This is a genomic window from Pseudonocardia sp. TRM90224, assembly GCF_021245725.1.
Lineage (GTDB): Bacteria > Actinomycetota > Actinomycetes > Mycobacteriales > Pseudonocardiaceae > Pseudonocardia.
Genome location: NZ_JAJGSX010000011.1, coordinates 1 through 56,676 on the forward strand (window position 1 = coordinate 1; position 56,676 = coordinate 56,676).

The window sequence follows — 56,676 nt, forward strand, 5'->3', positions numbered from 1 at the left end:
GCAGGAAAGCCACTTTCCGGCCCTCACAGGGCAGGAAAGTGGCTTTCCTGCCCTCGCGTGCGGAACGCACACATCCCCTACCGCACCGCCTTGATCGGCTGCACGGTGATCGCCGCCAGCACCGCCGTGATCAGGACGAGGATGTTCAGCCCCGGGTAGCCCCACAGCTCGATGACGGCTGCGCCGAGCACGCCGGTGACGGCGTAGGGGAGCACGTTGGCGATATTGATGACGGCGAGGTCCTTTCCGCGGTCGGCCGCGCTCGGCAGCACCTGCGTGATCAGCGCCTGGTCGACGGCGGCGTACGCGCCGTAGCCGAGGCCGAGCACCAGCGACGCGACGGCGGCCGCGGTGAACGTCGGCACGAACGCCATGATCAGGCCGGCGATGCCCTGCAGCACCGATGAGATCACGACCATCCGCTTGCGGCGCATCGTCCGGTCCGAGATGCGCCCGGCCGGCGCCGCCGCCACCAGCACGCCCGCCGTGTAGATCGCGGCCAGGATGAACGTGCCGACCTCCGGGTCCGGGTACCCGATGAAGTCGTGCAGGTAGAAGTAGAGGAACACCTGCGCGAGCGCGTTGGAGAGCTGGATCAGGAACCGGCCCGACCACGCCCAGGCGAAGTCGGCGTGCCGCAGCGGCGTGAACACCCCCGCCGTCACGGTCCGCAGGGTGAACGGCGGCCGTTCGGCAGGGCGCAGCGGCGTGCTGCGGGTGCCCAGCGCGTAGGGCAGGCCGAGCAGCAGCGCGACCACGCCGAGCGCGACGAACGCCGGCACGACGTCGGTGACGACCAGCGCGACGAGCGCGATGCCGAGCAGCGGACCTGCGGCCACCGCGTTGCCGTAGAACGACGACACCCAGGCCCGCTGCCCGACCGGCACCTCGTCGGGGACGGCCGCGAACAGCGCGCCGGTCATCGCGGAGATCCCCAGGTTGGCCACCGCCCAGATCAGCACCATCGCCACCGCTGTCGTGGCGAGGCCCTGCCCGGCGACGGCGAGCCCGGTCAGCACAGCGCCCGCGAGCACCCACGGCTGGCGCCGGCCGCGTTGCGCCAGCGTTCGGTCCGACAGCGCGCCGACCAGCAGCACCCCGATGATCGTCACGATCGCGGCGACGCCGGTGACCCACGCCAGCAGTGCGACCTTGCCCGTGCCCGCAATCGCCTCCGCCTGCTTCGGCAGCACGATCTGCGCGCCCGCGTAGTACGCCATGTACATCCCGAACAGTGCTGCGGTCCAACTCCCGATCCACCGCCGCCCGACCGGGACGGTCGGCTCCTCCAGCGCGGAATCCCGGGACGCGGCCTCGTCGATCGTGCCCATCCGCGCGCTCCTTCGGCCGGGTGACTGTGCCGATGAGGGTGAGACCCGGAGCACACTGTGTCAAGCGTCTGGTACAAGCGACCCACTTTGTCCGGATCCAGCACGCCTTGACACCTTCGGGCGACCCCTCCATATTGTGCGCACTACAGAGCGCCACTTTGTAGTGAACGCGACAGACTCCCCATCGTCGCCTGCTCGGAGGACCAGTGCCGATCCCCCGCCCCGCCCGCCCCCGCCGACTCACGCTGTTCATCGCCGCCCTCGCCGCGGCGCTCACGCTCGGTCTGTCCGCCTGCGTCAGCCCGCCACCGGAAGCGTCCAGCGGCGGCGGCACGGCGGTGATCGCCTTCATCCAGGAGCCCGGGCTGATGAGCCCGATGTTCGGCACGCAGAGCGGCCGCGACCTGACCTACGCCTTCGTCGTCGAGCCGCTCTTCGAGACGATGGCCGACGGCACCATGGAGCCGCTGCTCGCGGCCGAGCTGCCCACGACCGAGAACGGCGGGCTCAGCGCCGACGGGCGGACCGTCACGTTCCGGCTGCGCCCCGGCATCACGTGGTCGGACGGCACCCCGCTCACGGCGCAGGACATGGCCTTCACCGTCGAGGTCACGCAGAACCGCGACGGCGCCGCCCTCAACGCCGAGCCCGAGTACCAGTCGATCGCCTCGACGCAGGTCGTGGACGACCGCACGCTCGTCGTGACGATGAAGGAGCCGCAGCCCGGGTACCTGAACCTGTTCCGGCAGATCCTGCCGAAGCACGCGTTCTCGTCCTCCGCGGTGCAGCTGGAGGACCCGCAGGCCAGGCTGCCGCTGGGCACGGGCCCGTTCAAGTACGAGGAGTGGAAGCCCGGCGACCAGATCCGCCTGGTCAGGAACCCGGCGTACTGGCGCGACCCGGCGTTGCCGAAGCTCGACGGGATCACGCTCAAGATCACGCCGGAGAAGCAGGCGGCGATCAGCGGCTTCATCAACGGCGAGTACGACGCGGTCTACTTCATCACCTCCGGCGACCTCGCCGACCTGCAGCGGGCGAAGGACTCCGGGGCGCCCATCGAGCTCAAGACCGCCGAGCGGACCGGCAACACCGAGTGGCTCTGGCTCAACCACTCCGCCGGCGGCGACCTCTCGAAGCCGCACCCGGTGCTGGGCGACCCGGCGATCCGCGAGGCCATCGACGTCGGCATCAACCGCAAGGCGATCATCGACGACGTGCTCGGCGGCTTCGGCCGGCTCAACGGCGCGATGCTCTTCTCCGGCTTCGGTGCCGTGCCTGCGCCGCCCGCGGCGTTCGACACCGGGAGGGCCAACGCGGTGCTCGACGCCGCCGGCTGGGCACGCGGCGCCGACGGCATCCGCTCGCGCGACGGCGTGCGCGCCCACCTGCGCTTCCAGACGATCGCCGGCGACCAGACGCGAGCGCTCTACCAGCAGATCATCCAGCAGAACATGAAGGACGTCGGGATCGAGCTGTCGATCGAGAACGTCCCGTCGAACACGATCTTCGACAGCCGCGGCAAGAACGGGCTGCTCGCCACCGGCAACTTCGACATCGTCATGAGCAGGGACGGGGCGTTCGCCGACCCGTCGGTCTGGGTGGAGGTCTTCACCACCCGCCGGATCCCGACCGATGCGAACCCGTCGACGTTCTCCTACACGCACTGGTCGGACAAGCGCTTCGACGACCTGGAGCGCAAGCAGGCCACCGAGATCGACCCGGCCACCCGCAAGCAGGCGCTCGCCCAGATCAACGACCTCTTCCACGCCGAGCGGGTCGCCATCCCGGTGTACGGCTCGGTGCTCGGCGACGCCTGGAACACCGCCCTCACCGACGTCGACACCGGTTTCTGGGACGGCATGTGGACCACCTCCAGCAGCGCGCGATGGGCCATCGCGCGGTGACCGCATACGTGATCCGGCGCTGCTTGCAGGCGATCCCGCTGCTGCTGGGCATCTCCGTGATCATCTTCGTGCTGCTGCAGATGACCCCCGGCGGCCCGATGGCCGCCGGGGAGGGCGCCGCCACGCAGGTCAGCCCCGAGCAGATCGCCCGGCTGCGCGGCCGCTACGGCCTGGACGACCCGCTCGTCGTGCAGTACTTCAACTGGCTGGGCGGCGTGCTGACCGGCGACTGGGGCTCGTCGTTCGACACCGGCCGCCCGGTGCTGGAGGCCATCGGGGCCCGAGTGCCGGTCACGCTCCAGCTGACGGTCGTCGCGCTCGTGCTCTCTGTGCTGATCGCCGTGGTCGTCGGGGTGTTCGCCGCGTCCCGGCAGAACTCGCTCGTCGACCACGCGGCCACCGGGGCGTCGTTCATCGGGCTCTCCACACCGAGCTTCTGGTTCGGGATCATGCTGCTCTACGTCTTCTCGTTCCAGCTGCGGCTGCTGCCGTCGTCGGGGCTCACCGACCTGCGGGCCCGCCACACCGGTTTCGCCGCGGTGCTCGACCAGGCCGAACACCTGATCCTGCCGGTGGCGGTGCTCTCGCTGATGTCGGTCGCGTCGCTCACCCGCTACGTCCGCTCGTCGATGATCGACGTGCTCGGCCAGGACTACCTGCGCACGGCCCGGGGGAGCGGGTTGCCCGAACGCACCGTCGTGCTGCGGCACGGGCTGCCCAACGCCGCGATCCCCGTGGTGACGGTTGCGGTCCTCGCCCTGCCCGAGCTGTTCCTCGGCGCCGTCATCACCGAGACGATCTTCGGGCTGCCCGGGATGGGTCGGCTCTTCGTGGAGTCGGCCGACCTGCGGGACTACCCGGTGCTGCTGGGGATCCTGCTGATCGCCGCCGTGCTGGTGGTGGTCTCCAACCTGCTGGCCGACGTCCTCTACGGGCGCCTCGACCCGAGGATCACCTATGTCTAGTGCCCTCGTGACCCCGGCCGTCCCCGTCGTGCGCTCGGCGCGCGGCAGGTTCGAGGCGTGGCGGCGCTTCCGCCGGCACCGCATGGCGGTGCTGGGGCTGGCGGTGCTCGCCACGATCGCGCTCGCCGTGCTGGTCGGGCCGCTGCTGATCGGCTACGACAGCGAGACGATCGCGCTGGCCTCGAAGAACCAGCCGCCCTCGCTCGCGCACCTGATGGGCACCGACGAGCTGGGGCGCGACCAGCTGGTCAGGGTGCTCGACGGTGGGCGCCTGACGCTCAGCGTGGCGGTGAGCGCCGTGGTGTTCTCGCTGGTGGTGGGCGTGGTCGTCGGTGCCGTCGCCGGGTACGTCGGCGGGGCGCTGGACAACGTGCTGATGCGGGTCGTCGACGTCTTCTACTCGCTGCCCTCGCTGTTCGTCGTCATCCTGCTGGTGATCCTCGTGGGGGCCGGGTTCTGGCCGATCGTCACCGCGATCGCGCTGTTCAGCTGGATGAACACGGCTCGGCTCGTGCGGGCGAGCTACCTGACGCTCAAGCAGCGCGAGTTCGTCGAGGCCGCGCGTGGCACCGGGGTGGGGCACCTGCGGATCGCGGTGCGGCACATCCTGCCCGGCGCGCTCGGCCCGATCATCGTGACGGCCACGCTCGGCATCGCGGCGGCGATCCTCTCGGAGTCGGCCTTGTCGTTCCTCGGGCTCGGCTTCCAACCGCCGCAGGCGACCTGGGGCGGGCTGCTCTACGAGGCGCAACGGCCCGTCGTGTCGCTCGGGCACTGGTGGCGAGGGCTCTTCCCGGGCCTGATGATCTTCCTGGTCGTGCTCTCGGTGAACTACGTCGGTGACGGTCTCCGGGACGCCGTCGACCCGAAGCGGCGGCGCTCATGACTCCATTGCTGGACATCACAGATCTGTCGATCCGGTTCCGGACCGACGACGGTGAGCTGCGCGCCGTCGACGGGGTGTCGCTGCAGGTCGCGGAGGGTGAGGTGCTCGGGGTCGTCGGCGAGAGCGGCTCCGGCAAGTCGGTCACGGCGCTGACGGTCATGGGCCTGTTGGCCGGCGACGCCGCCGTCACCGGCCAGGTCCGCTACCGCGGCGCCGACCTGCTCACCATGGATCCCACGAAGCGCAGGGCGTTGTGCGGTCCTGAGCTGGCGATGGTCTACCAGGACTCGATGGCGGTGCTGAACCCGACGATGACGGTCGGGCGGCAGATCGCGATGGTCGTGCGCCACCACCGCGGCGGCACGAAGAAGGCGGCGATGGAACGGGCCGCCGAGATGCTCGACCTGGTCGGCATCCCGGACGTGCGGGCGCGGGTGGCCGACTACCCGCACCAGTTCTCCGGCGGTCAGCGGCAGCGGATCCTCATCGCGCTCGCGCTCTGCTGCGAGCCCCGGCTGCTGATCGCCGACGAGCCGACGACCGCGCTCGACGTCACCGTGCAGGCCCAGATCGTGGAGCTGGTGCGGAAGCTGCGCAGCGAGCTCGGGATGGCGGTCGTCTGGGTCACCCACGACCTCGGTGTGCTCGCCGGTCTCGCCGACAGCGTCGCGGTGATGTACGCCGGGCGGGTCGTCGAGCGCGGACCCGTCGACACGATCTACGCGGGCCCGCGCCACCCGTACACCGAAGGGCTGCTGCGCTCGCTGCCCCGGCTCGACGCCGCGGGTGAGCGGCTCACGGCCATCCCCGGCGGCCTGCCCGACCTCACGCAGCCGATCCCGGGCTGCGCGTTCAGCCCGCGGTGCGGCTGGAGCACGGAGCACTGCACCGAGGAGCGGCCCGACCTGCACGAGATCGAGACCCTGCACGCGTCGGCCTGCTTCCGGGCCGCGGAGTTGCCTGCCGGGCTGCCTGCCGATCCGGACGAGCCGGCCGTGCGTCCGGTGGAGGTGATGCACCGATGACGGACGACGTGCTGGTCAGGGCCTCGGGCGTGGGCAAGCACTTCCCGGTGCGGAGAGGGGTGCTGCGCCGCACGGCGGGCGCGGTGCGTGCCGTCGACGGCGTCGACCTGGACATCCACCGCGGCGAGATCGTCGGGCTGGTCGGGGAGAGCGGATCGGGCAAGTCGACGCTCGGGCGGGTGCTGCTGCGGCTGCTCGAACCGACCGCGGGCGCCGTCACGTTCGACGGGACGGACCTGACCGGGGCCGATCGGCACGTCCTGCGCCGGGTGCGGCCGCGGATGCAGATGGTGTTCCAGGACCCGTACTCGTCGCTGAACCCGTGGATGACGGTCGGCGCGACCGTGCGCGAGGCGCTGGACGTCAACGGGATCGGTGCGCAGGCAGGGCGGGACCGCCGGGTCGGTGAGCTGTTCGACCTGGTCCGGCTGGACCGGCGGATGGTCGAGCGGATGCCGCACGAGCTCTCGGGCGGGCAGCGCCAGCGGGTCGGGATCGCCCGCGCGCTCGCCACCGAACCGGAGTTCGTGGTGGCCGACGAGGCGATCGCGGCCCTCGACGTCTCGGTGCAGGCGCAGATCGTGAACCTGCTGCGCGACCTGCGCGCGGAGCTCGGGCTCACCTACCTGTTCATCACCCACGACCTGGCGATGGCGCGCTACCTCTGCGACCGGATCGCGGTGCTGCAGCTCGGCCGGATCGTCGAGATCGGGCCGGCCGCCGACGTCGCGGAGCGACCGCGGCACCCCTACACGGCCGCGTTGCTCTCGGCGGTGCCGTTGCCCGACCCGCCGCGGGAACGCGCGCGGACCCGGCTGGTGCTGAGCGGCGAGCTGCCGAGCCCGGCCGCGCCGCCGCCGGGGTGCAGGTTCCACACCCGCTGCCCGTTCGCGACCGACGTCTGCCGGACGCAAGAACCGGTGCTCACCAGCGAGAGCTCCGGAGCTGTCGCCTGCCACCACCACAACGAGCTGGCAGCCGAGCTGCACGCGATCACCACAGGTAGTTGAACACCCGAGAAGGAGCCGCTCGTGCCCAACCCGTTGACCCTGCACCGCTTCACCGGCAGCCACCGGGAGATCGGCCGCCAGCACGGCTCGGTGTGCTCCGAGCTGGTGGCCAAGCACCTCGACATGGCGCTCGACCGGCTGAGCAGGACGGGGATCGGTCCCGACCGGGCCGCCGAGGTGGCGCTGCGCTTCCGCCCGTCCGTCCGCGAGCACGCGGGCTTCCTCGACGAGGAGATCGTCGGGCTCGCGGAGGGCGCCGGCATCTCCGTCGCGGAGGCGTACCTGCTGCAGGTGCGCGCCGAGGTCTACGCCGAGGTGCTCGGCGACCCGGGTGCCGCCAACGAGTGCACGACGTTCGTCGTGCTGCCGGAGGCGACCGCCACCGGGAAAGCGCTGGCCGGGCAGAACGCCGACCTGCCCGACATGTACGCCGACCTGATGATCGTCATGCACCTGGTGCCGGACGATGGCCCGCACGTGCTGATGGCGACCCCGGCCGGGCAGATCTCCTACATCGGCATGAGCGACGCGGGCATGGCGACGTTCGCGAACTTCCTGCACTGCGACGGCTGGGGCCCCGGCTTCCCGCGCTACCTGTTCAGCCGCTACGCGCTCGCGCAGGGCAGCACCGCGGCCGCGCTCGCCGCGCTGCGCGCGCTGCCCCGGGCGGCGTCCCGCAACCTGATCATGGTCGACGCCGAGCTGGACGCCGTCGACTTCGAGAACACGCCGACCCGCGACGCCGAGCTGCGGCCCGTCGACGGGCTGCTCAGCCACACCAACCACTACCTGGCACCGGAGCTGGCCGACGAGGAGCGGTCGGTGGAGAAGTACCTGCGCAACTCACGGACGCGGCACGAACGCGTCAGCGGGCTGCTGCGCGAGCACCACGGCGCGATCACGCCGGAGGTGATGGGCTCGATCATGCGCAACCGCGACGACGCGCCCGACGCGCTCTCGGTGCAGGAACGCGACGACCCCGACCGCGGCGACACCGCCCCCGAGCACTACATGACGGTCACCGGCGTGATCGCGGAGCCGGCCGCCGGGCGGATGTGGGTGACCGCGGGGCCGCCGTCGCAGGCCGCCTACGTCGAGTATTCGTTCGCGGAGGGGCAGGGTTCGGCCGATGCGTTCTGACTCCGGCGCGCGAGGCCGCAGCGGCCATGGCGACAAGCTGACCTTCTACCAGTTCGGCCGCACCACCATGTACGCGTCGCAGACAGACCAGCGGTTCTCCTACTGCCTCTACGTGCCCTCGGACTACGACGAGTCGGCCGACACCGTGTACCCGCTGGTCGTCGTGGTGCACGGGACCGGTCGCGACGCGCAGGGCTACCGCGACCAGTTCGTCGACTTCGCGGAGCAGCACGGATGCATCGTGTTCTCGCCGCTCTTCCCCGCCGGGATCGACGAGCCGGGCGAGCTGCACAACTACAAGTACCTCGAGTTCAACGGCACCCGGTACGACCACGTGCTGCTCGGGATGCTGGAGGAGATCGCGCGGATCTGGCGGGTCGACACCAGCCGGTTCCTGCTGAGCGGCTTCTCCGGCGGCGGGCACTTCACCCACCGGTTCCTCTACACCCATCCCGACCGGCTGCTCGGCGCGGCCGTCGGGGCGCCCGGCGTCGTCACGCTGCTCGACGAAGAGCGGCAGTGGCCGGCCGGCGTCGGTGGGCTGGAGGCGGCGCTCGGCGTCCGGCTCGACCTCGACGCGATCCGCGACGTCCCGGTGCTGCTGGTCGTCGGCGGCGACGACACCGAGACGTGGGAGATCGGGATCACGCCCGACCTGCCGCAGTGGATCGAAGGGGTCAACGACGTCGGGGTGAACCGGCAGGTCCGGATGGAGGCGCTGAAGGGGAGCTTGGTCGCGCACGGAGTGCGGGTGCGGCACGATGTCGTTCCCGGCGTGGCGCACCACGGCTACCAGGTGCTGGCGCCCGTGCGGGAGTTCTTCGCGACGACGCTCGCAGCGGCACGTGCCGGGGCGGCCGACCGACCGTGACCGTCCACCCCCGAGGAGCATCGTGACCACTGGCAGCAGCGGCGCTGTGCCGTTCGCCGACCGGCTCGGCGAGCGGAAGGACCAGCTCTCGCGTTCCGAGCGGCGGGTGGCGGAGTACATCGAGGCGCACGTCGAGAAGGTCATCTTCCTCAGCGCCGTCGAGCTCGCCGAGCTGACCGACACCAGCGATGCGACGGTGATCCGAACCGCCCGCGCGCTCGGCTACTCCGGGCTGCCCGAGCTCAAGCACGACCTCGGCGCGCATTTGGTGCTGCAGACCCACCCCGCCCGCCGGCTGGCCACCCGCATCGCGATGCTGCGCACCGACGACTCGCCGGGATCGCTGCAGCGCAGCGTGTACGGCGACGCCGCCGAGCGGCTCACCGAGGCCGAGCGGATCCTCGACGAGGACGTGTTCGCCGCGGCCGTCGAGCTGCTCGCCGCGGCGCCCGACGTCGTGACGTACGGGGTCGGGGTCATGCGGGTCGTCGCCGACTACTGCATGATCAGCATGCGCCGGATCGGGCTCCGGGCCCGGCTGGCGGGGCAGATGGGGTTCGGGCTCGCCGACGAGCTGCTCCTGCTGCGTGAGCACGACGTGGTCGTGCTGTTCGCGCCTGGCCGGATCGTGCGCGACGTCGAGGTGATCGTCGAGCACGCCCGGACCGTCGGCGCGCACGTCGTGCTGGTGACCGACTCGCTGCGCCAGTTCGACGACCAGGTCGACGTCGTGCTCGTCGCGCAGACCTCCAGCACCGGGCTGACCGGCGACCCGCTCAATGCGATGGTGATGACCGACGCGCTGGCGCTCGCGCTGGCGCAGCGCGACGAGGGCAAGGCCGCCGCGCACTCGACCGTGCTCACGCGGCTGCGCAAGCTGCTCGTCGGAAGGAGGGTCAGGTGACGGCCGAGGTGACGACCGTTCCGGGGCGTGCGGAGCTGCTGCGCGACGCCGTGCGCACGGAGGAGGAGCTGCGCGAGATCATCGCGCCGCCGTCGGAGCTGGTCCGGACCAAGCACACGACGTATCTCACGCCGCTCGCGCAGCGCTACATCACGTTCTCGCCGTTCTTCTTGATGGCGACCGCCGGCGCCGACGGCACCTGCGACGTCACGCCGCGCGGCGACGCGATCAACACGATCCAGATCGTGGACGAGCGCACGATCGTCGTGCCCGACCGGCCCGGCAACCGCCGGGTCGACTCGTTCCGCAACATCCTCGCCAACCCCAACATCGGGCTCCTGTTCGTGGTGCCCGGCATCGAGGAGACGCTGCGCGTCAACGGCCGGGCGACCCTCACCCGCAACGACGCGGTGCTCGACGCGATGGTGATCGAGGACAAGCGGCCGGTGCTGGGCGTCGTCGTGGAGATCGACGAGGTGTTCATGCACTGCGCCCGCTCCTTCCTGCGGGCGAAGCTCTGGCAGCCGGGGTCGTGGCCGGCCCCGGCCGGCGTCCCGACCCTGCGCGCGATCATGAGCGAGCAGCGCAACGCGCCTCCACCGCGGCCGGAGGACGACACGCGCAACGAGGACTACCGGACCTGGCTGTACTAGCGCGCCCGGGTTGACCGTCGACAACGACGTTCTGGCTGTTGTGAGCGCTAACAAACAGCCGGAACGTCGTTGTCGACGCTTACCCCCGCCGCTCGCTGACCTCGCGGAGGGCCGCCAGCACCGCGGCGGTGGGTGGTGGGTCCGGTGGCTCGCCGAACGTCGCGGCGAGGACGTGGCGTTCGGCGCCGGGCAGCGGGGTCACCTGGATCCCGGGATGGTGGTGCGCCGCGAGCGCGAGCTGGGGGAGCAGACCGACGCCGAGGCCGCTGGCGACCAGCGCCTGCTTGGCGGCGATGTCGTCGGTGGTGCAGACGATCCGCGGGACGAAGCCGGCTTCGGCACAGAGGTCGACGAGGTTGCCGTGCAGGCGGGTGCAGCCGGCGATCCAGCCCGAGGCGCGGTGCTCGGCCAGCGTGTCGGGCGCACCCTTCGGCGTGATCAAGCAGGTGGTGTCGTCCAGCAGCGGGGTCAGCCGGAACCCCTCGTCCGGTGGGGTCCCGGCGTAGCGGAAGACGATCGCGACGTCGACCTCACCGGTGCGCAGCAGCTCCAGCGCCTCCGGTGGATGGGTCTCGGTGAGGCGCAGCTCCAGGCCGGGGTGGCGCTCGGCGAGCTGCGTGACGACCGGCGGGATCAGCTCCAGCAGGGCCGACGCGAACCCCGCCACCCGGACGATCCCGGCGCTGAGCCCGACGTGCGCGGCGAGCTCCGACTGCGCCGACTCGAGCCGCCCGAGGATCTCCTCCGCCCTGGCCGCGAGCAGCCGCCCGGCCTCGGTCAGCCGGATGCCGCGCCCCACCCGCTGGATGAGTTGGGCGCCGGTCTCGGCTTCCAGTCGGGCGAGGTGGTGGCTCACCGACGGCTGCGAGTAGTGCATCTGCTGCGCCGCGGCCGTCACCGAGCCCGTCCGCGCGACCGCCGAGAGCACCCGCAGCCGGTTCACGTCCAACATGCATCAAGCATATGGATAGGAGTGGAAGAAATCAGGCATTGGACCTATGGGAAACGGCGCCGCAGGCTATGTACATGACTTCGACGACGCTCACCCGCCCCGGTCTCGCCCCGCTCCTCAGCGCCATCGCCGACACCCTGCACGGCGCTGACCGCGAGGACGGCGCCGCCACCGCCGCGCTGGTCGCACGCGCGGTGCGGGCCCATCGCCCGACGGCCGCGCTGCTGACCGCACACGAGCGGCGGGGCACCCCCGACAAGGCGGTCGGGTTCCTGTTGCACGCCGAGCCGTCGTTCTCCGTGCAGGCCGTCGTGTGGCGGCCCGGGCAGGAGTCGTCGATCCACGACCACCGCACGTGGTGCGTCGTCGGCGTGCTGCAAGGCACGGAGATCGAGACCCGCTACGCCGACCACGGCGACCACGTCACCGTGGTCGGGCAGTGGCGCAACCCGCCCGGCGAGGCGCACGGGTTCGCCCCGCCCGGCGACATCCACAAGGTCGCCAGCGGCGGCCCGGACACCCTGATCACCCTGCACGTCTACGGCGCAGACCTGAGCGACGGCAGCAGCAGCCTGCTCCGCCGCTACGACGTGCCGGTCCGCTGACGCTGCCGTTGCCCCTGCCGATCACTCGTCCGGCGTGATCTTGGCTTCCCAGTAGAGGTCGCCGCTCGCGCCGGGCTGGTTGTAGATCGTGTTCGGTGTGCTCGCGGTGAACGAGACGGACTGCCCCGGCGGCACGTTCAGCGGGAACGTGCCGGCGGCAACCCCGTTCGCCGTGACGTCGACCCGTCCCGTGCCGGCCAGCTCACCCGAGTTGGAGATCGTGATGACGGCCGTGCAGGTGGGGCTCTGGCAGAGGGACTCCGGCTTCACGTCGATCGCGAATCGTGCCCGCTCCAGCAGACGCTGGTTGAGGCTCTTCGGTGTCTCGCGGGTGCGCACGTCCGACGCCGCCGAACCCACCTCGGCGACCTGCGCGGGCGGGAGCTGGATCACGCGGGTCGGGTCGGTGCCCGGCGGGGGCGGACCGTCCAGCAGGTCGATGCAGAGCAGCTCGTAGGTCTCGGCGTCGATGATCAGGCGGCGCGTGCCGTCGGTGATGACCAGGCCGCGCCGGCCGTCGATCACCTGCTCGCCGGTCTGCTTCCACTGCGAGCCGGGTGCCGGTCGCACCTTGATGGTCAGCTGGTCGGGGGTGAGGCGCAGCAGCGGGTCGATGGAGTCGAGCTCGTCGAGCGGATCGGCGACCCACGTGTCGGCGAGCCGTGCCGACCGCTCGGGGTAGTGGCGATCCCACCACGCCTTGTTGCCCTTGATCAGGACGCCGGTGGCATCGCGCAGCACCTCGGCGCGGGCGCCCGAGCCGGCGCTGACGGTGCCCTGCGCGCCTTGTGCGGTCACCCGCAGGTCGTAGGTGATCTTCTCGCCGGCTTCGGTGACGGAGCCGCTGAGCGTCGCACCGTTCCACTTGTCGACCTCGTTGGCCGCGTCGGTGGCGAGGTCGACCGGGCGGCCGACGCTGCTGAGGTAGACGACCAGCACGACAGCCGCCACCACCACGAGCAGGCCACCGATCGCGGTGAGCGGCACCCACAGCGGCGTCCGCCGCCGGTTGGGCGGCGGGGGCGGCGGGCGCCACCCGCCTTGCGCGGCGTGCTGTTGCGGGAACTGCGGCGGGAACATCGCTCCGGGCGCGGTCTGCTGGCCGGGCGGCGGGCCGAACGGCGGTGGCTGCTGCGCCGGGTGGCCGGGCGGGACGTACGCCTGCGTGGGATGGTGCGGCAGCACTCCCTGCGCCGGATTGGACTGCGCCGGATTGGGCTGCGCCGGAGGGGGTTGCTGCGCGCTGCGGTGCCAATGCGGCACCGGTGCAGCCGGGGTCGCCGGGGACGCTGCGGGCCGGGTCACGACGGTGGCGTCGTGGTCTTTGCTGAGGTTCGTGGCCGGTCTGGAAACGACGGTGGCGTCGTCGTCCTTGGCCGGCTTGGTCAAGTTGGTGGCCGGCCTGGCCACGATGGTGGCGCCGTCGTCGTCCGACGCAGTTGGGTTCGTGGCCGGCCGGGCGACGACGGTGGCGTCGTCGTCGGTGGGCTTGGTGAGGCTCATGGCCGGCCTCGCCACGACGGTCTCGCTGTCGGGTCGGATCGGTTCGGCCGCCGGGGGAGTCGCGGCCGGCCTGGCGACGACCGTCTCGCTGTCCGGGCGGACCGGCGCCGCCGCGGCCGGGTTCGATGCCGGCCGGGCGATCACGGTCTCGCTGTCGGGGCGGACCGGCGCCGGAGGGACCGGTGCAGGCTCCGCGGGCTTGGCAGCCGGCCTCGTCACGACGGTCTCACCGGTGTTCGAGTTCGCAGCGGCCGCGGTCGGTTCGACCGCCGGCCTCGTCTTGGCAGTCGCCGGAGCATCAGTCGCCGGAGCATCAGCGGCAGGAGCATCCAGGCCTGCGTCGACCTTCGACTGCGCTGCCGGTGGCCTGGTCAGCGCGGTGGCGGGGGCGTCCTCGGCGTCCGGCTCCGGTGGCGTGGCCGCGGGCCTGGTCTTCGCGGTCGACGGGGCGTCGCCGGCGTCGGACAAGGGAGCGGTGGCTGCTGCCGGCCTCGTCTTGGCGGTGGCGCCGTGGTGCTCGGCGGGATCGGGCTTCGTGGCGGGCCGCAGGATGAGGGTCCCGCTGTATTCCTGCTCACCGGTTTCCGGCTCGTCGGATCCTGCGGCCGTCGCCTCTTCGGGGGCGCTCTCGGCCGGTTTCCGGTTGAGCTTCATCGTGCCCTCGGGCGGGTCGACCGGGTTGGCGTCGGGGCGGGCGGGCGCGGTGCCGTCGTCGGTCGCCGCGTCGTCTCCGTCCTGCGTCGGGTCCTGCATGGGTCGATCCTTCCGTGCGGCCGTTCGGCCTGCGCAACTGACTCCCGGAGCGACCGAACGATGGACGGTGAGGTTGGGGCGTCACCGCATTCTGTGACCCAGATCACTGAACTCTCCGGTCGGGACGACGTGACGCTTGACACTGCTAACGGAACGCCCCTAGCGTCAAGTAATCGATTTCTCAGATGTTCCGGCACCGGCGAGGGACGGCATGGACGACGGTGGCGGGCTGCTCGTCGAGATGCTCGGCATCGGCAAGGCCTACGGGGGTGTGCAGGCCTGCTCGGACGTGACGTTCACCGTCCGCGCGGGTGAGGTGCACGCTTTGCTCGGCGAGAACGGCGCCGGCAAGTCGACGCTCATGCGCATCCTCTCCGGCGACGTCGCGGCCGACACCGGCACGGTCTCGCTCGACGGCCGGCCGGTGCGGTTCAGCTCACCGGTCGACGCGCAGCGGGCCGGGATCGCGATGATCCACCAGGAGCTCGATCTCGTCCCCGGCCTCTCGGTCGCCGACAACATCTTCCTCGGCCGCGAGCCCCGCACCCGGCTCGGCACCGTCGACCGCCGCCGCGCCCACCGCGAGACCCGCGAGCTGCTGCGGCGCACCGGCATCGCGCTCGACCCGCGCCGTCCGGTCGGCGAGCTGCGCACGGGGGAGCAGCAGCTCGTCGTCATCGCCAAGGCGCTCTCGCTCGAGGCTCGCGTCCTGATCATGGACGAGCCGACCTCGGCGCTCTCGCCGGTCGAGGTCGAGCAGATGTTCACCGTGATCGCGGAGCTGCGCCGGGCCGGCACCGGGATCGTCTACATCTCCCACCGCATGGAGGAGATCGGGCGCATCGCCGACCGCGCGACCGTCCTGCGCAACGGTGCCGTGGTCGCCGAGTTCGACCCGCGCGCCATGACCGCGGCGCAGGCGGCGGAGGCGATGGTCGGGCGATCGGTGCAGACGCTCTTCCGCAACCGCTCGGCCGAGGCCGGCGACGAGGTGTTGCGGGTCGTCGATCTGGCGGTGCGTCGCGCGCGGCCCGGCCGGCGCGAACCGGACGGCGTGTCGCTCACGGTCCGGCGGGGCGAGGTCGTCGGGCTGGGCGGGCTGCTCGGCTCGGGACGCACGGAGCTGCTCGAGACGCTGTTCGGCGCCGGATCGCGCCAGTGGCGCGGCGAGATCCTCCTCGACGGGCAGCGCGTGCGGCCACGCAGCCCGCGCCAGGCGCTGCGGTTGGGGATGGCGTTCGTCCCCGAGGACCGCCGTGTCGCCGGGCTCGCCGTCGACCACTCGGTGCACGCCAACGCGGTGCTGTCGATCGTCGAGCGGCTGGCGTTGCTCGGGGTGGTCCGCCGCTCCCGCGAGACGGGGGCCGTCCGCCGGATCGTGCGCGAGCTGGCGATCAAGCTGGGGTCGATCCGCGACCTCGTCGGCACCCTGTCCGGGGGCAACCAGCAGAAGGTGGTGTTCGGCAGGGCACTGCTCTCCGAGCCGCGGCTGCTGCTGCTCGACGAGCCGACGCGCGGCGTCGACATCGGGGCGAAGAGCGAGATCTACCAGCTGCTCGGGAAAGCCGCGGCCGAAGGCATCGGCGTGCTGCTGGCCTCGTCGGAGCTGGCGGAGCTCGTCGGAGTCTGCGACCGCGTGGTGGTGCTGCGCGCGGGACGGGTGGTGCGCGAGCTCGACACGCACGCCGTGAGCGAGGCCGACCTGCTCGCGGCGTCGATGGGGGCAGGCATCGCGGCGCAGGCCGTCGAGGCGGAGAACGGTGAGCTCGTGGACGTTGCAGTGCGGGGGGACAAGTGACCGACCAGCTCACGCCGGAGGCGGCCGCGCCGGCCCGCTCGGCCGGTGTCGCGGAGACGCTCTTCCGGTTCCAGAGCCTGTTCGGGCTGGTCGCGGTGTTCATCGCGGCGATCGTGTTCTCGCCCTCGCGCGGCGGGGAGCTGCTGTTCCTCTCCAGCGAGAACCTGTTCAACGTCGTCCGTGCGGTGTCCGAGATCGGGATCATCGCCGTCGGGATGACGTTCGTGATCCTCATCGGCGGCATCGACCTCTCCGTCGGCGCGGTGCTCGGGCTCGCCGCGGTCGGCTCGGCCGTGCTGCTGGTGGAGAACGACTACGGCGTGCTGCCCGCCGTGCTGCTCGTCCTGCTGGCCGGGCTGGTGTTCGGCCTGCTGCAAGGGATCGCGTCGGCGCTGCTGGGCATCCAGGCGTTCATCGTGACGCTCGCCGGGCTGCAGATCGCCCGTGGGCTCGCGCGGATCGTCTCCGGCGGGCAGGGTGTGGCGATCGCCTACGGCGAAGGGCCCGGCGAGGCCCCGGTGACGTTCTCGCTGCTCGGCGAGCGGACGTTCAACGGGCTCGTCCCGATCCCCGCGGTGATCTTCATCGTGGTCGCGGTGCTGGCCATCGTGTTCCTGCGGGTGAGCGCGTTCGCCCGGCACGTCTATGCGATCGGCGGCAACGAGAAGGCCGCGCGGCTGTCCGGGGTGCCGGTGGTGCGGGTCAAGGTGATCGTCTTCGGCATCTGCGGCCTGCTCGCGGCGCTCGCCGGGATCATCCACGCCGGCCAGCTCAACCAGGGCAGCCCGAACGACGGCAGCGGCTACGAGCTCGATGCGATCGCCGCCGTCGTGGTGGGCGGCACCGCGCTGTCGGGCGGGCGCGGATCCGTCGTCGGGACGGTCGCCGGCGCGCTGCTGCTCGGCGTGCTCAACAACATCCTCGCGCTCAACAACGTCGACCCGAACGTGCAGCTGCTGATCAAGGGTCTGGTGATCGTCGCCGCCGCCGGTCTCCAGCGGCTGCGCCCGAGCTGACCGGATCCACCGGCGAACTGAAGTGCAGGCGAAACTGACGAAGGAGTCATGTCGATGCGCAAGGTGTCGAGGTTCAGGGCCGGACTGGCCGTCGCAGCATGCGCGGTGTTCGCCGTCGCGTGCGGCACCACCAGCGAGAACTCGGGACAGGCTCCGCCGACGCCGAGCGGCTCGGCGTGCGAGGGCGCCGGTGGCTCGTACGTGATCGGGATGAGCCAGGCCAACGTCGCCGAGCCGTACCGCCAGCGCATGGACGACGACATCCGGGCCGCTGCGAAGGCCGTCCCGCAGTTCCAGGTGCAGTTCGCCGACGCGCAGCAGGACAACGCCAAGCAGGTCGCCGACGTCGAGAACTTCCTGACCCAGCAGATCGACCTGCTGATCATCAGCCCGAACGAGGCCACGCCGCTCACCGCCGTGGTGAAGAAGGCGTTCGACCGCGGCATCCCCGTCGTCGTGCTCGACCGGAAGGTCGACGGCGACTCGTACACGACCTTCATCGGCGCCGACAACACCGAGATCGGGCGGCAGGCCGGCAAGTTCATGGTGGAGAAGGTGCTGCCGGGCGGAGGCAAGATCGCCGAGATCCGCGGGCTCGCCGGCTCCACGCCCGCGCAGGAGCGCGCGGCCGGGTTCGCCGAGGCCATCAAGGGCAAGAACATCGAGGTCGTGGCCCAGGCCGACGGCGACTGGCTGCGGGAGAAGGGCCAGCAGCAGGCCGACGCCCTGCTCAAGGCGCACCCCGACATCCAGGCGATCTACGCGCACAACGACCCGATGGCCGAAGGTGCCTACCTCGCCGCGAAGGCGGCGGGCCTCGACCAGAAGCTCAAGTTCATCGGCATCGACGGCCTGCCCATCCCGTCCGGTGGCATGAAGGCCGTCGAGGCGGGCCGGCTCTCCGCCACCTTCGTCTACCCGACGGGCGGCAAGGAGGCCGTCGACGCCGCGAAGGCGCTGCTCGTCGACTGCGGGCAGGTGCAGAAGACCCAGACCCTGCAGACGAAGCTGATCACGCCCGAGAACGCGACGGCCGAGTACGCCAAGGCCAACCCGAGCTGAGGAACTACGCGAGTCGGGCCCATCCGGTGTGCGAGTCGGGGTGGGCCCGACTGCTGCCCGCGGCCTTCCAGGGCCGCAGCTTCTCCGGGTTGCGCACGGCCCAGATGCGTGTGATCCGGTCGTCCACGACGTCGAACGCCACCACCGTCACGGCGACGCCGTCCTGCAGGGCGACCAGGCCCGGCCGGCCGTTGACCGTTCGCTCCAGCAGCGTCGGATCCGGCATCCTCCGGGCGAACCCCATCAGGTACCGCACGATCCGCTCGGCGCCCACGAGCGGCCGCGGGACGGCGTTCACGACACCGCCACCATCGGCGATCCCCCTGACGTCGGGGTCGAGCAGGCCGATGAGGGCCTCGATGTCCTTGACCTCCCAGGCTCGCTTGAACGCCTTGACGACGCGGGCCTGCCGGGCCGTCGGGGCCGTGGAAGCCCGCGCGGACGAGATGCGGCGACGGGCCACGGACGCGAGCCGGCGACATGCCGCCGGGGTGCGGCCGACGATCTCCGCCACCTCGGTGAACGAATACCGGAAGACGTCGTGCAGGACGAAGGCGACACGTTCGGCCGGGGTCATCGTTTCGAGCACCACGAGGAAGGCCATGGTGACCGACTCGTCGAGGGTGATCCGGTCGGCCGGATCGGCGAAGCTGCCGAACCCCGGCCGACCGTTCCACTCGGCCCGTTCGGGCAGCGGCTCGGGAACCCATTCGCCCACGTAGCTCACCCGGCGGGCCCGCGCCGAGCCGAGCAGATCGAGGCAGATGCGGCCTGCGACCCGGGTCATCCAGGCCGCCGGGGACTCGATGGCGGCCCGGTCCTGCGGCGACAAGGCGTACCAGCGGGCGGACGTCTCCTGCACGACGTCCTCGGCCTCGGCCAGGGAGCCGAGGAGCCGGTAGGCGAGGTTGAGCAGCTGGCCATGCGCGCCCATGATCGCGAGCAGTGCCGGATCGTGCAGGGCCGGATCGTGCAGGGCCGGATCGTGCAGGGCCGGATCTGGCTGATCGTGCACTGCATCGGACTGGGTCGTCACGAGGGCTCCTTCGGTCGCACTCTCCAGTTAGACGGGAGAGGACGCCCGAGTGTGAGGTGACGTGCGTCACCTCACACTCCCGGTGCTGGTGTCGTCAGACCGGCAAGACCGTCCGACGCACACCACGAGAAGGGCAAACCGCCATGTCGACGACAGCGGAGCACACCGAACAGCAGTCCCGCCTGCCCAAGCCGGAGCAGTTCGACTCCGAACTGATAGCGATCTCCACGGCGATGGCCAAGTCGCTCCGCAACGACAAGATCCCGCGGGCGACCGTCGCGATGGTGCAGCTGCGCGCCGGGCAGATCGTCGGCAGCAGCTACCACACCGTTCACAAGACCGGCCTCCTGCGCAAAGCGGGGGCGACCGAGGACTGCATCGCGGCCGTGGCGGCCTGGCGTGACGCCCCCTACTTCACCGACGCCGAACGCGTCGCGCTGGAGCTGGTCGAGGCCGTGCTGACCGCGAACCCGACCGGCGAGCGGGTGCCCGACGAGCTGTTTGCGAAGGCGAGCGCCCACTACGACGTCGAAGCGATGTGGACGCTCGTCATGGCGATCGGGCAGATCTGCTACTTCATCCCGGTCGGGCTCATCGCGAGGCCGATCACCGGCCGGCCCATCGGGAAGAACTACAGCGACTGACCGGGCGCCCCCGACTCGCGCACGCGGTGGGCCCGACTCGCGCACGTGTGCGCCCCGACTCGCGTGTTCGTCAGCGGGTGGAGCTGGCGCGGGGGATGAGGTGGGCGGCGAGGGTGGTGCAGGTCGGGGGGCGGTGGGGGTCGGCGATGCGGGCCAGCAGCAGGCGCGCGGCGGCCTGACCCATCTCGCTCGCCGGCTGCGCCACCACGGAGAGCGGCGGGTCGACGAGCCCGGCCCACGCGGCGTCGTCGAACGCCACGACCCCGACGTCGCGGCCCGGGCGCAGACCCAGCTCGCGCAGCGCGTCGAGCACGCCGATGGCCATCGCGCTGTTCGCGACCAGCACGGCATCGGGGCGTCCCGGCTGCGCGAACAGCTCGATGGTCGCGGCGTGCGCACCGCCCGCCCGGTACTCGGTGCGCCGCACCAGCTCCAGCCCTCGGTGGACGGCGTCCTGGTAGCCGATGACCCGGTCGTCGGCCGTGCGCACCCCCGTGGGCCCGGAGATGCACGCGATCCGCTCGTAGCCTTCCTTCATCATGTGCTCGGTCGCGGAGAACGCGGCCTTGCGCGAGTCGACCAGCACCGAGTCGACCAGCACGGCGTCGCCCGTGCCCGCCGGCAGTGGCCGGTCGACCGCGACGACCGGGATTCCGTGCCCGGCGAGCACGTCGATGCCGGTCGTGCCGCCGCTGGGGGAGATGATCACCCCCGCGACCCGCTCCTGCAGCGCGACGGCGAGGTAGCGACGTTCCTTCTCCGCGTCCTCGTCCGAGTTGCACAGCACCACCGAGTAGCCGTCGGCGTGCGCGACGTCCTCGACACCGCGGGCGAGCGCGGTGAAGAACGGGTTCTCGACATCGGAGATGATCAAGGCCAGGACGGCCGTCTCCTGCCGGCGCAGGTTCCGGGCCGGCCCGTGCGGCTGGTAACCCAGTGCCTTCGCCGCCGCGGCGACGCGGGCCACCAGCTCCGGCGCGACCGTCGACTTGCCGTTGAGCGCCCGCGAGACCGTTGCCGTGGACACGCCAGCGCGCGCTGCGACGTCGCTGATCGTTGCCACGAGGGCAAGGATGCCAGCGAGAAATCGATTACTCAATCACGCGGTCGGGGTGAGAGTGCGGTGTACAGCGCCGGCGCCACACCGTGCACCCGGGCGGCGACCCCGAGCCACCGCGGCACGAACACCTCCGCCCGCCGCTTCCGCACGGCGGCGAGCGTCGCCGCGGCCACCCGCTCAGCCGTGACGGGCCGCGGGAACCGCCCTGCGTACGGGTGCGCACGTCCGTCGTGGAACGGCGTCGCGACGATCCCGGGCAGCACGGTCGTCACGCCGATCCCGGTCTCGACGCGCAACGCGTCGGCGAACCCGCGCAGCCCCGCCTTCGTCGCGGAGTACGCGGCCTCGTGCGCAACGCCGAGCGCCGCGATCGACGCGATGAACACGACGTGCCCGCCGCCGGCCACGAGCGTCGGCAGCAGCGCGCGCGTGAGCTGCAGGGGGGCCGTCAGGTTGACGGCGACCAGCTCCTCGACGGTCGCCGCGGCCGTCGCCTCCAGCGGGCCGGCCGCGCCGATGCCGGCGGAGTGCACGAGCAGCTGCGCCCAGCCGTCCGCCGCCGCGGTCACGGCCTCGACGCCGGCAGCGTCGCGCAGGTCGGCCACCAGCGTGCGGCCGCCGGTGCGCTCGCCGACCGCCGCGAGCCGGGCGGCGTCGCGCCCGGTCAGCAGCAGCGGGTGGCCGTCCGCGGCCAACGCGGCCGCGAGCGCGGCCCCGATCCCCGACGACGCCCCCGTGACGAGCGCGCGCATCAACCGGGAACGACCCGGCTGTGCTCGCCGGGGTGCTCGCCGGGGTGGCCGGCGTCGATCTCGTGCAGCAGCCTGCTCCCGCGCGCGGTGATCAGCGCGACCCCGCCGATCACGACGAGCGCCGCGAGGCACTGGCCCGCGAGCAGGGCAGGGGAGTTGTCGAGCCGCTCACCCAGCCAGCCGACACCGATGAGCACGGCGATCACCGGGTCGACGCTGGTGATGACCGCAACGGCGGGCGAGACCAGCCGGCCCTGCTGGAACGTGTTCTGGCTGAGCAGGAAGCCGATCGGGCCGATGATGCAGACCACGTACAGCACGGGGTGCTTGAACGGCTCGTCCCACCCGACGTGCAGCTGCCCGGTGACGACCTTCATCAACCCGGCCGTCACGCCGTAGATGATGCCCGTCGCGAGGGCCAGCGCGAGCACACGCGACGGGTGCCGCACCGCGGCGGCGTACCCGAGGCAGAGCGCCACCAGCACGGTGAGCGCGATCGCGAGCGGCAGACCGGACCCGCCGCCGATCAGGTCGATCCGCGTCTCGCCGGGATCGGCGACGGGCCGGGCGAGCAGCAGGAACGCCGAGAGCCCCGCTGCGCAGACCAGCGCGCCCAGCAGGATCAGCGGGTCGGGGCGACGGCGGGCCAGCAGCGCGGTGAAGCCGGCGGCGAACGCGACCCCGGTGACGAGCAGCGGCTGCACGACGGCGACGGGCCCGAACGCGAGCGCGACCAGCTGCATCACCAGCGCGACGATCGTGGCGAGCACCCCGAGCAACCACAGCGGGCGGCCGGTGAGCTGCACGAGCAGCCGAGGGCTCAGCGTCGGTGCGACCTCGACCTCCTTCGTCGCACGCTGCTGGGCGGCGCTGGCCAGCCCGAAACCTGCTGCGCCGAGCACAGCGGCGGGTACCGCGATCGTCATCGCCGTAGCCGCGTCCATGGCCCCCTGCCTCCCGTCCTACCCCGACTGCTCCGGCTTCACGGTATGCATACAGTTCAACGACGCTCCAAGTCGATCGACAATTCCCGCACGTTCGGGTACCAGCGCCGGGTCGACGGTGACGCCGATGCCGATCGTCGTGCCCCACTGCAGCGCCCCGACAGCGAGCCCGACTCCGTCGGCGAGCGGCAGCACCGGGTAGGCCTCGCGGATCAGCCCGCCCCTGACGTGCAGCGCGCGGCGGGAGCCCGGCATCACCGAGGCGATCATGTGGAAGAACCGCCGCCCGTAAATGCGGCGGACCAGCACGCGCTGCACCGGGCCGGGCAGCGTCCCGAGCACGCTCAGCACGGCCGCCGCGCCTTCGGGTTGCCCGCCCGCCGCGCCGGCGTCCAGCGCCGCCGCAACGTGCGCGACCCGCTCGGCGGCGGGCATCGGGCCGGTCGGCAGGTCGATCGAGATCGCGGCCGTCCGGTTGCCGTTCGCGCGGCTGCCGACCCCGGCCCGCGTGCGGGTGGTCATCGGGACCATCGCCCGGACCCGTGCGGTCCCGCGCTCGGCGAGCAGGCCGTGCAAGGTGTCGGCGACGACCGCCAGCAGCAAGACGGTCGTGCCGACGCCGTGTGCGCGCGCCGCCGCCCGCACCGCGGCACCGTCGAGCGCGACGCTGATGTGCTCGTGCGGACCCGACCCGGCTCCGGTCAGGGGGGACCGGCCGGCCGGTCCGGCCAGCGCGAGGCTCGTGATCCCGCGGACGACGGGCCACCACCGCCGGCCGACCGTGGTGACAGGGGACGACGACGCCGGCTGCGGGGACCCGTCGGTGAGCAGCCGGATCAGCGCGTCGGTGACGGCGAGCCCGTCGCCGAGGGTGTGGTGCACCTTCGCCAGCACGGCCACCCGGCCGGCGGCGCGGTCCTGCGCGACCTGCAGCTCCCACCCCGTCCGCGCCGGGTCCGCCTGGCGGGAGAAGAACTGCGTGACGGCCTCGTCCCAGCTCAGCGACGGACCGATCGCGACGACATCGGGCCGGACGTGCCGCGCGGGCTCCGGGTCGGCCTCGACCCACCGCAGCGGGCGGCCGAACCGGGCGGGCGCGAGCCGCCTGCGCAGCAGCGGGATGCCGGGGCCCCGCTCGCGCACCAGCGCGGCGAGGTGGGCGGGCCAGTCGTCGCGGCCGTCCGGGTCGTCGATGACGATCCGCGCGCCGACCTGCTGCGGCACCTGCGGGGTCTCGGCGTGCAGGAACAGCGCGTCCTGCGCGCGCACCCGTTCCGTTGCGGCCCGCCGGGGGAGCGCAGCGAGCTCCCGCACGTCGGATGCGAGATCGCCGGCCTCCAGCCGAGCGGTGAGTTCGCGGGTGACCCGCTCCCGCTCGGCTGGGTCGTGCAGCGCGCCGACGGCACCGGTCAGGTCGGCCGGACGCGGGCAGATCCGGGCCAGCCCGGCGGCGGCGAGCACCTCGGCGTTGGCCCGCCCGTGCCCGGGGATCGGCGCGACGAGCAGCAGCGGCCGGGCGCAGGCGAGCGCCTCCAGCGCGGTGGCGCCGCCCGCGTTGGTCACGACGACGTCGCACTCCCGGGTCACGACGGCCGGGTCGGCCACCCAGTCGCGCACGTCCAGCGCCGTGCCGCGCGGGTGCGTCGCGGCGAGCCGCTCGAGCCTGCGCAGCAGCGCAGGGACGCGCCCGCAGCTGACCAGCACGGTCGCGCCGGCGTCGAGCACGGCGGCGCAGACCGCGGCGACGTCGCCGAACGCGAGCGAGCCGCACGAGACGTAGACCAGCAGCTCGCCGCGCGCCGCCGTACGCCCGGGTGGCCGGAACGCCTCGACGACGGGCAGCGCAGCCACCCGCACCGCGGCGCCCGGCGCGGCCTTCGCCAGCAGCCGAGCCCCCTCCGGCGTCGAGACGAGGTGCATGTCGAGCGCCGGATCGGCCCAGAGCGGGTGCGGCGCGGGATCCGCGACGAGCGCGACCGTCGTCGCCGGCAACCGGCCGCGGCGGCGCAGCCACGCCAGCCCGGTGATCCCTTCCGGGAACGTCGCGACGACCAGGTCGGCGCTGTCGAGCATGGGGGCCAACGCGGGGGCGAGCCCACGCGCGCTCCACGCCCCGATCACCGCGCGCGTGCCGGCGCGGAACGGCAGGACGTGCCACAGCAGCCAGAAGTACAGCTCGTACAGCCACGGCAGGTACCGCACGCAACCCGCGTAGATCGCGCGGAACACCGGACCGGTGCCGCGGCCCATCCCGGCGAGCGTCTCGACCTGCCGTACCTCGATGCCGGGCCATACCGCCCGCGCCCGCTCCTCCACGGCCCGCGCCGCGGCGTGGTGCCCGGCCCCGATGCTGCCGCTGACCAGCACGATCCGCCGCGGTCGCGCGCAGTGGGGTTGGGCACTGTCGGCCGGGGTCATGCCCCGTGCAACGGACACGGTGCTGCTCACGTCACTCCTCCATCACCCAGCAGTGATCGATGAGCGGGGCTAGCGTGGGAGAAGTGGACGAATCCGGCACCGCGATACGTCGTGTGCTCGTGCTCTCCGCGCCGGTCGGCGAGGGCCACGTCGCCGCCGCGCGGGCGCTCGCCGGGCGGATGCGCGCGCTGTGGCCCGACGCGCAGGTCGTCGAGGTCGAGACCACCGGTGTCGGTGGTGGCTGGCGCGACCCGCTGCTGCGCGTCTCCTACGCCGCGACGATGCGCTTCGCGCCCGGCCTCTACGGGTTCGCCTACGACACGCTCGCCGAGCACCCGCGGGTCGCGGCGGTGTTCAAGGAGCTGTCGGCGGGCAGCCTCGGCCGATCGCTGCAGCCGCTGCTCGATTACGCGCAGCCCGACCTCGTCGTCTCCACCTACCCGATGACGTCGGGCGGGCTGGCGTGGCTGCGCCGCCACGGGCACCTGCCCGGCCGCGCCGTCGCCGTCGTCACCGATGCCGCCGTGCACCCGTTCTGGCTGTGGCCCGAGCTGGACGAGACCTGGACCTTGCTGCCGCAGTCGCAGCGCCAGGCCCTCGCCCTCGCCCCCGACGCGGACGTGCGGGTCGCGCCCGGTGCGGTCGATCGCCGCTTCCGGCCGGGCGACCAGGCCGCGGCCCGCGCCGACCTCGGCCTGCGCGCCGACGCGTTCGTCGTGCTCGTGACCGGCGGCTCGCTCGGGTTCGGCGGGCTGGAGGAGCGGGTCGACGCCGTGCTCGCCGGCGGTGCCGGGGTGCAGGTCGTCGTGCTGTGCGGGCGCAACGAGCGGCTGCGCGGGCGGCTGCTCGGGCGGGGTCTGCCGGCCGGGCGGCTCACCGTGCGGGGCTGGACAGAGCGGGTCGCCGAGGAGATCACGGCGGCCGACGTCGTCGTGACCACGGCGGGCGGGATGCTCGCGACGGAGGCGCTCGCCGTGGGGCGGCCGGTGCTGTTCGCGGCGCCCATCCCCGGGCACGGGAAGGCGGGCGCCGAGCTGACGGCGGCCGCGGGTCTCGCCGCGGTCTGCGACACCGCGAGCGACGTGACGGCCACCGTGCGGCGGCTGGCGGAGCACCCGGAGGAGCTGGTGGCGCTCGCCGAGCGGGCGGCCGAGTTCGGCCGGGCCGACCTCGACGCGGAGCTGGCCGAGCTGGCGATCAGAACCAGTGCTCAGGGCAGCGCCAAGAGCAGGGCTCAAGCAGGTGCGGGCGCCCCGATGCGCAGCCGGATGCCGTGGCCGGCGAGCGCGCGGCGGAACCACCACAGCGACGTCCCGATGCCCAGCGCGACCACCGAGTACGAGCCGGCCGTCGACACCATCAGGTAGTCGCCGACGGTCTGGGTGGCCAGCACGACGATCGTGACGGCGCCGTTGATCGTGAACACCGCCGCCCACAGGAGCGACACCCGCCGGAAGAACGCCTCCACACCCGGGTGCCCGGTGAGGGCGGGCGGGAAGGCGCAGAAGTCGTCGGCGAGCTTGGCCAGCAGCGGGCGCTTGAGCCCGAGCGTGGCCAGCAGTGCGAGCGCGAACACGAAGTTCTGCACGGTCGGCTGCAGGAAGTACAGGAACGCGCTGCCCGTGAAGAGGCCCACGAGCGTCCGCGCGAGCAGCAGCAGGATGCTGATCACCAGGATCGCGGGCACGTGCTCGCGCATCACCACCCGCCGCAGGATCGCCAGCGCCTGCCAGCCCAGCGCGGCGTAGAGCCCGGCGTCGAAGCCGACGTACGTGAACACCACCCAGAACACCAGAAGGGGGGCCAATGTCGACTCGCACAGCGGACGAACCGCGTGCCGGAGCAACGATCCGATGGGCGGAAGGTGGATCGTGCTCCGGTGGTCCATGCGGTCGGGGTACCTCTCCTGGGGGAGTCAGGGTGGAGGAAGTGTACTGACCCCGATAACGCGGAGATAACGGCATGGGCATCCGGTTTGTCCGGCGCTTCGTGCGGGGTTTCTGCCGGATCAGGAGCCGACGGCTGCTCTGATCGTCTGGCGCAGCGACCCGACCGTCGCGAACACCGCCGACGGCTCGTAGCCGCAGTGCGCCATGCAGTTCGCGCACCGCTCGTCCTTGCCCCGCCCGAACGCGTCCCAGTCGGTCTCCTCGATCAGCTCCTTGTACGTCGAGACGTACCCGTCGTCGAGCAGGTAGCAGGGCCGCTGCCAGCCCAGCAACGAGTACGACGGGATCGCCCACGCGGTGCAGGCGAGATCGAGCTTCCCCTCCAGGAAGTCGAGGAAGACCGGCGAATGGTTGAGCCGCCACCTCCGGCGGCGGCCGCCGCTGAACGCCTTGCGGAACAGCTCGCGGGTCTGCTCGACGCCGAGCCAGTGCTCCTGGTCGGGCGCTCGCTCGTAGGCGTAGGCGGGCGAGATCTGCATGTTGTCGATGCCGAGCTCGTCGTTGAGGTAGTCGAGGACGTCGATCACGTCCTGCGGGGTGTCGGTGTCGAAGAACGTGGTGTTGGTGTTGACCCGGAAGCCCTGCGCCTTGGCCAGCCGGATCGCGTCGACGGCCTGGTCGAACACCCCTTCCTTGGCGACGGAGGCGTCGTGCCGGGCCCGCAGGCCGTCGATGTGCACCATCCAGGCGAAGTTGCGGTGCGGTGCGAAGCGGTGCAGGTGCTTGGGCAGCAGCACCGCGTTCGTGCACAGGAAGACGATCTTGCCGCGGTCCAGCAGCTGCCGCACGATCTCGTCGATCTCCTTGTGCATCAGCGGCTCGCCGCCGGCGATCGACACCATCGGCGCGCCGCTCTCCTCGATCGCGGCAACCGCCTGCTCCACCGGCATCCGCTGCTTGAGCAGGTGCGCGGGTTGCGCGATCTTGCCGCAGCCCGCGCACTTGAGGTTGCAGGCGAACAGCGGCTCCAGCTCGACGAGCAGCGGGAACTTCTCCACCTTGTTGAACTTCTGCTTGGCAAGGTAGGCCGCGAGTCGGATCGACTGGCGCAGCGGCATCGCCATGGTCAGCTCACTTCCTTGGGAAGGGTGAAAACGACGTCCTCGGTGCCGGTGGTGATCGTCTCGACGGTCACCGGCCCGAGTGCGGAGAGGAACGCCACCACGTCGTCGACGAGGTGACCGGGCGCGGACGCGCCGGCGCTGATCCCGATGCGGGAGGCGCCGACCAGCCAGCCCAGCTCGATCTCGCCGGCGTCCTCGACGAGGTGCGCGCGGGCCCCGCAGCGGATGGCGACCTCTGCCAGCCGCAGCGAGTTGGACGAGTTCGGCGAGCCGACGACCAGCACGAGCTCGCTCTCGCGCGCGACGGCCGTGACCGCGCGCTGCCGGTTGGTGGTGGCGTAGCAGATGTCGTCGCTGCGCGGCCCGGTGATCGCGGGAAACCGCTCGCGCAGCACGCCCGCGATCTCCTGCGCCTCGTCGACGGCGAGCGTCGTCTGCATCGCGTAGGCGACGCGGCTCGGGTCTCCCGGGCGCACCGCGGCCGCAGCGGCGGCGTCCTCGACGACAACCACCTCGCCGGGTGCCTCGCCGACGGTGCCCTGCACCTCCTCGTGGTCGGCGTGCCCGATGAGCAGCACGGTCGCCCCGCGGGCGGTGTGCCGGCGGACCTCGGAGTGCACCTTCGCGACCAGCGGGCACGTCGCGTCGACCACCGCGAGGTCGCGGTCGCGGGCCTGCTCCCGGACCGCGGGCGCGACCCCGTGCGCGGCGAGCACGACCCGGGAACCCGGCGGCACCTCGTCGAGCTCCTGGACGAAGACCGCGCCACGGCGCTCCAGCTCCCGCACCACGTGGGTGTTGTGCACGATCTGGCGGCGCACGTAGACGGGCGCGCCGAAGCGCTCCAGCGCGCGGTCGACGGTGTTGATGGCCCGCTCGACGCCCGCGCAGAACGCGCGGGGCTCGGCGAGGCGGACGTGCCGCGGACCGGACGCGGCGAGCCAGGTGCGCAACGCGGGCGCTGCTCGGCGCAGGCTGCGCAGCGCGCGGGCGCCCCGCACGGCGGTCCCCGGCCGCAACAACGGCGCGGACGGGGTGTCCACCACGGCCCTGACCACGGCGAACGGCCCGCCGGCCGCGGCGGGCGCGAGCCACGCCGACTCCATGTCCACCGCGATCGCACCGGTCGCGGCGAGCGCCGCGCGCCAGGCTCCGTCGACCGTGATCGGCATGCAGACCAGCGGCCCGACGTGCACCGTCAGCCCCAGCCGCCGCAGTGCGGCCGCCAGCGCATCCGCGGTCGGCACGGGCACCGGCGGCTGCCCGACCGCGCGCACCTCCGAGGCGACGACCAGATCCCCCGGCTCGATCCCCGGCACCAACGCGCCACCGACGCCGGCGACGAGCACGGCCCGCGGCCCGCCGGCGCCGAGCCGGGCGGCGGCTGCGGCCGACCACGCGGGCCCGAACCCCGTCCGCACAACGTCGACCTCGCCGCCCGCCCCGTCCCTGGCCTCGCGCCCCGCCCCGCCCCCCGGCGCCGGCCGGGTGAGGGCAGGAAAGCCACTTTCCTGCCCTGTGAGGGCCGGAAAGTGGCTTTCCTGCCCTCCCGGGACCACGGCGCGGCTTCCCCGGGACACGCCGCGGAGGGCGGCGCGCTCCACCCCGAGCGGGGTGCACAGCACCGGCCGGTTCACCCTGCGCCGGTTCATGCTGCGCCAGTTCCTTCTGGGTGCCCGTGGACGTATCGGCCGAGCGCGGAGATCGGGAAGACCATCCGGTACAGGTGGTAGTTGATGTAGAACGCGCCGGGGAAGCCGGTGCCGGTGTAGAGCGGCTCGTCCCAGGAGCCGTCCTCCTGCTGGGTTCGCCCCAGCCACGCCACCCCGCGCTCCACCGCGTCCGACCGCTCCCCGGCGGCGAGCAGCGCCAGCAGCGCCCACGCCGTCTGCGACGCGGTCGACGCGCCCCGGCCGATCCAGGCCGGGTCGGCGTAGGAGCGCAGGTCCTCGCCCCAGCCGCCGTCCGGGTTCTGGTGGCGCTCCAGCCAGTCGACGGCGGCGCGGATCGCCGGCGCCGCCGCCGGGACACCCGCCGCAACCAGCGCGGGCACCACCCCGCCCGTGCCGTAGACGTGGTTGGCGCCCCACCGGCCGAACCACGACCCGTCCCGCTCCTGCGCCGCCAGCAGCCACCGGACACCGCGCCGGCAGGCCTGCGAGTCGGCCCGGCCCTCGGCGGCGAGCATCTCGACCATGTGCGCGGTGACGTCGGCCGACGGCGGGTCGATCACGGCGCCGAAGTCGCAGAACGGCAGCTTGGTGATCAGCTCCCGGGTGTTGTCGGCGTCGAAGGCGCCCCAGCCGCCGTCGAGCGACTGCATCCCGGTGCTCCACGCGATCCCGCGCTCGACGGCGGCCCGCATCCGGTCCGGATCCGGGTGCTCGACGCGGCGCAGTGCGAGCACCACCTCCGCGGTGTCGTCGGTGTCGGGGTAGCCGTCGTTCTCGAACTCGAACGCCCACCCGCCCGGCGCGAGGTCGGGCCGCCGCACCGCCCAGTCGCCCGTCGTCGTGATCTCCTCGTCGAGCATCCACCCGGCGGCCCGGACCACGTCGGGGTCGTCCGCCGCCACCCCGGCGTCGAGCAGTGCGGTGACGGCCAGGCAGGTGTCCCACACCGGCGACTGGCAGGCCTCCAGCCTGCGCACCCGCCCGTCGGGGGTGTCCTCGTGGACGAGGAACCCGTCGAGGCCGCGGATGCCGGCGCGCATCGCGGGGTGGTCGAGCGGATAGCCGAGCAGGTGCAGCGCCATCAGCGAGTACACCCACGGCGGCTGGATGCCGCCCCACGACCCGTCGGCCTCCTGTCGCGCGATGATCCACTCCGCGGCCCGGCGCATCGCGAGGCGGCGCAGCGGCCGGATCGGCGTGCGCGAGTAGCGGTGCAGCACGGCGTCGAGCCGCTGGAACGCGCCCGCCCAGCTCAGCAGCGGCGCCTTCGGCCGGGCGGGCGGGTTGCCGCGCAGCTCGTCCACCCCGAACGGCAGCGGTCTGGCCGGGCGCAGCGTCGCCACGACGGTGAGCGGCACGACGGTCTGGCGGGCCCAGCACGCCCAGTCGTAGATGTTCAGCGGGAACCAGTGCGGCAGGAAGATCAACTCCGGTGGCATGTCCGGCAGGTCGTCCCACGACCACAGCCCGAACAGCGCCAGCCAGATCCGGGTGAACACCCTGGTCCGCTCGATGCCGCCCCAGGCGAGGACGTACCGGGTGGCGCGGCGCATGTGCTCGGCGCCGGGGTCGTCGCCGGCCAGTCGCAGCGCCACCCACGCCTCCACGGTGGTGGAGAGGTCGGCCGGCCCGCCGTGGAAGTTCGCCCACGTGCCGTCCTCGCGCTGCTGCGAGCGGATCCAGCGGGCGGCCTCCTGCGTCTCCTGCTCGGTGCGGATGCCGAGGAACTCCCGCAGCAGCAGGTCCTCGGCGTCCATCGTCACGTTCGTCTCCAGCTCGCCCTTCCACCAGCCCTGCTCGTGCTGCTGGGCGCGCAGGTGCGCGACGGCGGCCTCCAGCACCTCGGGCGTCGACCGGCGGGTGCCGGTTTCCGGAGCGGTGAGGGTCATTCAGAACTCCCGTTCGGTGAGGTACCGGCCGAGCGCCACGAGCTCGGTGCGGACGTTCGCCGGCACCTCGACGCCGGCCAGTGCCTTCTCGGCCAGCGCCATGCGGCGTCGCGCCTCGGCGGCCGCCCAGTCGCGCCCGCCGCCCTGCTCGACGAGCGCTGCGGCGCGCCGCAGCTCGGCCTCCCCGTCCGGCCCGGGACTCGCGAGCCACGCGGCCAGCTCCCGGCCCGTCGACCCACCGTGGTGCAGCGCGTACGTGACGGGCAGCGACTTCTTGCGCGACCGGAGGTCGGAGAGCACCGGCTTGCCGGTGACGGACGGATCGCCCCAGATCCCGAGCAGGTCGTCGACCAGCTGGAACGCCGCACCGACCTCGGCGCCGAACGCCCGCAGCGCCGCGGTCAGCTCCCGGCCGCCGCCGGCGAGCACGGCGCCGATCTCGGCACTCGCGGCCAGCAGCGCGCCCGTCTTGCCCGCCGCCATCACCAGGCACTCCTCGACCCCGACGTCGGCGCGCTGCTCGAAGGCGATGTCCAGGGCCTGGCCCCGGATCAGGTCGCGGGTCGTCACGGTGATCAGCCGGGCGGCCTCCGCGGCTTCGGGGGAGGGCACGTCGAGCAGCACCTCGACGGCCAGCGCGAGCAGTGCGTCGCCGGAGAGGATCGCGGCCGGCGCACCCCAGTGCGCCCACACGGTGCGCCGGTGGCGGCGTTCGGTGTCGCCGTCCATCAGGTCGTCGTGCAGGAGGGAGAAGTTGTGCACCAGCTCGACGGCGACCGCGCCGGGCAGGCCGACGGTGGCCGGCGCGCCCGCGGCGCTCGCCGAGAGCAGCGCCAGCGCGGGCCGCACCGCCTTGCCCCCACCCTTCTCACCGCCTGCGCCCGGCGACCCGTCCAGCTCGGTCCAGCCGAGGTGGTAGCGGGCCTGGATGCGGGTGTCGCCGTCGAGGCGGGCGACGGCAGCCTGCAGCGCTGGGGTGACGAGCTCGCGGGTGCGGCGCAATATGCCCGGCGCCGTGTCCGGTGGTGCCGGCCGGGTGAGCGTGGTCATGCTGCTGCCTCCTCCGCGATCGGTTCACGATCGGAGAGCACGGCGTCGGCGGCGGCGTTCCCGCTGCGTACAGCGCCCTCCATGGTTGCCGGCCACCCGGTTGCGGTCCACGCGCCCGCGACGGCGAGACCGGGCAGCCGGGTGCGGGACGGTGGTCGCAGCGCCGCCGAGCCGGGTGCGGCGCGGAACGTGGCGTGCGGTTCGCGGGTGACGAACGTGTCGAGCACGCGGGCGTCGCGGGCCGCAGGCAGCAGCGCGGCGAGCGCGGGGACGATCCGTTCGCGCAGCTCCGCGGCCTGCATGCCGATCACGTCGTCGGCCGCGGAGAGCGACACCGCAAGGTACTGCGCGGGCGCGGGGAACACCCGATGCAGACCGGACGCCGCTGTGCGGTCGAAGACCCACTGCACCGGCGTGCCCACCCCGGCCGCGAACGGCGTGTCGAGCACCGGCCGGTCGTAGACGACGTGCACGTTCACGATCGGCGCGCTGCCCAGCCGCCGCGCCCAGCCGGTCGGGAGGTCGAGCGCGTCCTGCGGGAGCAGCCGGTCGGCAGCGGCCGGTGGCACGGCGCTGACCAGCCGGTCCAGCACGATCGTCGCCTCCATGCCCCGCTGGTCCGTGGCGAGCCGCCACCCGGTTGCGGTCGTGTCGATCCCGGTCGCCTTCGTGTTCGTGCGGACGTCCACCCCCGCGTTCCGCAGCGCCAGCAGCGCGGCGTCGCCGTGCACGTCGCCGAGCGGGACGCGGGCCCAGCCGATGTCGCCCGCCCGGGTGTCGGTGAGCAGCCCGAGCTGGAACACCGTCGCCGCCAGCGCGAGGGATGCGTCCTGCGCGCGGGCGTTGAGCGTGGCGATGCCGACGAGGTCCCACAGCGCGTCGACGGCCGGCCGCGACTGGCGGTGCGCGGCGAGCCAGACGCCGAAGCTGCTGCCGTCGGCCGTGGCTGGGTCGACGCCGCGCAGCGCGAGCGCCGCCAGCGGGAGCCGCAGGCGGGCGGCCAGCGGGAGCGCCCGGTAGCGCAGCAGGGCCGCGGCCAGGTGCAACGGTGCCGGGAGGTCGGATCGGCGCAGCCGGGCAGGGCGGGCGCCGGGGGAGTGCACGGGGATGTCGAGCCGGTCCTGCAGTCGCACCCGGTCGCCGGCGCCGATGCGCTCGAGGAACGCGATGTACTCGGTGCAGCAGCGCAGGAACACGTGCTGGCCGGTGTCGACGTCCAGCTCGCCGCCGTCGTAGGCGCGTCGGAACGACGACGCCAGCCCGCCCAGCCGCGGCCGTCCCTCCACCAGCGTGACGGCATGCCCGGCATCGGCGCAGCGCAACGCGGCCGCGATCCCGGCGAGCCCGCCGCCGACCACCCCGACCCGCAGGCTCATCAGCGGGTGGCTCCCGTCCCGGTGAGCGCGCGGGTGGCGACCGCGGCCTTCTGCCAGCCCGTGAGGGAGCGGCGCTGGTGGTACACCGACGGCGGATCGGCGGCGATGTCGTCGAGCAGCTTGCGGTAGATCCCGGCCATCGCGGTGGCGCACGCGGCGCTGCGGCGGTCGAGCAGCGGGATCAGTCGCAGCCCGTCCGCGTACCACGTGCGGGCGCGTTCGGCGCTGTACGCGATCAGCTCGGCGAGGCCACCGCGCTTGTCGATCAGCACGTCGTGCTCGTCGAGCGCCAGCTCCACGCCGAACCGTTCGAGGTCCTGCGCAGGCAGGTAGATGCGGCCGTTCTGCAGGTCCTCGCGGATGTCGCGCAGGATGTTCGTCTGCTGCAGCGCGATCCCGAGCGCGTCGGCGAAATGCGCGGCGTCGGGGTGGGGGCGCGCGCCGAAGATCCCGAGGCACAGCCGGCCCACCGAACCGGCGACGCACCGGCAGTACCCGACCAGATCGTCGAACGTCCCGTAGAACGGCGCGATCGGCAGTTCGGTGCGGGCGTCCATGCGGACGTCGGCCGCGACGCCGTCGACCAGCTCGTCGAACGCGTCGAGCGGGATGGGAAATCGGGCGGCCGCGTCAGCCACCCCGACCAGCACCGGATCGGACGGGTCGGCGGGGCGGCGCAGCGACTCCCGCACCCGTTCGAGCGCGGCCAGCTTCTCGTCGTGCGCCTGCAGTGTCCCGTCGCCGATGTCGTCGATCCGGCGCGCCAGCGCGTACACGGCGCAGAGCGCCGCGCGCTTCTCCTTCGGCAGCAGCCGGATCCCGTAGTAGAAGTTGCGGGCCTCCCGCCGGGTGATGGCCTCGCACGTGGCGTAGGCCTCCCCGAGCGGGGTGCTGGCCTGGGTCATCGGCGCCTCCCGGGCGATCGCCTGATCAGTTCTCGCGCCAGTTGTTCGGCCGCGTGGCGGGCGACGTCGCGGCGCAGCGCCGGCGGGCTGCCGGCCATGACGTCGCCGCCGCAGCGGCGCAATGCGTCGGCGGCCGCACGACCACCGGCGACGTAGCCGGCGACGGCAACCCGCGCCCAGCCGCGCAGCCGGCCCACCACGGCGGCGCCCGCGTCGAGCATTGCGACGGCGCGGTCGGTCTCGTGCAGGACGAGCCTGCGCAGCGCGGGCGACGTCACCGGCGAGGTCAGGTCGGAGTCGCTGACGCCGAAGTCGGCGAGGTCGTCCGCAGGCAGGTAGACGCGCCCGCGCGCCCGGTCCTCGGCGACGTCCTGCCAGTGCTCCAGCAGCTGCAAGGCGGCACAGACGAGGTCGCTCTCGCGCAGCACAGCGGGGGAGTCGGGCACCTCGAACGTCGCGAGCACGAGCCGGCCGATCGGTTCGGCGGACAGCGCGCAGTAGCCGAGCAGCTCGTCCCACGTGGGGTACGCCGTGACCTGCTGATCCTGCAGGTTCGCCGCGACCAGCCGCTCGAACGCGGGGTGCGGCAGCGGGCAGCCGGCGAGCACCGGGACGAGCGCGCGGCCCACGGTCGACTCCGGCCGGCCGCCGTCCCACGCGAGCGCGAGGTCGGCGTCGAACGCCTCCAACGCCGCGATCCGGTCGGCTGGTGCCAGGTCGCCCTCGTCGCCGATGTCGTCGATCACCCGCACGACGTCGTAGATCGCGCGCAGGCGCGTGCGATACCGGGCGGGGAGCACGCGCATCGCGACCGGGAAGTTCTCCGAACGTTCCGCGCCGCGCAGCCGGACCTCCCCGGTGGCCCCCCCAGCACCCATGCAACCGATGCTGCTCCTGTTGCGCAGTGGATCTCTGCGCATCTGCGGTTAGTTCTGTGGAGTGAGAGTTGTCAATTCCGTACAACTCGGGTGCCATTCGTCGCCCGGTAGGCGTAGGAAACTCGTGTGGACGCTCCGGAACCGTCCCTGCACGCTCTGGTCACCGTTCTTGCCGAACGGCTCCCGGATCTGCTCGACGACGTATGTGCCGCCCTGGACGTGAACTGGCCCGACTACGCGTGGTTCCTCACCGAGAACCGGCTGCAGGTGAGCCTCGCCGTGGAACCCGTGCTGAAGCGGCTCGTGCTGCTGGCCGGCGAGGACGGCGACATCACGGGCGACGTCAGCGAGGCGGAGCACGAGCTGTTCGAGCAGATCGGGCGGATGCAATGGCGCCACGGCAAGGAGCTCACCGCGCTGCTCTCGGCCTACCAGGCGGGCGCGCGGGTGTTCTGGCACCACGTCTCGACGGTCGCCGTCGAGGCCGGGGTGCCGCCGCGGACGATCGCGGCGCTGGCCGAGGCCGTCTTCGCGTTCGTCGACACCTTGTCCTCCTCGTCGGCGCGCGGGTTCGTGCTCGAGCAGTCGGAGGCGGCCGCGACGCGCGAGCGGCTGCGCGAGGAGCTGGTCGGGCTGCTGCTCTCCGATCGGGCCGACCACGCCGCCGTCGCCGCCGCGGCCGAGCGCGCGGAGTGGCCGGTGCCCGACGAGGTCGCCGTCGTGCTGGTGGATCCGGAGCACCCGTCCGCGCTGCAGGTGCTGGCCCGGCTGCCCTCGACGCACCTGGTGTTCAACCGGTCGCCGCTGCTCGGGGCGATCATGCCGTGGCCGTCGCGGCCCGGGCGCCGGCAGCAGGTCGTCGCGGCGCTGAACGGCGTCCCGGCTGTGATCGGGCTGCCCGTCTCACCCGACCGGCTGCCCGCCAGCATGCGCATCGCGGAGACGGCCGCCCGGCTGCAGCACGACGGCGTGATCGCGGGCGACCCGCTCGTCGCCGACGAGCACCTCGACGCGATCATCGTGCACCGCGACGCGTGGCTGCTCGACACGCTGCGCCGGGAGGTGCTCCGGCCGCTCGCCGGGACGTCGGCGGGGTCGCGGGAGCGGCTGAGCGAGACCCTCGTCTCGTGGCTGTGGCACATGGGCGACCGCCGGGCCGTCGCGGCGCAGCTGCACGTGCACCCGCAGACCGTCCGCTACCGCCTCGCGAAGCTGCACGAGCTGTTCGGGGAGAGCCTCGACGACCCCGCCACCCGCGCCCGGCTGGTGCTCGCACTGGGCTGGGGCGAACCGCGGCGCCCCCACTGACCCGAATCTCCCCACCGTTTTGTGCACTTGCGCGCCCGCAGAGCGCGCAGATGCACAAAACGGTGGGGAAGTTCGTTACGCGACCTGCTCCGACGGCTTGTTCGTGATCTTGCGCAGCGCGGTGAGCGCGCGGTGCTGCGTGACCCGCACGGCGCCGGCCGTCGAGCCGACAGCCTCGGCCGTCTCCTCCGCCGAGAGCCCGACGACCACCCGCAGCAGCAGGACCTCGCGCTGGCGCGAGGGGAGCGTGTCGAGCAGCTTCCCCAGCAGCTCCGACTCCTCGCCGCGCAGCGCGTGCTGCGCGGGGCCCTCCGCGACGTCGGTCGAGTCGGGGATGTCGGCGACGGCGTCGGCCCGGTTGCGGGCGAACGACCGGTGCGCGTCGCCGACCTTGTGCGCCGCGATGCCGTGGACGAACGCGAGGAACGGGCGGCCCTGCGAGCGGTACTTCGGCAGGGCACGCCACACCGCGAGGCACACCTCCTGCGCGATGTCGTCGACGGCGACGATGCTTGCGGACCGGCCGAGCCTGGCACGGCAGTACCGGACGACGAGCGGCCGGATGATCGTCAGCAGCCGCCCCACGGCCTCCCGGTCGCCCCCCAGCGCCCGAACGACCAGCTCGTCCGAAACCTCGTTCTCAGTCACGTCCACCCCCTCTGCACCTCTTCATCGCACGGCATCCGCGGCGGTTCCACCTCCGGCCGATCCCCCATGCCGACCCCGAACCGCAACCCTGGAAGCCAAACCCAGGTTGCCTGAGGGCAGCCTGAAGGCGCCCAACAGATCTTCAGGAAACCCTCAGGACCGGCGCCCGGAAACGAACTTTCGGACGATCCGCTGCGACTTTCGGCCGGTATGGAGCGGGCCGTCAGGCTGGTGGCGACACGAACGGGGGAGGCCCGAGGGCCCCGACCGGAGGGGCTTCACCCTCATGCCGCGCCACCTGGACCAGCGTGTGCTGGCCGGTGCAGCCCTGTGCAAGCCTGGACGTTCCGCGGTCGCGGGTGAGTACGTTCGGGTTGCCGTGAGCACAAAGCCGCTGGTCGGGCTGCGGGTCGAACCACGCTCCCGTCGGCAGCTGGACGACCCCGCGACGGATCCCGTCGGTCACCCGGGCCCCCGCGAGGCAGGCGCCGCGGTCGTTGAAGATCCGCACGACGTCGCCCTCGGCGATGCCGCGCTCCGCGGCGTCGACGGTGTGCATCGTCACAGCCTCGCGTCCGGCGATTTTGTGCCGTTGGCTTTCCGCCCCGGCGTCGAGCTGGCTGTGCAGCCGCCCGCGCGGCTGGTTGGCGATCAGATGCAGCGGCCAGGTGGCGGCGAGCGGGGAGCCCAGCCACTCCTCGGGCTCCAGCCACACCGGGTGGCCGGGGCAGTCGGCGTAGCCGAACCCGGCGATGACCTGGGAGAACAGTTCGATGCGCCCGCTGGGGGTCGCGAGCGGGTGCCCCTCGGGGTCGGTGCGGAACTCCTGGAGGAACGTCCGGTTCTGTGGTCGGGCCGGGAGCGGGAGCAGCTCGCCCGACCAGAACGACGCGAAGTCGGGGAGGTCCTGCCCGATCCGCGGCGCGGTCGCCGCGGCCCATTGCGTGTAGAGGCGCTCGACCCACTCCTGCGCGGTGCGGCCCTCGGTGAACTCCTTCTCGACGCCGAGAACGGCGGCCAGCTCGCTGAGCACCGCGTAGTCGTCGCGGGCCTGCCCGAGCGGCTCGACCACCCGGTGCATCGGCACGAGGTGCCGGTCGGCGCGGGCAGCGCCGATGTCGGAGCGCTCCAGCGGCGTCGTGACCGGCACGACGATGTCGGCGTGTTTCGCCATGGCCGTCCAGAACGGCTCGTGCACGACCACCGTGTCGACGTTCGCGAGCGCCGAGCGCAGCCGGTAGAGGTCCTGGTGGTGGTGGAACGGGTTGCCGCCCGCCCAGTAGACGAGCCCGATGTCGGGGTAGCGCAGCGTCGCGCCGTTGTACTCGAACTCGTCGCCGGGGTGCAGCAGCATGTCCGACACCCGCGCGACCGGGATGAACTCGGACACCGGGTTCATGCCTTGCGCGAGCGTCGGCACCGGGATGCCGGCGCCGCGCGTCCCGACGTCGCCCATCGAGCCGTAGCCGTGGCCGAACCCGCGGCCGGGCAACCCGATCTGGCCGAGCATCGCGGCCAGCGCGATCCCGGCCCACGGCGCCTGCTCGCCGTGCTCGGCGCGCTGCAGCGACCACGTGACGGTCACCAGTGTCCGGCTCCGGGCCATCCGGCGCGCCAGCGCGCGGATGTCGGCCGCGGGGATCTCGCAGCGCTGCGCCGCCCACTCCGCCGACTTCGCCACACCGTCGGCCTGGCCCGTCAGGTACGCGGTGAGCTGCGCCGACCCGACGCAGAAGCGCTCGAGGAACGCCTGGTCGTGCAGGTCCTCGTCGAGCAGGGTGTGCATCAGCCCGAGCATGAGCGCGACGTCGGACGCGGGCCGGATGGGCAGCCACGTCGCGCCCGGGGCGTCCTCGCGCAGCGGTCCGACCGCGACCACGTCGAGGCCGCCGGCGATGGCCTGCGCGAGCTGGTCGGCCGTGGTGTGCCGGGCGATCCCGCCGGGGGAGACCGCGACGTTCTTGCGCGGGATCCCGCCGAACGCGACCACCAGCTCGGTGTGCTTCGCGATGACCGGCCAGTCGGTGAGCCCTGCCATGACATCGACGTTCCGCCCCACGACGTGCGGCATGATCACCGTCGTCGCGCCGGTGCTGTAGCTGTTGATCGAGCGGACGAACCCGCCCATGCAGTTCAGGAACCGCTTGAGCTGGCTCTGCGCGTGGTGGAAGCGCCCGGCGCTGGCCCAGCCGTAGGTGCCGCCGTAGACGCCGCTCGGGCCGCGCTCGGTGTAGACGCGGCGCAGCTCGCCGGCGAGCAGCGTGATCAGCTCGTCCCACTCGACCTCGACGTACGGGTCGAGACCGCGGCGCTCGCTCGGCCCCGGCCCGTCGGCCAGCCACCCTGCCCGAACGGCCGGGCGCGCGATGCGGACCGTGGGGTCGAGTGCCGACGCGATGTTGTCCAGCAGCGGCGAGGGCGCCGGATCGGCCGGATGCGGCCGGACCTGCACCCCGTCGCCGACCGGCCGGGCCTCGAACATGCCCCAGTGCGAGCTGCTGGTCGCGAAGTCCGCCGTCATCCGCCCATCATGCTGCTCCTCACACGGCCGTGCACCAGCGTATTCGCGAGGTAACGTCCCGGCCGGGGGTGTCATGCGACTGCTCGGCGCGCCGGGGATGCCGGCCTACTACCTGACCGCGACACTGGCCAGAACGGGCGCCGAGATGGTCGGGTTCGCGCTGGTCCTGCTCGTGCTGGAGCGGACGGGCGACCCGGCGCTCGCGGGCCTCGCCGGTGCGGCCTTCGCGTTCCCGGGGATCGTCAGCGGACCGCTGCTCGGGGCGTGGCTCGACCGCACGGCCTACCGGCGGACGGCGCTCGCCGCGAGCCAGATCGTGCTGGCCACGGCCATGGTGTGCTTGCTCGCCGCCGTCGGGAGGGCGCCGGGCTGGGTGGTGCTCGTGCTCGCGGGCGCGGCCGGCGTCATGCTGCCGATGGTCAGCGCGGGCTTCACGAGCATGCTGCCCAGCATCGTCGCGCCGTCGCTGCTGACCAGGGCGAACGCCGCGGAGGCCGCCAGCTTCGGCAGCGCGACCATGGCCGGTCCGGCCGCGGCCGCGACGGTCGCCGCGCTGGTCTCGGCGGAGGCGGCCGTCCTGCTCATCGTTGCGACGGCGCTGGTCAGCGCGGTTGCTGTGGTGGCGTTGCCGGTCGTGCCGCCGGTCGTCCCGACGGGTTCGGGGGAGCGGTCGTCCGTCGTCGCCGCGGCCGTCGACGGGCTGCGGCACCTCGCGCGGGTGGCGCCGCTGCGCTCGTCGACGGTGGCCTCGACGCTCTCGCTCGGCGCGACCGGGCTGCTGCTGGTGGCGCTGCCGCTGCACATGCGCACGCTCGGCGAGGAGAGCGCCACCAGCGGCTACCTGTGGACGGCGATGGAAGCGGGCTCCGTGCTGACCGCACTGCTGTTCGGCCGGTGGCAGCACCGGTGGCGCCCGGAGCGGACCGTGCTGGCGACGATCGTGGCCTACGGCGTGGTGATGGCGGCGTGGCCGCTCGCCGGGAACCTCGCGACGCTGATCGTGCTGGTCGCCGTCGCCGGGCTGCTCTACGGGCCGATGATGCCGGCGATGTTCGGCGCCCGGCAGCAGTACAGCCCGCTCGACCTGCAGGGCCGCGTCGGAACCACCGCCGCGAGCCTGCGCATGGGTGTGCTCGCGCTGGGCCAAGCCGCGGGCGGCCAGCTGGTCCTGCACCTCGGCACCGGCACGGTGGTGCTCGTCGCCGCCTGCGCGCAGGTCGCGGCCGCGCTCGTCGGAGTGCTGGCGCTGCGCGCCCCGAGCGTCGACAACGACGTTCTGGCTGTTGTGAGCCCTAACAAACAGCCATGACGTCGTTGTCGACGGATTGTTTGCTCTGCCGCGATCGTGTTGTGTGCTGCATCATCAATGCGGCACGACACGAATCGGGGGAAGGCACACAATGGGTGTACTGCGTCGAGTAGGCAGTCTGCATGCCGTCATCGTGACATTCACGCTGATCACGGCGGTGCAGATGGGATTGACCGGCCTCGGGAACATCACCGACTTCGAGACGAACCACCAGTTCGTCATCCACGTCCTCTCCATGGACACCACCTTCAAGACCACGATGTGGCGGGCGATCAGCAGTCCGGCCGTGGCCACGGTGACGTACGTCGCGATCATCGTGTGGGAGTTGGCGGCCGCCGCCCTGCTGTTCGCGGCAGCGTTCATGTGGATGCGCCCGGGAACCGATCGCCACCGCGAGACCGCCCGGCAGCTCTCGAGCGCCGGCTGGCTGATGTGGGTGGTCCTGTTCGGCGGCGGATTCGTCGCGATCGGCAACGAGTGGTTCTCGATGTGGCAGTCGGAAACCTGGAATGGGTTGCAAGCCGCATTCCAGAATCTGGTCATCGCCGCAATCGGACTGATTCTCGTACACCTTCGACCAGCCCGAACGGCCGTCGAGCAGTGCGAGGCGGCATGACGCTCAGGAGCGCGGTGTTGCCGTAAAAGTGCCGAGCACCCGGAAGCCGCTCAGGAACAGCCCGAGCCCGCCACCGAACGTCAGCACGATCATGGCGCGGTCCAGGTCGGGGTTCCAGCCGAAGGGCAGCACGGCGTTGCTGAAGGCCGCCAGCTCGAACGCGCTGAACTGGGCGAGCACGGCGCCGGCGAGCGCGCAGAGCAGCGGCCCGTAGCGGCGCCCGCGAGCGGCCAGCACGGCACCGGCGACGGCGATCGGCCACACCACGACCGTCACGCCGGCCGAGCCGAGCACCGCCTGCGGGTACGCGGTGCCGTCGACGACCAGCGCCGAGCCGAGGATGTGCACCGCGTGCGCCGCGGCCACCAAGAGGGTGGTGGCCGCGAGCGGGACCGCGAGCCGGGGCCGGCCGACCGCGCCGGGGCCGACCGCGCCGATGCCGGCAGCGCCGATGCCGATCAGGGCGGCCCCGATCGCCGCGAGCGCGGTCAACGCCCACCACAGGAGCGCCGCCGGGGGCGGGGGCCAGGTCTGCTCGCCGCGCACCAGCACCGGGACGTCGCCGACGAGCAGCGGGACCGTCCAGGCCCGGGTGCCTTCCGGCGGCGGCCCGCCCGCCTCGGCGGCGGCTACCCGCAGATCGGCCCAGCGCGCCGAGCCGCCGGGCGGGACGACGGGCTCGCTGCTGCGGGCCGCGCCGTTCGGTGGCAGGACGGTCACCGTCGTGCCCGTCCCGTTGTCGACGCGCAGCCGGTAGCCACCCTCGATCACCGTGACCGCGAGCCCCGGCACGGCCGGCTCGACCGCGAGGATCCGCGGCAGGTGCGCCGACGGCTCCGGGCCGTCGCCGCCGTGCGCCGCCGCCGTGCCCGTCCCCAGCGGGACGAGCACGACCGCAGCGATGATCCCTGCGACGAGCCGGGCGACAGCCCTACGCGGTCGCAGCCGCACGTCGCGCGTGGGTGTCGACGAGCGCACCGAAGATCAGCCCGAGCGCCGTCCAGAGCACGACGTGGCCGCCGAGCGAGGCCAGCCGGAACTGGTAGAAGACGACCGCGGGGAAGTCGGCGGGTGTCTCGTCGATCGTCGGGAGCAACACCATCACCACCCCGACCAGCACGATGTACGCGGCCGCCGCGACCAGCGTGGCGTTCCAGCCGCCGAGCCGTCCGAGCAGCTGCTCGCGCAGCGCGCCGGCCCCGACGGCGAGCAGCACCGACAGCACGACCATCACGACGTACAAGCTGGTGCGCTGGCCGATGGTGTCGTCGATGCTCGACGCCGGCGGGTTGGCCGGGTATTTGAGGAACGGCACGACGATCACCACGAGGAACGCGAGCAGCGCGAGCGTCGCCGCGGTGCCCCGCGGGCCGAAACGGATCACCCGACCGGCCAGGAACGCGTACGCCAGCGCGAAGATCCCGCCGACCGCCGCGCCGTAGAGCAGCGCCGCGACGCCGAGCCCCAACGTGCTCTGCACGCCGCGGCTGACCAGCTCCTCGCCGGGCACCTCACCCGCCGCAGCGGCGAGCTGGTCCTCGAACGCGATGGCCCCGTCGACCGCGGGCTCACCGAACAGGTAGGCGAAGACCGCGTACAGCAGCCCGGCGAGCACGCCGGCGAGCATGCCGCGGAGAAGGAGGGTCCGCATGCTCAGTGGCAGGGGAAGCCCAGCAGGTGGCGGCCGTCGTGGACGAACTCGTGCAGGACGCTCCCGGAGATCACCGACGTCGCGCCCTGGTCCATGCCGACGAGGTACAGCAGGCTCAGCAGGATCACACCGGCGAAGAGCGCCCACGGCGCGATCTCCCGCAGGGGGATCGAGACGGGCACCGATGGGGTGTACGGGGCTGCCGCGGCCTCGGACATGGATGAGCCCTTCGTTCGGACGAACATCGACATCTGAACATATCTTCAGGCGAGCTGACCGAGTGTGCGACGGGCCCGCGGACGTGTCAACCGCGGTGATCCACAAGCAGTCGAGGTCACGTCGCGGGGCGGGCCGGCCGGTGGCACGCTGCCGCGGTGAGCGCTCGCCTGACCCTCGTCACCCACGCCTCCACCCGGGCCACTGCGGCCGCGGCCTTCGCGCAGGACGAACCGCTCGAACCACGCGGCACCGCCCGGGCCGCCGCGGCGCGAGCGGCGGTGCCGCGGCACGACCGGGCGGTCTGCGGGCCCGCGACCGGCTGCCGCGAGACGGCCGAAGCGCTCGGCCTGGCCGCGACCGTCGACGCCGGGCTGCGCGACTGGGACCTCGGCCGGTGGGCCGGCCGCACGCTCGACGAGGTCGTGGCAGCCGAGCCGGACGCCGTGCAGGAGTGGCTGACGGTGCCCGACGCGGCACCGCACGGCGGCGAGCCGCTCACCGCGTTGCTGGAACGGGTCGCCGGCTGGCTGGACGGCGTGCCCGGCGACGGCCACACCGTGGCCGTCACGCACGCCGCGGTCGTCAGGGCCGCGGTGCTGGCGGTGGTGTCCGGCGCGCCGCACGGGTTCTGGCGGATCGACGTCGCCCCGCTCACCGCCACCTCGCTGGGCGGCGGACCCGGCCGCTGGACCGTCCGCACGACGGGCACGGCCATGTGACCATGCCGGCTGTGAGGGCAGGAAAGCCACTTTCCTGCCCTCACAGGGCCTGAAAGTGGCTTTCCTGCCCTCCCCGGACCGCCGGGGTGGTCGACCCGGGCGGTCGGTCTCGAACGGTTCACCTGCTGACCGCTCACCGGAAGGCCGACACAAGGCGTTCAGACCGTGCGCTCCCGGCGTGAGATTTTCTCCGGCGTTCCCGCAGCTGGTGGAGCTGCCGAAAACTTCCGGCCCGGAGCCCCTTCCCGTGTCGTCTCGTTGGTCGCATAGTGCCCAGGGCACGCGGAGGGAGAATGCGAGTTGGGCGGTAGGGGCGTCCTCGTGACCGGCGGGTCACGCGGAATCGGGCGCGCGGTCGCGAAGGTCTTCGCTGCCGCGGGAGACCGGGTCGCCATCCACCACCGCGACTCCCCGCTCGAGGCGCAACAGGCGCTCGCCGCGCTCGACGGCGACGGCCACGTTCTGGTGAAGGGCGACGTCGCCAACCCGGAGGCCGTCGCGTCCTTCGTCACCGCCGCGGCCGACGGGCTCGGCGGGATCGACGTGCTGGTCAACGGCGCCGCCGTGCTCCGCATGCACGACCCGCTCACCACCAGCTACCTGGAATGGCGGCAGGCGTGGCGGGAGGCCGTCGAGGTCGACCTGCTCGGCACGGCCAACGTCTCGTGGTGCGTCGCGCGGCACATGGTCCGCCGCGGGCAGGGTGGCCGGATCGTGACGATCGGCGCCAGGTCGGCCCGCGGCGGCGTCCCGGAGGCGCCCGCCTACGCGGCAGCGACAGCGGGGCTGATCGCGATGGGCCAGTCGCTCGCCGTCGCGCTCGCGCCCTATCGGATCGCCGTTTCGTCGGTGGCGCCGGAACCGACCGGTCAGCACGACACCGCCGGGCAGGTCGCGCCCACGCCGGCCGAGATCGCCTCCGCCGTGCGCTACCTCGCCTCCGCGCAGCCGGTCTTCGTCAGCGGGACGGTGCTCGACGTCGCGGGGAAGGCGCCCATCCGCTGACGGGGACCATGCGGGAGCATGGGCCGGTGGGGCTCCGGATGGAGGGCGTCGGGAAGCGGTACGGCCGCGGCCCGGTGATCGTCGACGGGATCGAACTGGCGGCCGAGCCGGGCCTGCCCGTCGTCATCGCGGGGGCGAACGGGTCCGGCAAGACGACCCTGCTGCGCATCGCTGCCGGCGCGACCGCCCCGACCTGGGGCCGGGTCACCGGTCGCCCGAAGGGTGTCGGTTACGTGCCCGACCGGTTCCCCGCGCACCTGCGCATGCCCGTCGGCGCCTACTTGCGGCACATGCGGAGGGTCCGGTGTGCCGGCGGGGACGCGGCTGTGCTGACCTCCGCGGTTCTCGCGGACCTCGGCTTCACCGCCGATCCGGGCGTGCCGATGAACCAGCTCTCCAAGGGCAACGCGCAGAAGGTCGGCCTCGCGCAGGCGCTTGCCGGCGGCGCGGAGCTGCTCGTGCTCGACGAACCGTGGTCGGGTCTCGACGTCGCCGCTCGCCCCGCGCTGACCTCGGCGGTCGCCGCCGCGGCCGAGAGCGGCGCCATGGTCGTCGTCACCGACCACACCGGGATCGCCGACGCGCTGCCCCGGCTCCGGCGCATGCAGCTGCGCGACGGGAAGCTGCAGGACGGGGATGCTGCGGGGCCCTGCGCGGTGGTGACGCTGCTGTGCCGCGAGCCGGACCTGATGGCGGGCGAGCTCGCCACCGACCCCGAGCACGATGTCACGGTGGCGGCGGGCGCGGTGACGCTGACGGTGCCGTCTGGGCACGTCGACGGGCTGCTGCGGCGGGCGTTGCAGCTGGGGTGCTCGGTTCGTGAGGTCCGTCCGCTCGCCGCGGGAGCCCGGCCGTGATCCTGCCGCTGCTGCGCTACTCGCTCTCCGACCTGCTCCGCTCGCAGCGTTTCCTCATCCCGTGCGTGCTCTACGCCGGGCTGCTCGCAGTGCTCTTCGGCGGCGATCCGGGGGCGCCGCCCGCGCCGTGGGCGGCCTCGGGGCTCGCGCTCTACCCGGTGGCGGCGTGGCTCGCCGTGACCGTCGCGAACACCGAGGACCCGGTGCAGCGCGACGTCACGACGGCCGCCGCAGGCAGCCCGTGGCGGGTGGTCGGGGGGCTGCTGGCGACCTGCCTCGTGGTGGACGTCGTGCTGGTCGCGATGGCGATCGTGTGGCCGATGATCGCTACTCGGTACGAGTACCCGCCGCAGCTCGTCGTCGCGGGCGCGCTGGCCCACCTCGCGGCCGCGGTCTCCGGCACGGCGGTGGGTCTCGCCTGTGCCCGACCGGTGCTCAGGGGCATCGGCTGGACGGCGCTGGCGGTCGCCGGGATCGTCGTGGTCACGGGCATCCAGAACTGGCTGCCGCCCGTCGGCACCGCGATCAAGGCGCTCGACGCCGCATCGCCGTCGCTGCTCGTACTCGCCCGCGACGTCGCCATCGCGCTGGCCCTCGCGGCGCTCGCCGGCACGCTCTCCGTCCGGTTCTCCCGCCGCCGCTGACCGAACTTCCCCACCGTTTTGTCTATTTGCACGCCCTGGAGGGTGTGCAGGTTGGCAAAACGGTGGGGACCTTCTACGGGGTGTCGGCCCTGGAGTCCGCCCAGGTGTCGGCCCTGCCCTCCAGTTCCGAGACGGACAGGTCCTCGCGGACGCTGCCGAGCGACCAGCGGTGCCCGAACGGGTCGGTGACCATGGCGTACCGGTCGCCCCAGAACGCGTCGGACGGTTCCATGTCGGGGGTGGCGCCGGCCGCGACGGCCGTGGCGAACGCCGCGTCGACGTCGTCGGTGTAGAGGTGCAGGACGACGGGGCTCCCGCCGAGGGCCTGGGGTGTCTCGCCGCGCTCGCTGAAGTCGTCGTGCAGCAGCAGCCGGCCGCCGAACAGGAGCAGCTCGCAGTGGAAGACGCGGCCGTCCGGCCCCGCGTTGCGCAGGAGCTCGTCGGCGCCGAACGCGGCCCGGTAGAAGCGCACGGCGGCGTCGGTGTCGGGCACGGTGAGCTGCGGGGTGATGCCGGGGAACTCACTGTTGGTCATCGGTTGGTCTTCCTCTCCTGCAGGAGGTCCTGCGCGGTGTCGCCGGCCAGCAGCGCTGCCAGGTGGACGACCTCGTCGGTGACGGCGGCGCGTCCCGCTGCCGTTATGCGGTAGCTGCGCCGACGTTCGGCCCGCCGGTCGGCCCGGACCGCCTCCTCGTCGGAATCGGTCTCCTCGATGAAGCCGTCGACGCGCAGGCGCTGCAACGTGCGGTAGAGCGTGCCTGCGCCGAGGCGGACCCGGCCCGCGGTCAGCTGCTCGACGGCCGCCATCAGGCCGTAGCCGTGCTGCTCGCCCCGGGTGAGGGCGAGCAGCAGCGCGAACATCGCCGGTGTCACGGTGCTCCCCGAAATAGATGTATCCGTTGTGGATGTATCCACTCTAGGCCATACTTCTGCTCATGGGAATCGAGGAGCTGCGGGCGTGGTGGTCGCACCGCCAAGGCCTGGACGGACTTCCGACCGGCACGACCGCCGCCCAGGTGCTGGCCTCGACGGGGTGGGCGCGTTCGGTCGGCGGCGCGGCGCCCTACCTCACGCTGTTCGCGCGGGCCGGGCTCGGCCGGGCCGAGGTCGACGCCGCCGTCGCCGCGCAGGAGGTGCACGAGCTGCCGTCGGCGCGGGGCTGCACCTACGTGCTGCCCGCCGCCGACTACGCGGTCGGGTTGACGGTCGGTGCGGGCGCACCGGAGGGCGAGCTCGCGGCGGCGGTCAAGCACCTCGACGTCACGACCGGCGAGATCGACAAGCTCTGCGCGGCGGTGCTCGACCTGCTCGGCTCGGCGGGTGAGCCGCTCGGCCCGACCGCGATCCGCTCGGCCGTCGGAGATGCGGCCCGCAGCCTGGGTGCGGCCGGCAAGAAGCGCGGCACGTCGTCGACGATGCCGCTCGCGTTGGGGTTGCTGCAGGCCCGCGGGCTCATCCGGCGGGTGCCCGTCGACGGGCGGCTCGACCAGCAGCGGTTCGGTTACGTGCCGTGGGAGCCGTCGCCGCTCGCCGAGCCGGTCGACCCGGACCGGGCGCTCGTCGAGCTGGCCCGCCGGTACTTCACGTGGGCGGGACCGGCAACGATCAAGCACTTCCGGTGGTTCTCCGGCGCGAGCGCGGCGGCGGTGAAGCGGGCCGTCGCCGAGCTGGAGCTCGTCCCGGTCGGCGACGACATGTTCGTCCCGGCCGACCTGGCAGCGGAGTTCGACGCCTTCGAACGCCCGGCCGCGCCGCAGTACGCGCTGGTCAGCTGGATCGACGGGATCCACCTCCTGCACCGCGACATGGGCAGGCTGCTCGACCCCGCCGACGTCGGACGCCCCGAACCGGCGGGCCGTCGCACGCTGGGTGAGCTCGCCGACCCGCCGTGCCAGCTGATCGTCGACCGCGGCCGGATCGTGGGCCTCTGGGAGTTCGACCCGGACGCCGGCGAGATCGTGCACCAGCTGTTCGTCCCCCGCGACGACGAGCTCGTTGCCGCGATCGCCCGCACGGAGCGCTTCGCCCTCGACGACCTGGGCGACGTCAGGGGCATGAGCCTCGACTCGCCCGCCGCCCGGGCGCCCCGCCTCACCGCCCTGCGCGCCGGCTGACCCGAAGTTCCCCACCGTTTTGTGCACTTGCGCGCCCGCAGGGCGCGCATCCACCCAAAACGGTGGGGGAGTTGGGCTACTCGCGGGCCCAGGAGCCCAGCACCATGAGCGTTTTGGTGCCGGTGACGGTGCCGGAGCGGCGGAGCTGGTCGATCACGTCCTGCAGGTGGCCGATGTCGCGCACGCGGACGCGGAAGAGCGCGTCGGGATCGCCCGCGATCGTGAAGACGGCCTGCACCTCCGGGATCCCGGCCGCGGTGTGCACGATCTCGCCAACGCTGGTCGTGCCGACGTACCGGACCTCGGTGAACGCCTCGATGCCCCACCCGAGCTTCGTGTGGTCGACCTGCACCGTGAACCCGGTGATCACGCCGATGTCGCGGAGCCGGTCGACCCTTCGTTTGACGGCCGCGACGGAGAGTCCGACGTCGCGCGCCATCTCCGAGTAGGTCCGCCGCCCGTCCTCGCGCAGCAGCCGCAGGAGCGTGTGGTCGGTCTCGTCGACGTCCGCCATGCGCAAACTCTAGACGCCGAAGCGGTCTCCAGTGGGAGAACTTTGCGTGCTCGATACCAGTTTGCATCACTAACTTGCGCAGCCGGCGAGCGTGCGGTGTGCTGCTGGGCAACCCACCACGCTGGAGGATCCCTGTGAGCAGCACCGTGGACGTTGCCGTGTCACTGGACGACAAGTACACCGCCCAGCACGGGCGCGTGCTGCTCTCGGGCATCCAGGCGCTGGTCCGGCTGACGTTGGAGCAACGCGCCCTCGACACGGCCCGCGGCCTCGACACCCGCGTGTTCGTCAGCGGCTACCAGGGCTCACCGCTCGCCGGGGTCGACTCCGCGATGGTCCGCGCGCGCAAGCTGCTCGACCCCGCGGGCGTGGTGTTCAAGGCCGGGCTGAACGAGGAGCTCGCCGCGACCGCGGTCGCCGGCACCCAGGTGCTGCGCCAGCTGCCCGGCCGCCGCCACGACGGCGTCACCGGCTTCTGGTACGGCAAGAACCCCGGTCTCGACCGCGCCGCCGACGCGATCCGGCACGGCAACGTCGCAGGCACGTCCGCGCTGGGCGGAGCGGTGGCGTGGATCGGGGACGACCCGAGCAGCAAGTCCTCGACCGTGCCCAGCTCGTGTGAGCCGATGTGCCAGAGCCTCTCGATGCCGCTGCTGGCGCCGGGGTCGGTCGCGGAGATCGTCGAGCTGGGGCTGCACGCCGTCGCGATGTCGCGGGCCAGCGGGCTGTGGACCGGCCTGAAGATCGTCGCGGACATCGCCGACGCCGCCGCGACCGTCGACGTCGACGCGTTGCGCCGCGGCATCCCGGCCAACGAGCGCGTGGACCGCGGCGCGCCGCCGGTGCTGGTCGGGCCTGCGGCCGTCGACGCCGAGCACGACATGCTCACCCGCAGGCTCGACCTCGCCCGCCAGTACGCGCGCACCACCGGCCTCAACGCCGTGACGTTCGACCCGCAGCGCCCCAGGATCGGCGTGCTCGCCTCCGGCACCTCCTACGGCGTGTTGCTGCGCGCGATGGCCGACCTCGGCCTCGACGAGACCGCGCTCGACGCGCTGGGCATGCGGCTCATCCGGGTCGCGATGCCGTTCCCGTTCGACGCGGAGCAGCTCGCGGCGATGACCGGTGACCTCGCCGAGGTGGTGGTCGTCGAGGACAAGACGGCGTTCCTCGAGGACGCGCTGAAGGCGGCGCTCTACCGCCGGGCCGACGCGCCGAACGTCGTCGGGCGCCGCGACGAGACGGGCCGCCCGCTGCTCACCGCACGCGGCAGCCTCGGCGCCGAGGACGTCGCGAAGGCGCTCGCTGCGCGCATCGACGCCGAGCGGCTGCCCGCGTCCACCGCGGCGCGGTTCGCGGCGCACCTGGCCGCGCTCACCCCGCCGCGGCGGTCGCGGATCAGCCTGCCGACGGTCTCGGGCCGCACGCCGTACTTCTGCTCCGGCTGCCCGCACAACACGTCCACCCGCACCGGCGACGACACGCTGGTCGGTGTCGGCATCGGCTGCCACGCCATGGTCGCGCTCGACGGCGCCGGCCGCGGCAACCAGGTCGGGCTCACGCAGATGGGCGGCGAGGGCGCGCAGTGGATCGGCCTCGCGCCGTTCACCGACGACCGGCACTTCGTGCAGAACCTCGGCGACGGGACGTTCCACCACTCCGGCTCGCTCGCGATCCGCGCAGCCGTCGCCGCCGGTGTGACGATGACCTACAAGCTGCTCTACAACGACGCCGTCGCGATGACCGGCGGGCAGCGCGCCGAGGGCAAGCTCGACGTCCCGGAGCTGACCCGCTCGCTCGCGCTGGAGGGCGTGCGCCGGATCGTGATCACCACGCCGGAGCCGGAGAGCTACCGAGGGGTGGCGATCGACGAGATCGCCTCCGTGCGTCACCGCGACGATTTCGCCGACGTCGAGCGCGAGCTGGCGGGCCTCGACGGCGTGACCGTCCTGATCCACCACGACCAGTGCGCGGCGGAGCAGCGCAGGCTGCGCAAGCGCGGTTCGCTCCCGACGCCCGCCGAGAAGGTCGTGATCAACGAGCGGGTGTGCGAGGGCTGCGGCGACTGCGGCGACGCCTCGACGTGCCTCTCGGTGCAGCCGGTGTCGACCGAGTTCGGCCGCAAGACCCGCATCCACCAGGCGTCGTGCAACTCCGACTTCAGCTGTCTCAAGGGCGACTGCCCGTCGTTCCTTCTGGTGGAGCCCGGCCGCCCGGTGCGGCGGGCCGTCCCGCCGCTGCCCGTCGAGCTGACGGCGCCATCGGCGCGCCCGTTCGGAGACGCGGCGGTGCTGCGGATGCCGGGCATCGGCGGCACGGGGGTCGTGACGATCTCGCAGGTGCTGCAGATGGCTGCGCACCTCGACGGCCTGTACGCGGCCGGCATCGACCAGACCGGGCTCGCGCAGAAGGGCGGCCCGGTGGTCAGCGACCTGCGCATCGCGAAGGAGCCCGTCACCGGCTCGGTGCGGGCCTCGCGCGGCACCGCCGACGTCCTGATCGGGTTCGACCTGCTCGGTGCCGCCGCGCCGGAGAACCTCGCCGCGGGCAGCGCCGAGCGGACGGTGGCCGTGGTCAACTCCAGCGTCGTGCCCACGGCCGCCATGGTCACCGGGCGGGTGCTGCTGCCCGGCAGCCCCGACGACGCGATCGAGCGCATCGGGGCGGCCACCCGTGCCGACGCCAACCTCTACCTCGACGCCCAGGGCCTGGCCGAGGCGCTCTTCGCCGACCACATGCCCGCGAACATGCTGCTCGTCGGCGCCGCCTACCAGCACGGCGTGCTCCCGATCAGCGCCGACGCGATCGAGCAGGCGATCCGGCTGAACGGGGCCGCTGTCGAGACCACGCTCGCGGCGTTCCGCTGGGGCCGGGCCGCCGTGATCGACCTCGACGCCGTGACGGCCGCGGCCGTCGGCCCGCAGCGGGCGACGGTCGAGGTGGACGAGCTGGCCCGGACGATCGCCGGTAGCGCTGCTCATAGTGGGGGCGAGCTGGCCGGGATCCTGGCGACCCGCGTCGCCGACCTGGTCGGGTTCCAGGACGAGGCGTACGCCCGCCGTTACGCCGAGGAGGTGCGGCGGGTCGCCGCCATCGCCACCGAACGCGCCGGTGCGGCGGGGGAGCGGGTGGCCGTCGCGTACGCGAAGGGCCTGCACCGCTTCATGGCCTACAAGGACGAGTACGAGGTCGCCCGGCTGCACCTCGACACCGTCGAGAAGGCGCGCCGCGACTCCGAGTTCGGGCCGGACGCGACGGTGTCGGTGCTGCTGCACCCGCCGGTCCTGCGCGCGATGGGGATGAAGCGCAAGCTGCGGCTGCGCCGGTCCGCGGAGCTGGTGTTCCGCGGGCTGCGGGCCGCGCGCGGGCTGCGTGGGACGCCGCTCGACGTCTTCGGCTACGCCGGGGTGCGGCGGCTCGAGCGGGAGCTGGTCGGGGAGTACCAGGCGCTGGTGCGCGGCGCGCTCGACCACCTCGACGCCGGCACCGTCGACGAGGTCGTCGCGGTCGCCGAGCTGCACGAGGTCGTGCGCGGCTACGAGGACATCAAGCTCGCCCGGGTCGCCGAGTTCCGCGAGCAGGCCACTGCCGCGCTGGTGGCCCTGGCCGGGTGATCCGCTCGGCAGCAGCATGGCTCCCATGGGAGCCATGCTCACGCTGCTGCTGGCGTTCGTCGCGATGTCCGCGGTGGTGATCTGCACGCCGGGGCCGGACACCGCGCTGACCGTGCGGAACGCGATCACCGCCGGCCGGCGCGGCGGGGTCGTCACCGCGGCCGGGGTGGCGTCGGGCCAGCTGGTGTGGACGGTCACGGCGAGCGCGGGCATCGCCGGGCTGCTGCAGGCGTCCGAGCCGGCGTTCCTCGCGGTGAAGCTCGCCGGCGCGCTTTATCTGATCTACCTCGGGGCGCACTCGCTGTGGACGGCGTGGCGAGGCCACCCGCCCGCGGCGGAGCGCGGTGCCGGTGCTCGGGCCGGGCACGGTCGAGCGTTCCGCCAAGGCCTGGTCAGCAACCTCGCCAACCCCAAGATGGCCGCGTTCTTCCTCAGCATGCTGCCGCAGTTCGCCGGCACGTTCGCGGGGCTGCTCGCGTTCGGCGCGCTCTTCTGCCTGCTGACGTTCCTCTGGCTGGCCGGCTACAGCGTCGCTGTGCACGCCGCCCGCCGCGTGCTCGACCGCCCGCGGGTGCGCCGCACCGTCGACGCTGTGAGCGGCGCCGCGCTCGTCGCCTTCGGCGCCCGGCTCGCACTCACCAGGTAACCGTCGACAACGACGTTTTGGCTGTTGTTAGCGCTAACAAACCGCCGGAACGTCGTTGTCGACGTCAGCGGTCGCCCATGCCGCGCGCGGCGAGCGCCTCGCCCAGCTCGTCGGCGTGCCGCACGGTGCGCACGAGCAGCGGCACCGCGAACGCGACGACCGAGCGCTCGGCGCCGCGGGCCCGCTGCGCCTCCCGCACCTCACCCGCGATGCGGGTGAGCGTGGTGACGGCCTGGAACATGAGCCCGACCAGCAGCGCGACGTCCCCCGGCCGGACGCCGAACCGCCGCAGAGGCGCCAGCCGGCGCTCCAGCATCGCGACGATCGCGTCGATCCGGGTGGTGAGCGTGAACAGCGTGGCGGCGGCGAGCGTCGCGATCACCCGCAGCCCGACCACCGTCGCCTGGTCGAGCCCGATCAGCCACCACTGCACGAGGAACAGGAACGCGGCGATCACGAGCACGCCGCGCGCGGCCGCCCAGCAGCGCCGGAGCGGGATCCGCGCGACCACGAAACCGAGCGCAACCGCCGCGACCACCACCCCGAGCCACACCGGCGACGACAGCACGAACGTCCCGCTCGCCAGCACCAGCAGCGCGAGCAGCTTCCACCCGACGCCGAGCCGGTGCAGCGGCGAGCTGCCCGGCTGGTAGAGGCCCAGCGGGTTCACCCGACCAGCTTCCGGTAGAAGCGCAGCGCCGGCTCGGGGAGGTCGTCGGCGACGACCCGGCCCTCGTCGAGCACGACCACCCGGTCGAAGCCGTCGAGCAGGTCGAGGTCGTGCGTGACCAGCACGACCTGCTGCGACAGCCCGGCCAGCACCTCGACGAAGTGCTTCGTGTTGCGGTGGTCGAGCAGGGTCGTCGGCTCGTCGCAGACCAGCACGTCCGGCTCCAGCACGAGGATCGAGCAGAGCGCCAGCAGCTGCTTCTGACCGCCCGAGAGGTGGTGCGCCGGGTGATCGGCGTAGCCGTCGAGGTTGTGCTCGGCCAGCACGGCCGCGGCGCGCCGGGCCCGCTCCTGCGCGGAGAGGCCGCTGCCGCGCAGGGAGAACGCGACGTCCTCGCCCGCCGTCGGCATGACGATCTGGCTGTCCGGGTTCGTGAACAGGAACCCGACCCGCTCGCGCACCTTGCGCCCGTGCCGCGCCGGGTCGATCCCGTCGACGAGCACCCGTCCGCTGCTGGGCCGGACGAGCCCGTTGACCATCCTGGCCAGCGTCGACTTGCCGGAGCCGTTGGCCCCGACGAACGCCACCCGGCGCTCGGCGAGCCGCAGGTCCACGTCGTGCAGCACCACCCGCTCGCCGTAGGCGTGGCCGATCCCGTCGAACTCGATCACCGGACCGGCTCCCACGTCGTCGCGACGCCGAGCCCGCCGCCGGACGAGAGCGCGGCCAGACCTATGCCGGACGTGCCATCTCGCACCATCCGGCTGAACAGCCGCACCACGAGCACCGCGCCGGACGCGCCCCACGGGTGCCCCAACGCGATCGCGCCGCCGTCCGGGCTCGCCGTGTGTTCGTCGACACCGGCCGCGTCGAGGCACGCGAGCGCCTGCCCGGCGAAGGCCTCGTTGAACTCCACCACCTCGGGCGCTGTCGTGAGCACGGCCTGCATAGCGGGGACGGCGCCCAGCCCGAGCCGGTTCGGGTCGAGCCCGGACGTCCTGGCGGCGAGCAACCGCAGGCCGGGCAGGCCGCGGCTGCGCCGGAACTCCTCGCTCACGACGAGCACCGCGGCGGCGCCGTCGCTGACCCCGCACGAGTTCGCCGCTGTCGCCGTGCCGTCGGGGGTGAACGCCGGACGGAACCGGGCCAGCCGCTCCGGTGTGAATCCGGCGCGGGGTCGCTCGTCGGTGCCCACCGCGCCGATCTCGACGATCTCGGCGGCGAACCGCCCCGCCCGTTGCGCGTCGACCGCGCGCGAGTGGCTGCGCAGCGCGAACGCGTCCTGCCGCTCGCGGGAGATGCCCGCCTCGCGGGCGACCAGGTCGGCGGCCGGGCCCATGTCGGGATCGCCGATCTCGGCCGGGGCGAACGGCGCCCGCGTGTAGAAGTGGGGCGGCTCGGGTGCCTGCCCGGCCCGCCACGCGCGGTGCGGCGCGGTCGAGGCGCTCTCCACGCCGCCGGCCAGAACGACGTCCGCGTCACCGGCCCGGACCAGCGCCGCCGCCGTCGTGATCGCGGCGAGCCCGCTCGCGCACTGCCGGTCCAGGGTCATCGCCGGGACGTGCTCGCCGAGGCCGGCCCGCAGCGCGGCCACCCGTGCCGGGT

The 56,676-nt window shown here is 73.1% G+C and carries 51 protein-coding genes and 1 pseudogene (1 of these 52 only partly in view); 25 read left to right on the forward strand and 27 right to left on the reverse strand.

The features are described 5' to 3' along the window. Positions 1-77: 77 nt before the first annotated feature. Positions 78-1,331, reverse strand: coding sequence for an MFS transporter (locus LL648_RS19145; protein ID WP_232663973.1), 1,254 nt, complete (start codon positions 1,329-1,331; stop codon positions 78-80). Between the two features lie 206 nt (positions 1,332-1,537). On the opposite strand from LL648_RS19145, the gene LL648_RS19150 reads away from it, so the two are divergent. Genes LL648_RS19150 through LL648_RS19190 form a run of 9 tightly spaced genes read left to right on the forward strand, consistent with a single transcriptional unit; the run spans position 1,538 to position 10,689 of the window. Further along, on the forward strand, positions 1,538-3,235 hold the full coding sequence (locus LL648_RS19150) for a peptide ABC transporter substrate-binding protein (RefSeq protein ID WP_232663974.1): 1,698 nt from the start codon (positions 1,538-1,540) through the stop codon (positions 3,233-3,235). After that, the gene (locus LL648_RS19155) at positions 3,232-4,200 is read left to right on the forward strand and encodes an ABC transporter permease (RefSeq protein WP_232663975.1); all 969 of its coding nucleotides are present in this window, start codon (positions 3,232-3,234) and stop codon (positions 4,198-4,200) included. The genes LL648_RS19150 and LL648_RS19155 overlap by 4 nt, the downstream gene beginning before the upstream one ends. Next, on the forward strand, positions 4,193-5,086 hold the full coding sequence (locus LL648_RS19160; protein ID WP_232663976.1) for an ABC transporter permease: 894 nt from the start codon (positions 4,193-4,195) through the stop codon (positions 5,084-5,086). Before LL648_RS19155 ends, LL648_RS19160 begins: the two co-directional genes overlap by 8 nt. Continuing rightward, on the forward strand, positions 5,083-6,111 hold the full coding sequence (locus tag LL648_RS19165; protein WP_232663977.1) for an ABC transporter ATP-binding protein: 1,029 nt from the start codon (positions 5,083-5,085) through the stop codon (positions 6,109-6,111). The genes LL648_RS19160 and LL648_RS19165 overlap by 4 nt, the downstream gene beginning before the upstream one ends. Continuing rightward, positions 6,108-7,121 (forward strand): ABC transporter ATP-binding protein, encoded by a 1,014-nt coding sequence (locus LL648_RS19170; protein WP_232663978.1) that lies wholly within the window; start codon positions 6,108-6,110, stop codon positions 7,119-7,121. Before LL648_RS19165 ends, LL648_RS19170 begins: the two co-directional genes overlap by 4 nt. Positions 7,122-7,142: 21 nt before the next feature. Continuing rightward, a complete protein-coding gene (locus tag LL648_RS19175; RefSeq protein WP_232663979.1) occupies positions 7,143-8,261 on the forward strand; it encodes a C45 family autoproteolytic acyltransferase/hydolase in 1,119 nt (372 codons plus the stop codon). Then, positions 8,251-9,132, forward strand: a complete 882-nt coding sequence (locus LL648_RS19180; RefSeq protein ID WP_232663980.1) for an alpha/beta hydrolase — start codon at positions 8,251-8,253, stop codon at positions 9,130-9,132. The genes LL648_RS19175 and LL648_RS19180 overlap by 11 nt, the downstream gene beginning before the upstream one ends. 22 nt (positions 9,133-9,154) lie before the next feature. Continuing rightward, positions 9,155-10,036: a MurR/RpiR family transcriptional regulator gene (locus tag LL648_RS19185; RefSeq protein ID WP_232663981.1), complete on the forward strand. Its 882-nt coding sequence runs from the start codon at positions 9,155-9,157 to the stop codon at positions 10,034-10,036. After that, positions 10,033-10,689, forward strand: coding sequence for an MSMEG_1061 family FMN-dependent PPOX-type flavoprotein (locus tag LL648_RS19190; RefSeq protein ID WP_232663982.1), 657 nt, complete (start codon positions 10,033-10,035; stop codon positions 10,687-10,689). The genes LL648_RS19185 and LL648_RS19190 overlap by 4 nt, the downstream gene beginning before the upstream one ends. A 79-nt stretch (positions 10,690-10,768) precedes the next feature. On the opposite strand, the gene LL648_RS19195 is transcribed toward LL648_RS19190, so the two are convergent. Next, positions 10,769-11,641, reverse strand: coding sequence for a LysR family transcriptional regulator (locus LL648_RS19195; RefSeq protein ID WP_232663983.1), 873 nt, complete (start codon positions 11,639-11,641; stop codon positions 10,769-10,771). Positions 11,642-11,715: 74 nt separating this feature from the next. Between LL648_RS19195 and LL648_RS19200 the strand changes: the two genes are divergently transcribed. Further along, on the forward strand, positions 11,716-12,246 hold the full coding sequence (locus LL648_RS19200) for a cysteine dioxygenase family protein (protein WP_232663984.1): 531 nt from the start codon (positions 11,716-11,718) through the stop codon (positions 12,244-12,246). Between the two features lie 21 nt (positions 12,247-12,267). Here LL648_RS19200 and LL648_RS19205 read toward each other — a convergent pair whose 3' ends face one another. Further along, positions 12,268-14,502 (reverse strand): hypothetical protein, encoded by a 2,235-nt coding sequence (locus LL648_RS19205; protein ID WP_232663985.1) that lies wholly within the window; start codon positions 14,500-14,502, stop codon positions 12,268-12,270. A gap of 211 nt (positions 14,503-14,713) precedes the next feature. Here LL648_RS19205 and LL648_RS19210 point away from each other — a divergent pair, with 211 nt between their 5' ends. Genes LL648_RS19210 through LL648_RS19220 form a run of 3 tightly spaced genes read left to right on the forward strand, consistent with a single transcriptional unit; the run spans position 14,714 to position 18,378 of the window. Continuing rightward, on the forward strand, positions 14,714-16,300 hold the full coding sequence (locus LL648_RS19210) for a sugar ABC transporter ATP-binding protein (RefSeq protein WP_232663986.1): 1,587 nt from the start codon (positions 14,714-14,716) through the stop codon (positions 16,298-16,300). Next, positions 16,297-17,316 (forward strand): ABC transporter permease, encoded by a 1,020-nt coding sequence (locus tag LL648_RS19215; protein ID WP_232663987.1) that lies wholly within the window; start codon positions 16,297-16,299, stop codon positions 17,314-17,316. The genes LL648_RS19210 and LL648_RS19215 overlap by 4 nt, the downstream gene beginning before the upstream one ends. A 54-nt stretch (positions 17,317-17,370) precedes the next feature. Then, a complete protein-coding gene (locus LL648_RS19220; RefSeq protein WP_232664096.1) occupies positions 17,371-18,378 on the forward strand; it encodes a substrate-binding domain-containing protein in 1,008 nt (335 codons plus the stop codon). Between the two features lie 4 nt (positions 18,379-18,382). Here the strand turns inward: LL648_RS19220 and sigJ are convergent, their stop codons facing one another. Further along, a complete protein-coding gene (gene sigJ, locus LL648_RS19225) occupies positions 18,383-19,312 on the reverse strand; it encodes an RNA polymerase sigma factor SigJ (RefSeq protein WP_232664097.1) in 930 nt (309 codons plus the stop codon). 245 nt (positions 19,313-19,557) lie between these two features. Here sigJ and LL648_RS19230 point away from each other — a divergent pair, with 245 nt between their 5' ends. Continuing rightward, complete coding sequence (locus LL648_RS19230) at positions 19,558-20,058, forward strand: carboxymuconolactone decarboxylase family protein (protein WP_232663988.1); 501 nt, start codon at positions 19,558-19,560, stop codon at positions 20,056-20,058. 70 nt (positions 20,059-20,128) lie between these two features. On the opposite strand, the gene LL648_RS19235 is transcribed toward LL648_RS19230, so the two are convergent. Genes LL648_RS19235 through LL648_RS19250 form a run of 4 tightly spaced genes read right to left on the reverse strand, consistent with a single transcriptional unit; the run spans position 20,129 to position 25,262 of the window. Continuing rightward, positions 20,129-21,121, reverse strand: coding sequence for a LacI family DNA-binding transcriptional regulator (locus LL648_RS19235; protein ID WP_232663989.1), 993 nt, complete (start codon positions 21,119-21,121; stop codon positions 20,129-20,131). A gap of 32 nt (positions 21,122-21,153) precedes the next feature. After that, complete coding sequence (locus LL648_RS19240) at positions 21,154-21,870, reverse strand: SDR family NAD(P)-dependent oxidoreductase (RefSeq protein WP_232663990.1); 717 nt, start codon at positions 21,868-21,870, stop codon at positions 21,154-21,156. Further along, positions 21,870-22,814, reverse strand: coding sequence for a DMT family transporter (locus LL648_RS19245; protein ID WP_232663991.1), 945 nt, complete (start codon positions 22,812-22,814; stop codon positions 21,870-21,872). The genes LL648_RS19240 and LL648_RS19245 overlap by 1 nt, the downstream gene beginning before the upstream one ends. Positions 22,815-22,832: 18 nt before the next feature. Next, positions 22,833-25,262 carry a wax ester/triacylglycerol synthase domain-containing protein gene (locus LL648_RS19250; protein WP_232663992.1) on the reverse strand — a complete coding sequence of 810 codons (2,430 nt, stop codon included), beginning with the start codon at positions 25,260-25,262 and terminating at the stop codon, positions 22,833-22,835. Between the two features lie 29 nt (positions 25,263-25,291). On the opposite strand from LL648_RS19250, the pseudogene LL648_RS19255 reads away from it, so the two are divergent. Continuing rightward, a pseudogene (locus LL648_RS19255) lies at positions 25,292-26,389 on the forward strand (MGDG synthase family glycosyltransferase); the annotation flags it as partial. A gap of 77 nt (positions 26,390-26,466) precedes the next feature. Here LL648_RS19255 and LL648_RS19260 read toward each other — a convergent pair. From LL648_RS19260 to hpnC, 8 genes are all read right to left on the reverse strand, one after another. Continuing rightward, complete coding sequence (locus tag LL648_RS19260) at positions 26,467-27,120, reverse strand: VC0807 family protein (RefSeq protein WP_232663993.1); 654 nt, start codon at positions 27,118-27,120, stop codon at positions 26,467-26,469. A 120-nt stretch (positions 27,121-27,240) separates the two neighbouring features. After that, positions 27,241-28,245: an adenosyl-hopene transferase HpnH gene (gene hpnH / locus LL648_RS19265; protein WP_232663994.1), complete on the reverse strand. Its 1,005-nt coding sequence runs from the start codon at positions 28,243-28,245 to the stop codon at positions 27,241-27,243. A gap of 2 nt (positions 28,246-28,247) precedes the next feature. Further along, positions 28,248-29,897, reverse strand: coding sequence for a 4-hydroxy-3-methylbut-2-enyl diphosphate reductase (ispH, locus tag LL648_RS19270; protein ID WP_232663995.1), 1,650 nt, complete (start codon positions 29,895-29,897; stop codon positions 28,248-28,250). Continuing rightward, a complete protein-coding gene (gene shc / locus LL648_RS19275) occupies positions 29,894-31,807 on the reverse strand; it encodes a squalene--hopene cyclase (protein ID WP_232663996.1) in 1,914 nt (637 codons plus the stop codon). The genes ispH and shc overlap by 4 nt, the downstream gene beginning before the upstream one ends. Beyond that, the gene (locus tag LL648_RS19280) at positions 31,808-32,857 is read right to left on the reverse strand and encodes a polyprenyl synthetase family protein (RefSeq protein ID WP_232663997.1); all 1,050 of its coding nucleotides are present in this window, start codon (positions 32,855-32,857) and stop codon (positions 31,808-31,810) included. After that, positions 32,854-34,233, reverse strand: coding sequence for a hydroxysqualene dehydroxylase HpnE (gene hpnE, locus LL648_RS19285; protein ID WP_232663998.1), 1,380 nt, complete (start codon positions 34,231-34,233; stop codon positions 32,854-32,856). The genes LL648_RS19280 and hpnE overlap by 4 nt, the downstream gene beginning before the upstream one ends. Then, positions 34,233-35,138, reverse strand: coding sequence for a squalene/phytoene synthase family protein (locus LL648_RS19290; protein WP_232663999.1), 906 nt, complete (start codon positions 35,136-35,138; stop codon positions 34,233-34,235). Before LL648_RS19290 ends, hpnE begins: the two co-directional genes overlap by 1 nt. Then, entirely contained in the window at positions 35,135-36,016 is an 882-nt protein-coding gene (gene hpnC / locus LL648_RS19295; protein WP_232664000.1) for a squalene synthase HpnC, read from the reverse strand. The genes LL648_RS19290 and hpnC overlap by 4 nt, the downstream gene beginning before the upstream one ends. 126 nt (positions 36,017-36,142) lie before the next feature. Here hpnC and LL648_RS19300 point away from each other — a divergent pair, with 126 nt between their 5' ends. Further along, positions 36,143-37,324 (forward strand): PucR family transcriptional regulator, encoded by a 1,182-nt coding sequence (locus LL648_RS19300; RefSeq protein WP_232664001.1) that lies wholly within the window; start codon positions 36,143-36,145, stop codon positions 37,322-37,324. Positions 37,325-37,399: 75 nt separating this feature from the next. Here LL648_RS19300 and shbA read toward each other — a convergent pair whose 3' ends face one another. Together shbA and LL648_RS19310 are read right to left on the reverse strand one after the other, a co-directional pair. After that, positions 37,400-37,972, reverse strand: coding sequence for an RNA polymerase sigma factor ShbA (shbA, locus tag LL648_RS19305; RefSeq protein ID WP_232664002.1), 573 nt, complete (start codon positions 37,970-37,972; stop codon positions 37,400-37,402). 223 nt (positions 37,973-38,195) lie between these two features. Further along, on the reverse strand, positions 38,196-40,493 hold the full coding sequence (locus LL648_RS19310) for a molybdopterin-dependent oxidoreductase (RefSeq protein WP_232664003.1): 2,298 nt from the start codon (positions 40,491-40,493) through the stop codon (positions 38,196-38,198). Positions 40,494-40,566: 73 nt separating this feature from the next. Between LL648_RS19310 and LL648_RS19315 the strand changes: the two genes are divergently transcribed. Both LL648_RS19315 and LL648_RS19320 read left to right on the forward strand, forming a co-directional pair. Further along, entirely contained in the window at positions 40,567-41,802 is a 1,236-nt protein-coding gene (locus LL648_RS19315; protein ID WP_232664004.1) for an MFS transporter, read from the forward strand. 133 nt (positions 41,803-41,935) lie between these two features. Next, positions 41,936-42,418 carry a DUF2165 domain-containing protein gene (locus LL648_RS19320; protein WP_232664005.1) on the forward strand — a complete coding sequence of 161 codons (483 nt, stop codon included), beginning with the start codon at positions 41,936-41,938 and terminating at the stop codon, positions 42,416-42,418. 3 nt (positions 42,419-42,421) lie between these two features. Here the strand turns inward: LL648_RS19320 and LL648_RS19325 are convergent, their stop codons facing one another. From LL648_RS19325 to LL648_RS19335, 3 genes are read right to left on the reverse strand one after another with little or no spacing between them, the layout of a single operon-like run. Next, the gene (locus tag LL648_RS19325; RefSeq protein ID WP_232664006.1) at positions 42,422-43,369 is read right to left on the reverse strand and encodes a hypothetical protein; all 948 of its coding nucleotides are present in this window, start codon (positions 43,367-43,369) and stop codon (positions 42,422-42,424) included. Next, positions 43,350-44,069 carry a CbtA family protein gene (locus LL648_RS19330; protein ID WP_232664007.1) on the reverse strand — a complete coding sequence of 240 codons (720 nt, stop codon included), beginning with the start codon at positions 44,067-44,069 and terminating at the stop codon, positions 43,350-43,352. The genes LL648_RS19325 and LL648_RS19330 overlap by 20 nt, the downstream gene beginning before the upstream one ends. 2 nt (positions 44,070-44,071) lie before the next feature. Continuing rightward, a complete protein-coding gene (locus tag LL648_RS19335; RefSeq protein ID WP_232664008.1) occupies positions 44,072-44,287 on the reverse strand; it encodes a CbtB domain-containing protein in 216 nt (71 codons plus the stop codon). A gap of 156 nt (positions 44,288-44,443) precedes the next feature. Between LL648_RS19335 and LL648_RS19340 the strand changes: the two genes are divergently transcribed. The 4 genes from LL648_RS19340 to LL648_RS19355 all read left to right on the forward strand — a co-directional run bounded on the left by LL648_RS19340 (position 44,444) and on the right by LL648_RS19355 (position 47,513). Further along, entirely contained in the window at positions 44,444-45,007 is a 564-nt protein-coding gene (locus LL648_RS19340) for a histidine phosphatase family protein (protein ID WP_232664009.1), read from the forward strand. 321 nt (positions 45,008-45,328) lie between these two features. Further along, the gene (locus LL648_RS19345) at positions 45,329-46,012 is read left to right on the forward strand and encodes an SDR family NAD(P)-dependent oxidoreductase (protein WP_232664010.1); all 684 of its coding nucleotides are present in this window, start codon (positions 45,329-45,331) and stop codon (positions 46,010-46,012) included. Positions 46,013-46,038: 26 nt separating this feature from the next. Then, positions 46,039-46,869: an ATP-binding cassette domain-containing protein gene (locus LL648_RS19350; RefSeq protein WP_232664011.1), complete on the forward strand. Its 831-nt coding sequence runs from the start codon at positions 46,039-46,041 to the stop codon at positions 46,867-46,869. Next, positions 46,866-47,513: a hypothetical protein gene (locus tag LL648_RS19355; RefSeq protein WP_232664012.1), complete on the forward strand. Its 648-nt coding sequence runs from the start codon at positions 46,866-46,868 to the stop codon at positions 47,511-47,513. The genes LL648_RS19350 and LL648_RS19355 overlap by 4 nt, the downstream gene beginning before the upstream one ends. A gap of 73 nt (positions 47,514-47,586) precedes the next feature. On the opposite strand, the gene LL648_RS19360 is transcribed toward LL648_RS19355, so the two are convergent. Further along, the gene (locus LL648_RS19360) at positions 47,587-48,048 is read right to left on the reverse strand and encodes a VOC family protein (protein ID WP_232664013.1); all 462 of its coding nucleotides are present in this window, start codon (positions 48,046-48,048) and stop codon (positions 47,587-47,589) included. After that, on the reverse strand, positions 48,045-48,386 hold the full coding sequence (locus tag LL648_RS19365; RefSeq protein ID WP_232664014.1) for a PadR family transcriptional regulator: 342 nt from the start codon (positions 48,384-48,386) through the stop codon (positions 48,045-48,047). The genes LL648_RS19360 and LL648_RS19365 overlap by 4 nt, the downstream gene beginning before the upstream one ends. Before the next feature lie 62 nt (positions 48,387-48,448). Between LL648_RS19365 and LL648_RS19370 the strand changes: the two genes are divergently transcribed. Then, positions 48,449-49,627: a DNA glycosylase AlkZ-like family protein gene (locus LL648_RS19370; RefSeq protein ID WP_232664015.1), complete on the forward strand. Its 1,179-nt coding sequence runs from the start codon at positions 48,449-48,451 to the stop codon at positions 49,625-49,627. Positions 49,628-49,703: 76 nt separating this feature from the next. On the opposite strand, the gene LL648_RS19375 is transcribed toward LL648_RS19370, so the two are convergent. Beyond that, complete coding sequence (locus LL648_RS19375) at positions 49,704-50,141, reverse strand: Lrp/AsnC family transcriptional regulator (RefSeq protein WP_232664016.1); 438 nt, start codon at positions 50,139-50,141, stop codon at positions 49,704-49,706. Between the two features lie 134 nt (positions 50,142-50,275). Between LL648_RS19375 and LL648_RS19380 the strand changes: the two genes are divergently transcribed. Together LL648_RS19380 and LL648_RS19385 are read left to right on the forward strand one after the other, a co-directional pair. Beyond that, positions 50,276-53,755 carry an indolepyruvate ferredoxin oxidoreductase family protein gene (locus LL648_RS19380; RefSeq protein WP_232664017.1) on the forward strand — a complete coding sequence of 1,160 codons (3,480 nt, stop codon included), beginning with the start codon at positions 50,276-50,278 and terminating at the stop codon, positions 53,753-53,755. A 25-nt stretch (positions 53,756-53,780) separates the two neighbouring features. Continuing rightward, positions 53,781-54,401, forward strand: a complete 621-nt coding sequence (locus tag LL648_RS19385) for a LysE family translocator (RefSeq protein WP_232664018.1) — start codon at positions 53,781-53,783, stop codon at positions 54,399-54,401. A gap of 64 nt (positions 54,402-54,465) precedes the next feature. Here the strand turns inward: LL648_RS19385 and LL648_RS19390 are convergent, their stop codons facing one another. The 3 genes in view from LL648_RS19390 to LL648_RS19400 are tightly spaced (each overlapping or abutting the next) and all read right to left on the reverse strand, a layout consistent with a single transcriptional unit that may run on beyond the window. Beyond that, the gene (locus tag LL648_RS19390) at positions 54,466-55,071 is read right to left on the reverse strand and encodes an energy-coupling factor transporter transmembrane component T family protein (RefSeq protein ID WP_232664019.1); all 606 of its coding nucleotides are present in this window, start codon (positions 55,069-55,071) and stop codon (positions 54,466-54,468) included. Continuing rightward, entirely contained in the window at positions 55,068-55,742 is a 675-nt protein-coding gene (locus LL648_RS19395; RefSeq protein ID WP_232664020.1) for an energy-coupling factor ABC transporter ATP-binding protein, read from the reverse strand. The genes LL648_RS19390 and LL648_RS19395 overlap by 4 nt, the downstream gene beginning before the upstream one ends. Beyond that, a protein-coding gene (locus LL648_RS19400) for a thiolase family protein (protein WP_232664021.1) crosses the window boundary here: on the reverse strand, positions 55,739-56,676 show its 3' portion. Its footprint extends 199 nt past the window's final position; only the last 938 of its 1,137 coding nucleotides appear in the window; the start codon falls outside the window, past its right edge; the stop codon is at positions 55,739-55,741. Before LL648_RS19400 ends, LL648_RS19395 begins: the two co-directional genes overlap by 4 nt.

Bases quoted from the DNA above. Each gene is read 5' to 3' on its own strand.
- LL648_RS19145 (WP_232663973.1), bottom strand. From the start codon at position 1,331: ATGGGCACGATCGACGAGGCCGCGTCCCGGGATTCCGCGCTGGAGGAG.
- LL648_RS19160 (WP_232663976.1), top strand. From the start codon at position 4,193: ATGTCTAGTGCCCTCGTGACCCCGGCCGTCCCCGTCGTGCGCTCGGCG.
- LL648_RS19165 (WP_232663977.1), top strand. From the start codon at position 5,083: ATGACTCCATTGCTGGACATCACAGATCTGTCGATCCGGTTCCGGACC.
- LL648_RS19170 (WP_232663978.1), top strand. From the start codon at position 6,108: ATGACGGACGACGTGCTGGTCAGGGCCTCGGGCGTGGGCAAGCACTTC.
- LL648_RS19180 (WP_232663980.1), top strand. From the start codon at position 8,251: ATGCGTTCTGACTCCGGCGCGCGAGGCCGCAGCGGCCATGGCGACAAG.
- LL648_RS19195 (WP_232663983.1), bottom strand. From the start codon at position 11,641: ATGTTGGACGTGAACCGGCTGCGGGTGCTCTCGGCGGTCGCGCGGACG.
- LL648_RS19200 (WP_232663984.1), top strand. From the start codon at position 11,716: ATGACTTCGACGACGCTCACCCGCCCCGGTCTCGCCCCGCTCCTCAGC.
- LL648_RS19205 (WP_232663985.1), bottom strand. From the start codon at position 14,502: ATGCAGGACCCGACGCAGGACGGAGACGACGCGGCGACCGACGACGGC.
- LL648_RS19210 (WP_232663986.1), top strand. From the start codon at position 14,714: ATGGACGACGGTGGCGGGCTGCTCGTCGAGATGCTCGGCATCGGCAAG.
- LL648_RS19220 (WP_232664096.1), top strand. From the start codon at position 17,371: ATGCGCAAGGTGTCGAGGTTCAGGGCCGGACTGGCCGTCGCAGCATGC.
- sigJ (WP_232664097.1), bottom strand. From the start codon at position 19,312: ATGGGCGCGCATGGCCAGCTGCTCAACCTCGCCTACCGGCTCCTCGGC.
- LL648_RS19230 (WP_232663988.1), top strand. From the start codon at position 19,558: ATGTCGACGACAGCGGAGCACACCGAACAGCAGTCCCGCCTGCCCAAG.
- LL648_RS19240 (WP_232663990.1), bottom strand. From the start codon at position 21,870: ATGCGCGCGCTCGTCACGGGGGCGTCGTCGGGGATCGGGGCCGCGCTC.
- LL648_RS19245 (WP_232663991.1), bottom strand. From the start codon at position 22,814: ATGGACGCGGCTACGGCGATGACGATCGCGGTACCCGCCGCTGTGCTC.
- LL648_RS19260 (WP_232663993.1), bottom strand. From the start codon at position 27,120: ATGGACCACCGGAGCACGATCCACCTTCCGCCCATCGGATCGTTGCTC.
- hpnH (WP_232663994.1), bottom strand. From the start codon at position 28,245: ATGGCGATGCCGCTGCGCCAGTCGATCCGACTCGCGGCCTACCTTGCC.
- ispH (WP_232663995.1), bottom strand. From the start codon at position 29,897: ATGAACCGGCGCAGGGTGAACCGGCCGGTGCTGTGCACCCCGCTCGGG.
- shc (WP_232663996.1), bottom strand. From the start codon at position 31,807: ATGACCCTCACCGCTCCGGAAACCGGCACCCGCCGGTCGACGCCCGAG.
- LL648_RS19280 (WP_232663997.1), bottom strand. From the start codon at position 32,857: ATGACCACGCTCACCCGGCCGGCACCACCGGACACGGCGCCGGGCATA.
- hpnE (WP_232663998.1), bottom strand. From the start codon at position 34,233: ATGAGCCTGCGGGTCGGGGTGGTCGGCGGCGGGCTCGCCGGGATCGCG.
- LL648_RS19290 (WP_232663999.1), bottom strand. From the start codon at position 35,138: ATGACCCAGGCCAGCACCCCGCTCGGGGAGGCCTACGCCACGTGCGAG.
- hpnC (WP_232664000.1), bottom strand. From the start codon at position 36,016: ATGGGTGCTGGGGGGGCCACCGGGGAGGTCCGGCTGCGCGGCGCGGAA.
- LL648_RS19310 (WP_232664003.1), bottom strand. From the start codon at position 40,493: ATGACGGCGGACTTCGCGACCAGCAGCTCGCACTGGGGCATGTTCGAG.
- LL648_RS19315 (WP_232664004.1), top strand. From the start codon at position 40,567: ATGCGACTGCTCGGCGCGCCGGGGATGCCGGCCTACTACCTGACCGCG.
- LL648_RS19330 (WP_232664007.1), bottom strand. From the start codon at position 44,069: ATGCGGACCCTCCTTCTCCGCGGCATGCTCGCCGGCGTGCTCGCCGGG.
- LL648_RS19335 (WP_232664008.1), bottom strand. From the start codon at position 44,287: ATGTCCGAGGCCGCGGCAGCCCCGTACACCCCATCGGTGCCCGTCTCG.
- LL648_RS19360 (WP_232664013.1), bottom strand. From the start codon at position 48,048: ATGACCAACAGTGAGTTCCCCGGCATCACCCCGCAGCTCACCGTGCCC.
- LL648_RS19370 (WP_232664015.1), top strand. From the start codon at position 48,449: ATGGGAATCGAGGAGCTGCGGGCGTGGTGGTCGCACCGCCAAGGCCTG.
- LL648_RS19375 (WP_232664016.1), bottom strand. From the start codon at position 50,141: ATGGCGGACGTCGACGAGACCGACCACACGCTCCTGCGGCTGCTGCGC.
- LL648_RS19385 (WP_232664018.1), top strand. From the start codon at position 53,781: ATGGGAGCCATGCTCACGCTGCTGCTGGCGTTCGTCGCGATGTCCGCG.